Source organism: Parvibaculum sp., from assembly GCF_045863935.1.
Classification (GTDB): domain Bacteria; phylum Pseudomonadota; class Alphaproteobacteria; order Parvibaculales; family Parvibaculaceae; genus Parvibaculum.
Genome location: NZ_BTVP01000021.1, coordinates 1 through 54,886, shown reverse-complemented (window position 1 = coordinate 54,886; position 54,886 = coordinate 1). Strand labels below are relative to the sequence as shown.

The 54,886-nt window shown below is 63.8% G+C and carries 55 protein-coding genes and 1 other RNA gene (1 of these 56 cut by a window edge); 30 read left to right on the top strand and 26 right to left on the bottom strand.

Features of this window, described 5'->3' with window-relative positions; all coding sequences use genetic code 11:
* Positions 1 to 2,887: the 5' portion of an isoleucine--tRNA ligase gene (ileS, locus tag ACKUUH_RS10565; RefSeq protein ID WP_407949879.1), read on the bottom strand. It extends 74 nt beyond the left edge of the window; the window shows 2,887 of its 2,961 coding nt (coding positions 1-2,887); the start codon lies at positions 2,885 to 2,887; its stop codon lies beyond the left edge, outside the window.
* A 302-nt stretch (positions 2,888 to 3,189) separates the two neighbouring features.
* Between ileS and ACKUUH_RS10560 the strand changes: the two genes are divergently transcribed.
* Entirely contained in the window at positions 3,190 to 3,885 is a 696-nt protein-coding gene (locus ACKUUH_RS10560; RefSeq protein WP_407949878.1) for a transporter substrate-binding domain-containing protein, read from the top strand.
* Positions 3,886 to 4,023: 138 nt separating this feature from the next.
* On the opposite strand, the gene ACKUUH_RS10555 is transcribed toward ACKUUH_RS10560, so the two are convergent.
* The 3 genes from ACKUUH_RS10555 to ACKUUH_RS10545 are packed head-to-tail and all read right to left on the bottom strand — an operon-like array spanning position 4,024 to position 5,824.
* A complete protein-coding gene (locus ACKUUH_RS10555; protein ID WP_407949877.1) occupies positions 4,024 to 4,452 on the bottom strand; it encodes a PaaI family thioesterase in 429 nt (142 codons plus the stop codon).
* Positions 4,453 to 4,463: 11 nt separating this feature from the next.
* Entirely contained in the window at positions 4,464 to 5,333 is an 870-nt protein-coding gene (locus ACKUUH_RS10550; protein ID WP_407949876.1) for an oxaloacetate decarboxylase, read from the bottom strand.
* Entirely contained in the window at positions 5,330 to 5,824 is a 495-nt protein-coding gene (locus tag ACKUUH_RS10545; protein WP_407949875.1) for a MarR family winged helix-turn-helix transcriptional regulator, read from the bottom strand. Before ACKUUH_RS10545 ends, ACKUUH_RS10550 begins: the two co-directional genes overlap by 4 nt.
* Positions 5,825 to 5,921: 97 nt before the next feature.
* Here ACKUUH_RS10545 and ACKUUH_RS10540 point away from each other — a divergent pair, with 97 nt between their 5' ends.
* The 3 genes from ACKUUH_RS10540 to ACKUUH_RS10530 all read left to right on the top strand — a co-directional run bounded on the left by ACKUUH_RS10540 (position 5,922) and on the right by ACKUUH_RS10530 (position 7,940).
* Entirely contained in the window at positions 5,922 to 6,566 is a 645-nt protein-coding gene (locus ACKUUH_RS10540) for a carboxymuconolactone decarboxylase family protein (protein WP_407949874.1), read from the top strand.
* Positions 6,567 to 6,569: 3 nt separating this feature from the next.
* Positions 6,570 to 7,097, top strand: coding sequence for a VOC family protein (locus ACKUUH_RS10535; protein WP_407949873.1), 528 nt, complete (start codon positions 6,570 to 6,572; stop codon positions 7,095 to 7,097).
* 69 nt (positions 7,098 to 7,166) lie between these two features.
* Complete coding sequence (locus ACKUUH_RS10530; protein ID WP_407949872.1) at positions 7,167 to 7,940, top strand: hypothetical protein; 774 nt, start codon at positions 7,167 to 7,169, stop codon at positions 7,938 to 7,940.
* 335 nt (positions 7,941 to 8,275) lie between these two features.
* On the opposite strand, the gene ACKUUH_RS10525 is transcribed toward ACKUUH_RS10530, so the two are convergent.
* Together ACKUUH_RS10525 and ACKUUH_RS10520 are read right to left on the bottom strand one after the other, a co-directional pair.
* Positions 8,276 to 9,907 carry a hypothetical protein gene (locus tag ACKUUH_RS10525; RefSeq protein WP_407949871.1) on the bottom strand — a complete coding sequence of 544 codons (1,632 nt, stop codon included), beginning with the start codon at positions 9,905 to 9,907 and terminating at the stop codon, positions 8,276 to 8,278.
* A 367-nt stretch (positions 9,908 to 10,274) separates the two neighbouring features.
* A complete protein-coding gene (locus ACKUUH_RS10520) occupies positions 10,275 to 10,898 on the bottom strand; it encodes a cupin domain-containing protein (RefSeq protein ID WP_407949870.1) in 624 nt (207 codons plus the stop codon).
* Positions 10,899 to 11,003: 105 nt separating this feature from the next.
* On the opposite strand from ACKUUH_RS10520, the gene ACKUUH_RS10515 reads away from it, so the two are divergent.
* A complete protein-coding gene (locus ACKUUH_RS10515) occupies positions 11,004 to 12,329 on the top strand; it encodes an aspartate aminotransferase family protein (RefSeq protein WP_407949869.1) in 1,326 nt (441 codons plus the stop codon).
* 805 nt (positions 12,330 to 13,134) lie between these two features.
* On the top strand, positions 13,135 to 14,361 hold the full coding sequence (locus tag ACKUUH_RS10510; RefSeq protein WP_407949868.1) for a Fic family protein: 1,227 nt from the start codon (positions 13,135 to 13,137) through the stop codon (positions 14,359 to 14,361).
* A gap of 458 nt (positions 14,362 to 14,819) precedes the next feature.
* Here ACKUUH_RS10510 and ACKUUH_RS10505 read toward each other — a convergent pair whose 3' ends face one another.
* Both ACKUUH_RS10505 and nirK read right to left on the bottom strand, forming a co-directional pair.
* A complete protein-coding gene (locus ACKUUH_RS10505; protein WP_407949867.1) occupies positions 14,820 to 15,266 on the bottom strand; it encodes a pseudoazurin in 447 nt (148 codons plus the stop codon).
* Between the two features lie 89 nt (positions 15,267 to 15,355).
* Positions 15,356 to 16,423 (bottom strand): copper-containing nitrite reductase, encoded by a 1,068-nt coding sequence (nirK, locus tag ACKUUH_RS10500; protein ID WP_407949866.1) that lies wholly within the window; start codon positions 16,421 to 16,423, stop codon positions 15,356 to 15,358.
* A gap of 150 nt (positions 16,424 to 16,573) precedes the next feature.
* On the opposite strand from nirK, the gene ACKUUH_RS10495 reads away from it, so the two are divergent.
* The 4 genes from ACKUUH_RS10495 (at position 16,574) to ACKUUH_RS10480 (ending at position 19,088) form a co-directional block, all read left to right on the top strand.
* Entirely contained in the window at positions 16,574 to 17,266 is a 693-nt protein-coding gene (locus ACKUUH_RS10495; protein WP_407949865.1) for a Crp/Fnr family transcriptional regulator, read from the top strand.
* Between the two features lie 81 nt (positions 17,267 to 17,347).
* Positions 17,348 to 17,575: a DUF1858 domain-containing protein gene (locus tag ACKUUH_RS10490; protein WP_407949864.1), complete on the top strand. Its 228-nt coding sequence runs from the start codon at positions 17,348 to 17,350 to the stop codon at positions 17,573 to 17,575.
* Positions 17,572 to 18,774 carry an NnrS family protein gene (locus ACKUUH_RS10485; protein WP_407949863.1) on the top strand — a complete coding sequence of 401 codons (1,203 nt, stop codon included), beginning with the start codon at positions 17,572 to 17,574 and terminating at the stop codon, positions 18,772 to 18,774. Before ACKUUH_RS10490 ends, ACKUUH_RS10485 begins: the two co-directional genes overlap by 4 nt.
* A 116-nt stretch (positions 18,775 to 18,890) precedes the next feature.
* The gene (locus ACKUUH_RS10480; RefSeq protein WP_407949862.1) at positions 18,891 to 19,088 is read left to right on the top strand and encodes a hypothetical protein; all 198 of its coding nucleotides are present in this window, start codon (positions 18,891 to 18,893) and stop codon (positions 19,086 to 19,088) included.
* Positions 19,089 to 19,160: 72 nt separating this feature from the next.
* Here ACKUUH_RS10480 and ACKUUH_RS10475 read toward each other — a convergent pair whose 3' ends face one another.
* Complete coding sequence (locus ACKUUH_RS10475; RefSeq protein ID WP_407949861.1) at positions 19,161 to 19,580, bottom strand: winged helix-turn-helix transcriptional regulator; 420 nt, start codon at positions 19,578 to 19,580, stop codon at positions 19,161 to 19,163.
* 149 nt (positions 19,581 to 19,729) lie between these two features.
* On the opposite strand from ACKUUH_RS10475, the gene gstA reads away from it, so the two are divergent.
* Both gstA and ACKUUH_RS10465 read left to right on the top strand, forming a co-directional pair.
* Entirely contained in the window at positions 19,730 to 20,350 is a 621-nt protein-coding gene (gstA, locus tag ACKUUH_RS10470) for a glutathione transferase GstA (RefSeq protein WP_407949860.1), read from the top strand.
* Between the two features lie 53 nt (positions 20,351 to 20,403).
* The gene (locus ACKUUH_RS10465; protein WP_407949859.1) at positions 20,404 to 21,099 is read left to right on the top strand and encodes a cupin domain-containing protein; all 696 of its coding nucleotides are present in this window, start codon (positions 20,404 to 20,406) and stop codon (positions 21,097 to 21,099) included.
* A gap of 3 nt (positions 21,100 to 21,102) precedes the next feature.
* On the opposite strand, the gene ACKUUH_RS10460 is transcribed toward ACKUUH_RS10465, so the two are convergent.
* From ACKUUH_RS10460 to ACKUUH_RS10435, 6 genes are all read right to left on the bottom strand, one after another.
* On the bottom strand, positions 21,103 to 22,419 hold the full coding sequence (locus tag ACKUUH_RS10460) for an alkyl sulfatase dimerization domain-containing protein (protein WP_407949858.1): 1,317 nt from the start codon (positions 22,417 to 22,419) through the stop codon (positions 21,103 to 21,105).
* Between the two features lie 146 nt (positions 22,420 to 22,565).
* Entirely contained in the window at positions 22,566 to 22,853 is a 288-nt protein-coding gene (locus ACKUUH_RS10455; RefSeq protein ID WP_407949857.1) for a BrnA antitoxin family protein, read from the bottom strand.
* Complete coding sequence (locus ACKUUH_RS10450) at positions 22,807 to 23,115, bottom strand: BrnT family toxin (protein WP_407949856.1); 309 nt, start codon at positions 23,113 to 23,115, stop codon at positions 22,807 to 22,809. The genes ACKUUH_RS10455 and ACKUUH_RS10450 overlap by 47 nt, the downstream gene beginning before the upstream one ends.
* Positions 23,116 to 23,388: 273 nt before the next feature.
* Positions 23,389 to 24,240 carry an SDR family oxidoreductase gene (locus ACKUUH_RS10445; RefSeq protein WP_407949855.1) on the bottom strand — a complete coding sequence of 284 codons (852 nt, stop codon included), beginning with the start codon at positions 24,238 to 24,240 and terminating at the stop codon, positions 23,389 to 23,391.
* Between the two features lie 189 nt (positions 24,241 to 24,429).
* Positions 24,430 to 24,885, bottom strand: coding sequence for an N-acetyltransferase family protein (locus ACKUUH_RS10440; RefSeq protein WP_407949854.1), 456 nt, complete (start codon positions 24,883 to 24,885; stop codon positions 24,430 to 24,432).
* 53 nt (positions 24,886 to 24,938) lie between these two features.
* Positions 24,939 to 25,703 carry an SDR family oxidoreductase gene (locus tag ACKUUH_RS10435; RefSeq protein ID WP_407949853.1) on the bottom strand — a complete coding sequence of 255 codons (765 nt, stop codon included), beginning with the start codon at positions 25,701 to 25,703 and terminating at the stop codon, positions 24,939 to 24,941.
* Between the two features lie 238 nt (positions 25,704 to 25,941).
* Between ACKUUH_RS10435 and ACKUUH_RS10430 the strand changes: the two genes are divergently transcribed.
* Positions 25,942 to 26,613 carry an OmpA family protein gene (locus tag ACKUUH_RS10430; protein WP_407949886.1) on the top strand — a complete coding sequence of 224 codons (672 nt, stop codon included), beginning with the start codon at positions 25,942 to 25,944 and terminating at the stop codon, positions 26,611 to 26,613.
* A gap of 260 nt (positions 26,614 to 26,873) precedes the next feature.
* Here ACKUUH_RS10430 and ACKUUH_RS10425 read toward each other — a convergent pair whose 3' ends face one another.
* The gene (locus ACKUUH_RS10425; RefSeq protein WP_407949852.1) at positions 26,874 to 27,374 is read right to left on the bottom strand and encodes a DinB family protein; all 501 of its coding nucleotides are present in this window, start codon (positions 27,372 to 27,374) and stop codon (positions 26,874 to 26,876) included.
* Positions 27,371 to 27,847 carry a glutathione peroxidase gene (locus ACKUUH_RS10420; protein WP_407949851.1) on the bottom strand — a complete coding sequence of 159 codons (477 nt, stop codon included), beginning with the start codon at positions 27,845 to 27,847 and terminating at the stop codon, positions 27,371 to 27,373. The genes ACKUUH_RS10425 and ACKUUH_RS10420 overlap by 4 nt, the downstream gene beginning before the upstream one ends.
* Positions 27,848 to 27,918: 71 nt before the next feature.
* On the opposite strand from ACKUUH_RS10420, the gene ACKUUH_RS10415 reads away from it, so the two are divergent.
* The 8 genes from ACKUUH_RS10415 (at position 27,919) to murI (ending at position 35,342) form a co-directional block, all read left to right on the top strand.
* Complete coding sequence (locus ACKUUH_RS10415) at positions 27,919 to 29,298, top strand: hypothetical protein (RefSeq protein ID WP_407949850.1); 1,380 nt, start codon at positions 27,919 to 27,921, stop codon at positions 29,296 to 29,298.
* A gap of 163 nt (positions 29,299 to 29,461) precedes the next feature.
* Positions 29,462 to 30,751 (top strand): EAL domain-containing protein, encoded by a 1,290-nt coding sequence (locus tag ACKUUH_RS10410; protein ID WP_407949849.1) that lies wholly within the window; start codon positions 29,462 to 29,464, stop codon positions 30,749 to 30,751.
* 86 nt (positions 30,752 to 30,837) lie between these two features.
* Positions 30,838 to 31,032 carry a hypothetical protein gene (locus ACKUUH_RS10405; RefSeq protein WP_407949848.1) on the top strand — a complete coding sequence of 65 codons (195 nt, stop codon included), beginning with the start codon at positions 30,838 to 30,840 and terminating at the stop codon, positions 31,030 to 31,032.
* 3 nt (positions 31,033 to 31,035) lie between these two features.
* Entirely contained in the window at positions 31,036 to 31,602 is a 567-nt protein-coding gene (locus tag ACKUUH_RS10400; RefSeq protein WP_407949847.1) for a hypothetical protein, read from the top strand.
* A 73-nt stretch (positions 31,603 to 31,675) separates the two neighbouring features.
* On the top strand, positions 31,676 to 32,521 hold the full coding sequence (gene dapD / locus ACKUUH_RS10395; protein WP_407949846.1) for a 2,3,4,5-tetrahydropyridine-2,6-dicarboxylate N-succinyltransferase: 846 nt from the start codon (positions 31,676 to 31,678) through the stop codon (positions 32,519 to 32,521).
* A 207-nt stretch (positions 32,522 to 32,728) separates the two neighbouring features.
* A complete protein-coding gene (dapE, locus tag ACKUUH_RS10390; protein WP_407949845.1) occupies positions 32,729 to 33,913 on the top strand; it encodes a succinyl-diaminopimelate desuccinylase in 1,185 nt (394 codons plus the stop codon).
* A complete protein-coding gene (locus tag ACKUUH_RS10385; protein ID WP_407949844.1) occupies positions 33,910 to 34,515 on the top strand; it encodes a hypothetical protein in 606 nt (201 codons plus the stop codon). The genes dapE and ACKUUH_RS10385 overlap by 4 nt, the downstream gene beginning before the upstream one ends.
* Positions 34,512 to 35,342, top strand: a complete 831-nt coding sequence (murI, locus tag ACKUUH_RS10380; RefSeq protein ID WP_407949843.1) for a glutamate racemase — start codon at positions 34,512 to 34,514, stop codon at positions 35,340 to 35,342. Before ACKUUH_RS10385 ends, murI begins: the two co-directional genes overlap by 4 nt.
* A 138-nt stretch (positions 35,343 to 35,480) precedes the next feature.
* On the opposite strand, the gene truA is transcribed toward murI, so the two are convergent.
* The 3 genes from truA to def are packed head-to-tail and all read right to left on the bottom strand — an operon-like array spanning position 35,481 to position 37,680.
* Positions 35,481 to 36,221, bottom strand: coding sequence for a tRNA pseudouridine(38-40) synthase TruA (gene truA, locus ACKUUH_RS10375; protein WP_407949842.1), 741 nt, complete (start codon positions 36,219 to 36,221; stop codon positions 35,481 to 35,483).
* Positions 36,221 to 37,153: a methionyl-tRNA formyltransferase gene (gene fmt / locus ACKUUH_RS10370; protein WP_407949885.1), complete on the bottom strand. Its 933-nt coding sequence runs from the start codon at positions 37,151 to 37,153 to the stop codon at positions 36,221 to 36,223. The genes truA and fmt overlap by 1 nt, the downstream gene beginning before the upstream one ends.
* A 5-nt stretch (positions 37,154 to 37,158) precedes the next feature.
* Positions 37,159 to 37,680 (bottom strand): peptide deformylase, encoded by a 522-nt coding sequence (gene def / locus ACKUUH_RS10365; RefSeq protein WP_407949841.1) that lies wholly within the window; start codon positions 37,678 to 37,680, stop codon positions 37,159 to 37,161.
* A gap of 92 nt (positions 37,681 to 37,772) precedes the next feature.
* Between def and ACKUUH_RS10360 the strand changes: the two genes are divergently transcribed.
* Positions 37,773 to 38,873 carry a DNA recombination protein RmuC gene (locus ACKUUH_RS10360; protein ID WP_407949840.1) on the top strand — a complete coding sequence of 367 codons (1,101 nt, stop codon included), beginning with the start codon at positions 37,773 to 37,775 and terminating at the stop codon, positions 38,871 to 38,873.
* Between the two features lie 140 nt (positions 38,874 to 39,013).
* A complete protein-coding gene (locus tag ACKUUH_RS10355) occupies positions 39,014 to 40,354 on the top strand; it encodes an alanine/glycine:cation symporter family protein (RefSeq protein ID WP_407949839.1) in 1,341 nt (446 codons plus the stop codon).
* A gap of 9 nt (positions 40,355 to 40,363) precedes the next feature.
* Here ACKUUH_RS10355 and recR read toward each other — a convergent pair whose 3' ends face one another.
* The 4 genes from recR to ffs all read right to left on the bottom strand — a co-directional run bounded on the left by recR (position 40,364) and on the right by ffs (position 43,278).
* Positions 40,364 to 40,963, bottom strand: coding sequence for a recombination mediator RecR (gene recR, locus ACKUUH_RS10350; RefSeq protein WP_407949838.1), 600 nt, complete (start codon positions 40,961 to 40,963; stop codon positions 40,364 to 40,366).
* A gap of 4 nt (positions 40,964 to 40,967) precedes the next feature.
* A complete protein-coding gene (locus ACKUUH_RS10345; RefSeq protein ID WP_407949884.1) occupies positions 40,968 to 41,276 on the bottom strand; it encodes a YbaB/EbfC family nucleoid-associated protein in 309 nt (102 codons plus the stop codon).
* A gap of 5 nt (positions 41,277 to 41,281) precedes the next feature.
* Positions 41,282 to 43,141 carry a DNA polymerase III subunit gamma/tau gene (locus tag ACKUUH_RS10340; protein WP_407949837.1) on the bottom strand — a complete coding sequence of 620 codons (1,860 nt, stop codon included), beginning with the start codon at positions 43,139 to 43,141 and terminating at the stop codon, positions 41,282 to 41,284.
* A gap of 40 nt (positions 43,142 to 43,181) precedes the next feature.
* Positions 43,182 to 43,278, bottom strand: an RNA gene (gene ffs / locus ACKUUH_RS10335) — signal recognition particle sRNA small type.
* Positions 43,279 to 43,422: 144 nt separating this feature from the next.
* On the opposite strand from ffs, the gene nudC reads away from it, so the two are divergent.
* Positions 43,423 to 44,370, top strand: coding sequence for an NAD(+) diphosphatase (gene nudC / locus ACKUUH_RS10330; RefSeq protein ID WP_407949836.1), 948 nt, complete (start codon positions 43,423 to 43,425; stop codon positions 44,368 to 44,370).
* Here the strand turns inward: nudC and ACKUUH_RS10325 are convergent, their stop codons facing one another.
* Both ACKUUH_RS10325 and ACKUUH_RS10320 read right to left on the bottom strand, forming a co-directional pair.
* Positions 44,371 to 45,237 (bottom strand): prephenate dehydratase, encoded by an 867-nt coding sequence (locus tag ACKUUH_RS10325; protein ID WP_407949835.1) that lies wholly within the window; start codon positions 45,235 to 45,237, stop codon positions 44,371 to 44,373.
* On the bottom strand, positions 45,234 to 46,013 hold the full coding sequence (locus ACKUUH_RS10320; protein WP_407949834.1) for a 3-deoxy-manno-octulosonate cytidylyltransferase: 780 nt from the start codon (positions 46,011 to 46,013) through the stop codon (positions 45,234 to 45,236). Before ACKUUH_RS10320 ends, ACKUUH_RS10325 begins: the two co-directional genes overlap by 4 nt.
* Before the next feature lie 297 nt (positions 46,014 to 46,310).
* Here ACKUUH_RS10320 and ACKUUH_RS10315 point away from each other — a divergent pair, with 297 nt between their 5' ends.
* From ACKUUH_RS10315 to ACKUUH_RS10290, 6 genes are all read left to right on the top strand, one after another.
* Positions 46,311 to 46,922, top strand: coding sequence for a c-type cytochrome (locus ACKUUH_RS10315; protein WP_407949833.1), 612 nt, complete (start codon positions 46,311 to 46,313; stop codon positions 46,920 to 46,922).
* Positions 46,923 to 47,145: 223 nt separating this feature from the next.
* The gene (locus ACKUUH_RS10310; protein ID WP_407949832.1) at positions 47,146 to 49,149 is read left to right on the top strand and encodes an extracellular solute-binding protein; all 2,004 of its coding nucleotides are present in this window, start codon (positions 47,146 to 47,148) and stop codon (positions 49,147 to 49,149) included.
* Positions 49,146 to 51,005 (top strand): extracellular solute-binding protein, encoded by a 1,860-nt coding sequence (locus tag ACKUUH_RS10305; protein ID WP_407949831.1) that lies wholly within the window; start codon positions 49,146 to 49,148, stop codon positions 51,003 to 51,005. Before ACKUUH_RS10310 ends, ACKUUH_RS10305 begins: the two co-directional genes overlap by 4 nt.
* A 4-nt stretch (positions 51,006 to 51,009) precedes the next feature.
* Complete coding sequence (locus tag ACKUUH_RS10300) at positions 51,010 to 52,119, top strand: microcin C ABC transporter permease YejB (protein ID WP_407949830.1); 1,110 nt, start codon at positions 51,010 to 51,012, stop codon at positions 52,117 to 52,119.
* Position 52,120: 1 nt separating this feature from the next.
* Positions 52,121 to 53,146, top strand: a complete 1,026-nt coding sequence (locus ACKUUH_RS10295) for an ABC transporter permease (protein WP_407949829.1) — start codon at positions 52,121 to 52,123, stop codon at positions 53,144 to 53,146.
* Positions 53,143 to 54,771, top strand: a complete 1,629-nt coding sequence (locus ACKUUH_RS10290) for an ABC transporter ATP-binding protein (protein WP_407949828.1) — start codon at positions 53,143 to 53,145, stop codon at positions 54,769 to 54,771. Before ACKUUH_RS10295 ends, ACKUUH_RS10290 begins: the two co-directional genes overlap by 4 nt.
* Positions 54,772 to 54,886 lie beyond the last annotated feature (115 nt).

Below are 54,886 nucleotides of genomic sequence, written 5' to 3'. Positions count from 1 at the left end.
CGACTTCCGGCAGGATGCGCCAGGAGCGCGCGCATTTGCGCCCTTCGGCCAGCTTCGGCACCACGGCAACGCCGGGCACGTCGTCGAGCCTCCAGGCATCCGCCGGGCCTTCGCCTTCGACAAGCGTCGCCTGACTGGTGATCGCGATTTCGGCGAGGTCGACGCCCTTCATCGCTTCCACGAGATCGGGACGCGAGACGAAGACTTCCGGCGCCGCTTCGAGGCTCGCGCCGATCCGCTTCTCGCGGCGCTCGACTTCGAGGGCGCCCGTCACGACACGGCGGAGTTCGCGCACCTTCTTCCACTTCTCGGACAGAGCTTCATTGCGCCACTCCGCCGGGATTTCCGGGAAGGTGCGCAGGTGAACCGAATCCGTGTCGGACGGGAAGCGCGAGAGCCAGACCTCTTCCACCGTGAAACAGAGCACAGGCGCGAGCCAGGCCGTCAGATGGGAGAACAGGTGATCGAGCACCGTGCGGCAGGCGCGGCGGCGGATCGCCGACGGCGCATCGCAATAAAGCGCGTCCTTGCGGATGTCGAAATAGAAGGCCGAGAGCTCGACATTCATGAAGTTCGACAATGTGTGCGCCACGCGCTTGAAGTCGTAATCCATGTAAGCCTTGCGCACGAGCTCATCGAGTTCGGCAAGGCGATGCAGGATCACGCGTTCGAGTTCCGGCATGTCGGCGACGGCGACACGTTCCGCATCGTCGAAGCCCGAGAGATTGCCGAGCAGATAACGGAAGGTGTTGCGGAGCTTGCGGTAGGCCTCGACATTCGACTTGATGATGTCGTTGCCGATGCTGTGGTCTTCCCAGTAATCCGTGTTCGCGACCCAGAGGCGCAGGATGTCCGCACCGTTCTGCTTCACGATCGCCTCGGGTTCGATCGCGTTGCCGAGCGACTTCGACATCTTGAGGCCCTTGTCGGTCAGCGTCATGCCATGCGTCAGCACTTGCTTGTAGGGCGCGCGGCCGCGCGTGCCGCAGCTTTCGAGCAGCGACGACTGGAACCAGCCGCGATGCTGGTCGGAGCCTTCGAGATAAAGATCGGCGGGCGATGGAATGCCGCGTGCCTCCAGAACGAAAGCATGGGTGGACCCTGAATCGAACCAGACGTCCAGAATGTCCGTCACGCGCTCGTAATCGGCTTCGTTATACTCGTTGCCGAGGAAGTCGCTCGCCGGGCGCTCGAACCAGGCATCCGCGCCCTCCTTCGCCACCGCGTCAACGATGCGTGCATTGACTTTCGGATCGCGCAGCAATTCGCCGGTCTTCGCATTGACGAAGAGCGTGAGCGGCACGCCCCAGGCACGCTGGCGCGACAGCACCCAGTCGGGCCGGGTCTCGACCATCGCGTAAATGCGGTTGCGGTTGCGCGCGGGCACCCAGCGTACTTTTTCGATTTCTTCCAAAGCCACCTGACGGAAGGGCTTGCCGCCCGCCGCTTCCACTTTCGCATCCATCGCCACGAACCATTGCGGCGTGTTGCGGAAGATGAGCGGCGCCTTGGAGCGCCATGAATGCGGATAGGAATGCGTCACCTTGCCATTGGCGAGCAGCTTGCCCGCCTTCTGCAATTCCTCGATGACAGCCGAATTGGCGTTGCCTTCCTTGCCCTGCCGCGTGAGGACGAACTTCCCCGCGAAGAGCGGCACATGATCGTAATAGACGCCCTCCTCGTTCACGGTTTCGGGGATGCCCTTCGAACCGAAATTCTCGACCCAGATGATGTAGTCGTCCTGGCCATGGCCGGGCGCGGTATGCACGAAGCCGGTACCGGCTTCCTCCGTCACATGATCGCCAGCGAGGAGCGGCACATCGAAGTCGTAGCCCTGGCCTCGGAAGGGATGCGCGCAGAACGCAACCGATAGGTCATTCGCCTTAACATCTTGAACGAGGGTCCATGCCTCGATGCCGACATCCTTCTTCACCTGTTCGGCGAGAGATTTCGCGAGCACGAGCTTCTCGCCCGTCGCCGTCACCTCATAAAGGCCGTAGGCGATTTTCGGCGAATAGGAAATGGCGCGGTTGGCCGGAATCGTCCAAGGCGTTGTCGTCCAGATGACGACAGAAGCGCCTTCAAGACCTGTTTCCCTAAGAAGTTCTTCGCTTTCTTTCCACTCGGAGAAACTTTCACCCGAAGCGCGAAACACCCCGTCTTTCAGTTCTGGTTGCATCCCGATAACCGGAAACTTCACCCAGATCGTGTGTGACACATGATCGTGATATTCGACCTCCGCTTCGGCGAGCGCGGTCTTTTCGACCACCGACCACATGACGGGCTTGGAACCCCGATAGAGCGAGCCGTTCATCAGGAATTTCTGGAATTCCTCGACGATCTTCGCTTCGGCGTCGAAGGACATGGTGAGGTAGGGATTGTCCCACTCGCCGGAAACGCCGAGGCGCTTGAACTCCTCGCGCTGCACATCGACCCAGTGTTGGGCGAATTCGCGGCATTCGCGCCGGAATTCCAGCGGCGGCACCTCGTCCTTGTTCAGCCCCTTCTTGCGGTACTTCTCCTCGATCTTCCATTCGATCGGCAGCCCGTGGCAGTCCCAGCCGGGCACGTAAGCCGCATCCTTGCCCATCATCTGCTGCGAGCGGACGACGATGTCCTTCAGGATCTTGTTCAGCGCATGGCCGATATGGATGTTGCCGTTCGCGTAAGGGGGCCCGTCATGCAGGACGAAGGTCTCTCGGCCCTTCGCCTCTTCGCGCAGGCGCTTGTAGAGATCGAGCTTCTGCCAGCGCGCCAGCCATTCGGGCTCGCGGACGGGGAGCCCCGCCTTCATCGGAAAATCGGTCGTGGGGAGGAAAAGCGTGTCGCGATAGTCGCGGCCTGCATCTTCCGAGGTCGTGTCTTTGGACGTCGTATCGGTGGACATGGAGGGTCCTGGAAATCGGGGTTGCGCGATGAAACGGAGAAAACCCGGCTCCTGCCCCGGACCGTCGGGTCCTCAGCGGCAGGCCGGGCCTGTAATTCGCGCGATTATGGCGGGGCGGGCCCCGCGCTGTCCCAGCATCGTCATGGGGCGAGTTTCTAGCAGCCGGTCCCTTAACAGTCCAGTAAAGGCGCGGCTTTCCGGAAGGCCCCTTCCCCGCCTATTATCCGCGCATGTGCCGCCTCCTCACCGCCCTTTTCCTGGCCTTTCTCCTCGCCGTCCCCGCCCATGCCGGGGAGAGCCCCGTGCTCGACCGGATCGAGGCATCGGGCGAGCTGCGCGCCGGCCTCACCGGCGACTACAAGCCCTTTTCCTGGGAGGCGCCGGAGGACCGTTTCGAGGGCCTTGATGTCGACATGGCCAAGGCGCTGGCCGAAGAGCTCGGCGTCCGGCTCGTCATCGTCCGGACGAGCTGGCCGACGCTCATGGATGACCTCAAGGCGGGCAAATACGACATCGGCATGGGCGGCATCTCGGTCACGGAGGAGCGGAAGGCCGACGCCCTCTTCTCGATACCGCTGCTGACCGACGGCAAGGCCCCCATCGCCCGCTGCGAGGACGCAAAGCGGTTTCAGACGCTGGCGGAGATCGATCGCGAAGGCGTCACCGTCATCGTCAATCCGGGCGGCACCAACGAAAAATTCGCCCGCGCCAATATCACCCGCGCGACGCTCCTCCTCCACAAGGACAATGCGACGATCTTCGAGGAGATCGCGGCGGGCCGCGCCGACGTGATGATCACCGACGCCATCGAAACCCGGATCGTCGCGCGCGAATATGACGGGCTCTGCGCGGTGAACCCGGACGCGCCCTTCACGCAGTCCGAGAAGGCCTATCTGCTGCCGAGGGACGGGGCATGGAAGACCCGTATCGACGCATGGCTCGCGCAGATGGAAGAGAGCGGCGGGAAGGTGGAGATTTTCGAGAAGTGGGTGGAGTGAACTCTCATCCTCTCCCCAAAATCAAAGTGTCACCCGGCGAAAGCCGGGGTCCGTCTGACTCAACGAATGCGCCGAAAGGTCCATGGATTCCGGCTTTCGCCGGAATGACATTGTTTATTTTAGACCTGAAAACCTTCCTCACGCCGCGATAATCCGCTCCACCGCGCGCGCCTTCAGCGCCAGTTTTCCGTCACCGTTCGTGAAGACAGCTTCCACATAGGCTTGCGTTTTCGAGACGTTCAGCACATGCCCCTCGCAGGCGAGCACGCCTTCCGTCACCGGACGGAAGAAATGCATCTGCAAATCCACCGTCGTGAAGTTCTGGTCGTCCTTCAGCATGGTCATCAGCGCGAAGGAGCAGGTCTGGTCGGCGAGCGTGGCGAGATAGCCGCCGAACACGGCGACGGGGTTCATGTAGGCGGGATCGACCGGCCAGTCGTAGCGGATGCGGCCCGGCTCCAGCACGGTCAGCTTCCCCGCATAGAGATTGAGCGCCGTCACATGCGGCGGCGCCTTCTCCATCTCGCCCTTCTCGATCCGCTTCAGAATATTCCCCCAGCTCGGCATACCGTCTCCGTCTACTTCTCTGTGTCCCGGGTTATCGCTGCGGCATCGGCGAGCATCTCGCCGAGCCCGATCAATTCATTGTAGCGCTGAAAGGTGACGCGCGGCTCGCTCGCGGGCAAGCCCTCGCCTTTCAGCAGCGTCTCGTAAACGCCTTCGAGCCGCGCGGTGACGGCGAGCAATGCCGACACCGGAAAGAGCGCGATCTTGAATCCCAATTCTTCCAGCCGCGCCGCGCCGAGATAAGGCGTCTTGCCGTCCTCCACGATATTGGTGACCAAGGCCACACCCTTGAATGTCTCGGCGACCTTCCGCAATTCGCCCTCGCCCTGCGGCGCCTCGATGAAGAGAATGTCCGCACCCGCTTTCAAAAACGCCTCGCCGCGCCTGAGCGCCTCGTCGAGATCATGCGTCGCGCGCGCATCGGTGCGCGCCATCACCTTGAAGCTCTTGCTGTCGCGCGCTTCCGCCGCGGCGCGGATCTTCGCCGCCGCTTCCTCGATGGCCACGACTTCCTTGCCTTCCATATGGCCGCAGCGTTTCGGGAAAACCTGATCCTCGATCTGGATGCAGGCCGCGCCCGCCGCTTCATAGGCGCGTGTCAGCCGCGCCGCATTGAGCGGCCCGCCATGCCCGTTGTCGCCATCGGCGATCAACGGCACCGGCGAACACGCGCCCGCAATCGCGCGCACGCGCTCGCTCATTTCCGCGGCACTCACCAGCCCGATATCAGGCAGGCCGAAGCTCGCTCCCGACACGCCGAAGCCCGTCATGTAGACGACGCGCGCGCCCGCCTTCGCGGCAAGCTTCGCCGACAGCGCATCATAGGCACCGGGGGCGACAAGAATGCCCGGCCCCGCCAGGCGTTCATCGAGGCTCGTCATGCTTTCTTCTTCTTTCCTGCCGCTGCATTTCTTCGCGCCGTCCGCTTTCCCACCACAGGCGCCTCTCCCCAGTCCGCGCTGACGATCCGCGCGAGATCGCTCACCGTCTTCGTGCCCAGCCGCGCCTCGAGTTCCGCCTCGAGCGTCAGCACGATCTCGAGCGCTTCCTGCCTCATCTCCGCCCCCTCCGGCGCAAAGCTCACCAGCTTGCAGCGCGCATCTTCCGGGTCCGGCGCCATATAGATGAGTCCCTTTTGCTCCAGTTCGCGCAAGGCCGTGTTTACGGATTGCCGCGTCACGCCCAGCAGCCGCGCAAGCTCGCTCGGGCGGCGCATGCCGGCATGAACATAGACCATGGCCATGGATTCAAGACGGCGCACACCGCCATGTCCGCGCGCATCGAGGCTCTTTTGCAGCGCGCCATCGAACCAGCTGAAACGGTTGAGCAATTGCGCCATCAAAAGGCCGGGCTTTCTTTCCATGCCGGTCATTTTCTCTCTACGGGCTCTCTCCACGGGGCGGATATCCGCTTGAGTCATTCGTAAGTTTATCTTACGTTTTTCTCCGCCATGCAACGGGAGGATGAGCATGCCGAGATTGAGACAGGTCGCGAAGGCGGATGCGGACCCCTTCGCGCAACAACTCTACAAGATACTGTTCGGCGAGCGAGACCCGGTGAAGGAACCCGGCACGGCGACAGGCACGCCGGGCAACTGGTGGACCGTCTTCGCACTGGTGCCGGACGCCTTCAAGCACACGACCGAAGGTTTCCAGTTCTACCGCAGCCCCAACCGCAAGCTCGATCCGAAGCTGCGCGAGCTCGGCCAGATACGTGCGGGCTACGCGCGCGGCTCGCAATTCGTGTTCTCGCAGCATTGCAAGGCCTGCCGCGACGTCGGCCTCTCGGAAGAACAGATCGAGGCGATCCCGCATTGGCAGATCGCCGACTGCTACGCTCCCGTCGAGCGCGCGCTTCTCGCCTATACCGATTGCCTGGTGCTGCAGGGCGGCCGCGTGCCGGAGGCGATCTTCGATGCGATGAAGAAGCATATGTCGGACGAAGAAATTCTCGAATTCACCTACATCACCGCGACCTACGACATGCACGCCACGATGTCGCGCGCGCTCAGGCTCGAATATGACGACATGGACGAGCGCGTCGTCGAGATTGCGGCGCCCACGGGCAACTCCAACGACGTGATGAGCATGGTCGACAAGCAAGGGAAGGATTGAACGATGGGCTATCATCATCTGGCGCTTGCCGCGCGCGACATGAAGGCAATCCATAATTTCTATGAAGGGATCATGGGCTTCGAGCTCGTGAAGGTCGAAGTCGGCCCCGCGCCGGAAGGCGGCTGGGCGAAGCACTTCTTCTACCGCATGGAAGACGACTCGAAGTTCATCGCCTTCTGGGAGATGCACGACATTCCCGGCACGAAAAATTTCGAGACGAACCTCTCGAAGGCGGCCGGCGTGCCCGACCACATCAACCACATCTCCTTCGACGTGAAGGACAAGGCCGATCTCGACCGCCGCCGCCAGCAATGGCTCGATGCCGGGCTCGACGTGCTGGAGATCGACCACAACTGGTGTCACTCCGTCTACACGAAGGACCCGAACGGGAATTTCGTCGAGTTTTGCCTCACCACCGGCGCCTTCAGCGCCGCCGACCGCGACGCAGCGCTTGCCGCCCTCACCGCGGAGAAGCCGGATTTCTCGAAGCCCCCGGCCAATGTGCAATTCCACAAGCCGAAAGCGGCGTAGGACGAGTCTTCTTCCCCCTTGGAGGGTACGGACTTTGCCAGCCAAGCCTACAGGTAGTATCAACTAGCCATGGACTGGCAGCTTGTCACCGGCGCGGTTATAGCGGCGCTATTCTTCCTCCTACAATTCGTGGTTAAGCACATGCCACGCTCTGTAGCTTGGGCAGGCATTGTCGCGGGGGGTTTGGTCATGGTCTGGAGTCTTTGGCCCAATCGAGATGTAATCCCGATTGGACCGGCCGTTCTGTTCATCGCTAGCATTGCCGGCCTTGTTGCGTCGGTCATTTGGTATTTCGAATTGCCAAGCCATCGACCTCAGCCCACTGCAGTGGAAACCCAAGCTCCCGCGCCGATCATCTTCGCCCAAGGCGGGAAAGGCGGAGATGCAATAGCTAGCAATGGCGGCGTTGCTTACGCCGGACCTGGCGGCAGTGTCGCGATCGGCGGTCAGGGCATCGGCGGAAAAGGCGGCGATGCGACAGCGGAGGTCGCCAATGTCGAATCAGCCGGCGGCGCTGGCGGATCGGTCGGCTCTGATAAGTATTGGCCACACCCTGCAAAAAGCGGTTATGAAACGATGATGCTTGCCAAGGGGCTTCCGGTAGACCCAGCCATGCGCCCATATGGGCGTGGGGGCGCTGTCTCCGGATACGAACCCAAGCTCGAAATCGTAAACTCGCTTAGGGGTAAATACTTTGCATCGGAAGGCCTGTCGCCCAGATCATATTTCGAGGATATCAATGCAGTGTCGGCTGAATACCTGAACTCTGAACTTGAAAAAATGGGCGAGCCGTGGCGGGTCAAAATCGTCGATTCGGACGAGTACGACTTCTACATCCCTTAGCGATCAGACAAGGTTTTGCACCGTTTTGTTAAACTGGACTTCAGCTTCGTCGCGGAAGTCACTTGTTTCGTCGTAACGACGATCCCCACGGCGATCTACCTCGCCGTGGTGAAGCCGGGGTGAGGCTTCCCTACAATCGTCATTGCGAGGAGCGGCAACGCCGCGACGCGGCAATCCAGGGGCCGCTTGCTCAGTGTTTGCCGCCCCTGGATTGCTTCGCTTCGCTCGCAATGACGGTGTTGGTTGAACGCTTGGCACAGATATGCGACCAGCCCCGTGGGAGGGTGATCGAGGCGGCAGACGCAGGTTCGTATGGCTGAACGGCGCAGGCCCCCTCAGAACGACAGGCTGATCTTCCCCGTCACCGTGTAGTTCGCGGCGCCCGCCTGACCGATATCGGCGACGCCCGCCGCCACCTTCATATTCAGAAGGTCGGCCAGCGTCCTCATGGCCATGCCGGTTTCGATATCGCCGGTGAAGTCGTCATCCGCCCTGATCGTGGCGCCGGCCATGTCGCGCTCGGCGCGGTCGAAGGTCCAGTGCGTCTCGAGATTCGCGTAAGGCCGCATCGCGGAAAGGAGGGCGGAGTCCGGCACGTCATAGGTAAAGCCGTTGCGCCAGGTCGCGCGGCCGCGCGAGCGGACCTCGCCATGGGCGGAGGGGGATGCGAGCGCCAAACGGTTGAGGCTCACCTCGCCCGCAGGTTTGAATTGCAAATCGCCGAAGCGCCACGCCCCCTCGAGACTTGCGCCGGATTGAAGGCTCGTGCCGCGATAATCGGCGCTGTAGCGCGCGCCCTGCACCCGGTCCGACCGTGTGCCGGCGCCAGCGAAAGCGCGCAAGCTCAGATGTTCGGTCAGGCCGTGGGTCACGAAAGGCGAGACATAGATCGACTCAGCGCCCCAGCCGGTCGACGTGTCGCGCCAGGACCGGCCCCAGCTGACGGCCGTACCGATCTTCGTCGTTTCGTCGAGCGGCCAGGCAGCGCCTCCCGAAACCACCAGCCGATGCTCCGCGCCGTCGAGCGTCCAGGCGCCGCTCGTCTCGCTCCATATCTGCATCTCTTCAGGCAGAAGCGGACGGGTCTCGCCGAGCAACATGCTCTCGGCATAGCCGGTCGCGATGCGCGCGAAGGGAATGACGCTGTCGCTGCCTTCGACCGCATCCTCTTCGCGGCGGGGCGCGCCTTGCGGGATTGCGAAGCGCTCGGCGATACGGCGCCGGTCCGCGTCCTCGAGCCTCAGGGGGCTTTCCTTCCGCACGTGGCGGCGGTCGAGTGCCGCCATCTCCTCATCCGAGACCCAGCCCGTGCGGATGCGCTGCGGCGCTTCCGGCGCGGCGCCGGGCGGCGGCAGGGTTCGGCTCAGCACAGCGAGATAGCGCGCCGACTGTTCGGCGGTGATTTTCTTCTCTGCCCGCAGCGTTCGCGCGGCGGCAACCTGCCAGCTATGAACGATGCGGCGGATGTAGCGCAGCGCATAGGCGCGGCGCGCTGCCGTGCTCCTCACGCCCGGCGGCTCAGCGCGCGTTACCGCGGGCCGCATCGTGTCGTAGCCTGCGCGCCACCCCTCCTTCAGCGCCCGGCGGCGCGCCTCCTCGAAAAGGCCGACAGGAAGCCCCATGCTTGCAGCGGCCGGACCCGGCTGACAGCGCGGGCAATCGGCCCGTGCCGCGAGCGCCGCGACCGTGAGACCCGCGATCTCGTGGAGATCGGGCAAGGGCGGCAGCGGCGCGCGGCGAGGCGATGCAAGCAAGGTGGAGACGGATGGCGGCTTCGGGCGGTTCGCGGGTGCGCCGTTCAGCAGCTTTTCATGCGCTTCCAGCACCGCGAAGTGATCGGCGAAGATCGCACCGTCCGGCGGGCCCTCGAAGCCGGCGCGCGCGGGCGCCGCCGGCCGCCCCATGAGCAGCCCGCAGACAAGCGCAAAGCCGGCGACGGCGCGCAAACGCCGCTCGGAGTTCGCCATGACGCGATCCTCGGCATCGTCGTTTTCGGGTCGGTCCGGCTCGATTTTCGATGATTGTGCAGAAGTCCCGCCCTCTGCCCCGGTACCGCCGTCAATTTACAGACGGGCAGGGTTAACAGGAAATGAAAACATCGGTGCGGGCGGCTGAGGAGGTGCGTTTCGGGATCATTTTCACCTGCGGCTGCCACACACATTCCATAAGACGATGATCGTCTGTATACGAATGTTTTCGCAGGGCGCCGGTTACGGAAATTATCCCCCGCTTCTTATCCCCGCTCGTTGAAGATATTGAACGGCGGCCGGTTTTTGTGACGTTCTGATGACATTTCGATGACGGCGGTGCTGCTTTATCCCCGCTTTGCCTGCCTCAGAAGCTTGGCGGCGTGCAGGCCGAAACGAGCACGCAATCGATGGTGCCGGGGTTGCGGAAGCGGTGGGGAAGGCGCGAGTCGAAGTAATAGGCATCGCCCGCAACGAGGCGGCGGGCCTCGCCGCCGACGGTGAGTTCGAGGACGCCGGAGATGACGATGCCGCATTCCTCGCCGGCATGGGAGAGCATCTCCTCGCCCGTATCGGCGCCTGGCGTGTAGCGCTCATGCATCATCTGGATCGCACGGCCGCGCGTGTCCCGTCCGACGAGGCGGAAGGAAACGTCGCCGCCCGCAATCTCGCGCAGTTCCTTCGCCTCGTAGAAGACCCTTGAGCGCGGCTTGAGGTCTAGCGTCAGGAAGTCGGCAATGGACATCGGGAAGCCGTCCAGCACCTTTTTCAGGGAGCCGATGGAGGGGCTGATGCGGTTCTGCTCGATGAGCGAAATCGTGCCGTTGGTCACGCCCGCCCGCTTCGCCAGCTCGCGCTGCGACAGGCCGTGCATCTTGCGCAACTCGCGCAGGCGCGTGCCAATATCGGGGCTTGCCTCGCCACCCTCGGGCTTCTCCTTGCCCTCGGCGGCGGGCGCCGAGCGGTGCGCGCGTCTGAAGTCCCCTGCCATTTGTCTAGAATACTAAACGCCTTCAGTGAAGTCACGCAGGAGAATGCTTGCTTTCGGCGCGGCGCGGACTTTCAATCGCAGAAATTATTAAACGGAGACTTTCCCATGAGCGCCGCTGCGACGCCGAACGACCTCGAATCCTTCTGGCTGCCCTTCACGCCGAACCGCCAGTTCAAACGCGAACCGCGGATCGTCTCGCGGGCGAAGGACATGTATTATTACAAGCCCGACGGGACGGCCGTGCTCGATGCGACGGCGGGCCTGTGGTGCTCCAATGCCGGGCATTGCCGCGAGCCCATCGTGAGGGCGATCCAGGAGCAGGCAGGCGAACTCGATTTCGCGCCTTCCTTCCAGTTCGGCCATCCGAAGGTCTTCGAACTCGCAAGCCGCATTGCCGAGCTCGCGCCGGGCGACCTCGATCATGTGTTCTTCTGCAATTCGGGATCGGAAGCCGCCGACACGGCACTGAAAATGGCGATCGCCTATCACCGCGCAAACGGCGAAGGCACGCGCACGCGCCTCATCGGCCGCGAGCGCGGCTATCACGGCGTCGGCTTCGGCGGCATTTCGGTGGGCGGCATGGTTGCCAACCGCAAGTTCTACGGACCGCTGCTCGCCGGCACCGACCACCTGCCGCATACGTATAATCGCGCCGAACAGGCCTTCACGGTGGGCGAGCCCGAATGGGGCGCGCATCTCGCCGATGAATTGCAGCGCCTGGTCGACCTCCACGACGCATCGACCATCGCCGCCGTGATCGTCGAGCCGATGGCGGGATCGACGGGCGTGCTGCCGCCGCCGAAGGGTTATCTCAAGCGCCTGCGCGAACTCTGCGACAAGCACGGCATCCTTCTGATTTTCGACGAAGTCATCACGGGCTTCGGACGGCTCGGCCATGCCACCGCGTCGGAACGCTTCGGCGTGACGCCGGACATCATGACCTTCGCGAAGGGGGTCACGTCGGGCACGGTGCCGATGGGCGGCTGCGTGGTGCGCAAGCATATCTACGAGGCCTATCAGACGGGCGCCGATCACGCGATCGACCTCTTCCATGGCTACACCTATTCCGGTCATCCGCTTGCCGCCGCAGCGGCACTTGCAACGCTCGACCTCTATCGCGACGAAAAGCTCTTCGAACGTTCGCGCAAGATGGAACCCGTGATCGCAAACGCGGCCATGAGCCTCAAGGATCACAGCCTCGTGCAGGACATCCGCACCATCGGCTTCGTGGCCGCCTTCGACCTCGCCCCCGTCGAAGGGCTTCCCGGCAAGCGCGGCTTCGACGCCATGCGCGTCGCCTTCCATGAGGAGAACATGATGGTCCGCGTCTCGGGCGACACCATCGCTTTTTCACCTCCCCTCATCGCCGAGGAAAAGCACATCGACGAGGCCTTCGACAAGTTCCGCCGGACGCTCGACAAGGTGTCGTAGACTATTATTCTCTATACGGATCGAATGGACGGGGACAGGGCAACTTGTTCCCGTTTTTCGTGGATAAGTCGCGGCGACTGTCACGCGAATGTCACCAGACTGTCACAAATCGCACGGTTATCCCCCGGACGTGATTTGTCCCCGGTTCAGGGTGCGCGCTTCCCGGCGCGATTTGCCGGACGGGCAGCCTCCTGCCGGGAGAGGTCTTCGGCCTTATCCCCGCCCCGCTTGAGGACAAGGCAACGCTCTCTTGTTCCCATGTTCCACCGTCCGCGATCATGCGCCACTCGCGCGCAAGCGGGGACAAATCGCGGCGAGTGTCATGTGAATGTCATCGAACCGTCACATTCGGCGCGCTTGTCCCCGGGTGTTTAAAATATTGTGAAATCCCCGGATGGGGACAAGACCGGAAAAATCAGATGCGCGGCGCACGGGGCGGCATGTCCGCCGGATGCGCGGATAGGGGGCGCGACCTCCCGCCACAGGGGCCGGGAGAGGGTATGGCGCGACCATCTCCTTCTCGTGCCCTCTGATGGACCGAGCCACCTCTCTCCGCCCAACGACCCCGCACTTCAACCCTCCTGACTTCGGGCCAGGAGGTCTTTTTTCGCGGCAGCTTTAATCCGAAGCTACGAAAGCTGGCCGCAGATAATCCCCATGGAGATCAACCGCTTGTAGATTTCGAAAGCTTGATCACAACCTAGAGCAAGGCATCATCCACTGGGACATTTTTGTGGACTTTTTGTCGCTCTATATTTATAACCCAATGATAATAAAGAAATTTTTTATTTTCTGAGGAGACATCGTGGAGTACAAAAGAACGCATCCATGGATCACCTTCTCGCTGGAACTTGGGCGAGCACCGGCGCCGCTCTGGATTGCTCTTGGAGAAGCAAAATCGAAGTGCCAACACCTTTTGGGAGTCCCTCTGAAACCTCGCCTCGCCGAAAAGCTGCATGAGATTTATTTGGCACGAGGAGCGCTCGCAACAGCCGCGATTGAAGGCAATACGCTTACGGAAAACGAAGCCATCGCTATTGTTCGGAAAGAAAGCTCTCTTCCGAAGTCCCAAGCTTATCTAGAGAAAGAAATCGCGAACATCCTAGAGGCCTCAAACAGAATCCTCGACCAGGTCGAGTCTGAAGGTACAAAGCCGATCACCGCCCAAGATATTAAAGATTACAACAGAACTGTTCTCGACGGACTTGAAGTCGAGCCTTACGTGATTCCTGGCGAATGCGTAAAAACTGACATTCAAGTCGCGGGATATCATGGCGCACCATGGAGAGAATGCGACCTACTATTGGAAAAACTTTGTGAGTGGCTCAACGACAGTTTCAAAGCTGCCGATGACGACCTGATTTCGACAGGAATACTGAAGGCGATTGTCTCTCACTTATATCTTGTGTGGATACACCCCTTCGGTGATGGGAATGGCCGAACAGCGCGACTGTTGGAAGTTAGATTCTTGATGGAAGCTGGGGTTCCATCGGTCGCCGGCCATCTACTTAGCAACTTCTACAACAAGACGCGCACCGAGTATTATCGCCAACTCAAGATTGCATCGGCAAACGGAGGGGACCCTATCGCCTTCCTCAGATATGCAGTGGACGGATTTGTTGACGGGCTACGCGAGCAGCTTCGAGTAATCAAAGTTCAGCAATGGCACGTTTCTTGGCAAAACTATGTGTACGAACTATTTGACGGCCAAAATGGCATTCCCGACAAGCGCCAATTAAAACTTGTTTTAGCATTGAGTAGAACCGAAGGGGAGCTTCCGAAGAATGAACTTCGTCGTCTCACCCCAGAACTTGCGGAAGCCTATGCTGGAAAAACCGGCAAAACAATTACGCGCGACCTGAATCGGCTGGAAGAAATGGGACTAGTGGAACGCACAGGGAGCGGGTACCGAGCGGCAGCAGAAATGATACTTGCGTTCCTTCCAAGAGCAAAAAAGGGAAGCGTCGAACGACAATTGCGTGAAACGGCTTTCCTTGCAGATGAGTCCAACCAACTTACGCTTGAATTCTGATAGTGGCTCATTCGGCGACACCGCTCTTCCAGGAGACGATTGCCTTTCTAGTGCCCTCTGATGAACCGGCCACCCTTCCCCTAAAGCGGCCCAACAGGGGGTGCCCCGCCTGAAAATCTATTGGGTTTTCGTTCCCAAGGTGAGGCACGGGGATCGTCGCCGTATGCGAATGCCGCAATCCGCGACCTCCCGCCGCAGGGGGAGCCTCTTGGCGGGGGTGAAGGAGACACTATCTCCTGATCGTTCCCTCTGAAGGCCTGGGTCCCTTCCCCCTCCCCCAATGGGCCCGGCCGAATTTTCACCCTCTCCCGCGAAAGCGGGAGAGGGCTTTTTCTTTTTTGGCTCCCGCGAAAGCGGGAGAGGGCTTTTTCTTTTTTGGCTCCCGCATAAGCGGGAGAGGGCTTTTTCTTTTTGGCTCCCGCGAAAGCGAGGACGGGATTTTTCGCCGGGTGGCGCAGCTACCCGGCCTCGGCCATGAGGTCGCCCATGACGGTCCTGGCCTTGCCCGGATGGGAGACCTTTGCTGCGTCGGCGAGATTTTCCGGTTCGCCCACGACCACGACACCGACCATGCCCATGGCGTAATGCGGCAGGCATTTGTAGCCGTAGATTCCTTCCTTCTCGAAGGTGACGGCGACGGCTTCGTTCATCCGGCCCTTGAAGGGCTCGGCGCCTTCGGGCGTCATGCCGCCGATGCTTTCCGCGTTGTGGCTGCGGTCGGTGGGCACGAAGGTCACCGTGTCGCCCGGCGCGACGCGCAGGAAGGCCGGCTCGAAGACCATGGCGCCCGCCTCGCCGCGATTGAGCATCTTCACCTCGAAATCCGCCGCATGAGCGGGGAGCGCTGCGAGGAGGCCGAGACCGAGCGCAGATGCGCAAATTTTATGACGTGTACGAATTTTCATTTTTCCTGTTCCTGAAAAAGGAGATCTCGCGAGCGGGACGAAACCCGCCCGCGAGCCCCCCGGAAACGCCTCACCGCAATGGCCCGGGGTCAGTGCCCGGCCATGCTGAGTTCGGCGCCGTGCGTGTCGAAGATCGCCGTGTCGGCCGGACCATCCACCGCGATCTGCGCAACGAGGCCGCGCTCCATGCGGGACAAGGCGTGGTCGACAAGGAGGTAGCGGCCCGGCACGTCGAAGGTGACTTCGGCGACCGTCGCACCGCCCGGCGCGACCGTGACGGTCTGCACGTCCTCGGAGGCGGGGCTCACGAGGGAGCCATGCGTGTAGACCTTGTCCATGATCTCGCCGATGACGTGGAAGCTCGAGGTCTTGTTCGGGCCGCCGACGCCGAAATAGATGCGCATGGTTTCGCCGACATGGGCCTTGATCGCATTGTCGCCCGTGAGCGCGCCGACCGTGCCGTTGAAGACGTAGTATTCCGGCTTTTCGTCGAGCAGCTTGTCGTAGTCGGTGAAGACTTCGCCTTTCTGGCCGTAGGCAGCCTCCGTATAGACCTCGCCCTGCATGACGTAGATTTCGCGGTCGACCTTGGGCAGGCCGCCTTCCGGCTCGACCAGGATGAGCCCGTACATGCCGGCCTGGATGTGATCGGCGACCATGGGCGTCGCACAGTGATAGACATAGATGCCGGGCTTCATGGCCTTGAAGCTGAAGGCCGTTTCATGGCCCGGCTCCGTCTGCGTCGCCACCGCGCCGCCGCCCGGCCCCGTGACGGAGTGGAAGTCGACGGAATGGAACATCATGCTGTCATCGGCATTCTTCAGCGTGACCTCCACCGTGTCGCCGACGCGGGCGCGGACGAAGGGACCGGGTACGGTGCCGTTGAACGTCCAGAAGCGGAAGGACGTGCCGTCGGCGAGCAAGGCCTCGCGCTCGATCGTCTCGAGCGCGACCTTGACGACCGCGGCATGATCGCGCGTGATGGGCGCGGGCACAGCGGAAGGATCGTGGGCGATGGATGCCAATGTGGGAGACGGGGCCGGGGCGACGGCATCCTGCGCTTCTGCGGCGACAGCGGTACCGGCGCCAAGAGAGAGACCGGCCATGAGCGCCATGGCGCTTGCCGTTCCGATGAGAGCTTGCCTGAACCTGCTCATTTGCGTTCTCCTTGACGCTGAAAGTGCGGACGCGTGCGGTCCGTCCATGCGTTGAAGATAGGAAGGTCCCCGGCGGCGCGATTTGCGCTGCAACAATTCCGGGGCGGATGATCGAAGCTCACTCACACCCGAAGGCGAGGAAGCATGGAGATGCACAGACGCGTAGAGCTCATCAGGCCGGTCGGCCTGTTCGACGGGCTCGACGAGAAGGCGCTTCATGCCGTTGCCGACGTGGCGCGCGAACAGCCTGTTTCCAAAGGAGAAAAGCTCTTCGAGCAGGGTGACGAGGCAACGCATGGCTATGCGGTTGGCTGGGGGCAGATCCGCCTCGACCAGGTGACGCCGGACGGACAGAACGTGGTGCTGCGACATATGGGCCCAGGCGACATGATCGGCGTCGTCGCCGTGCTCAGGCGCATTCCCTTTCCGGCAACGCCCGTCGCGCTCGAAGACGGGATGGTGATGAGCTGGAGCGCGGGACGGCTTTCCGACCTCATGGAGCGGTACCCTGAGATCGCGCAGAATGCGATCCGCGTGGTCGGCGGGCGCATCGAGGAATTGCAGCGGCGCCTGCAGGAAGTGGCGACGCAGCGCGTGGAACAGCGGATCGCCTCGGCGCTGCTCCGGCTGGCGAACCAGGCGGGGCGGCGCACGGAAGACGGGATCGAGATTCCCTTTGCCTTGTCGCGGCAGGACCTTGCGGAGATGACGGCAACGACGCTGCACACGGTGAGCCGCACGCTTTCGGCCTGGGACCAGGAGGGGATCGTGGACTCGCGGCGCTCCAGCCATCTCGTCATCCGCCGCCCGCACCGGCTGGTGGAAATTTCCGGGCAGGCATGAGCGCGGCATTTGCGCCTGCGCAAATCCGCCGCAGGGAGAGCCGCTAGAGTTCTCTTCAGCACGGAGCCGGAGGGACGAGAAATGACGACGAATTTTTCCGCGGATTTCACCCGCATGACGGTGGGCGACCTGTTGAGACGCTGGCCGCAGACTGTCCGGGTCTTTCTCGACTACAAGATGAATTGCCCCGCCTGTCCCATCGCGCCCTTCATGACGGTGGACGAGGCGGCCGGCGAATATGGCATCGATGCGGCGCGGCTGAAGCGCGATATCGCGCGCGCGGTCGCAGGCACGGAGTGCGTTCAATGACGGTTCAGAGCGGCGGCATACCGCGTTACCGGCGATGGGCGGGGCCGGCGGTGCTCGAACAGGGCTTCCGGCCCTTCTTCCTGCTCGCCGGATTTTATGCCGCGCTGGCGCTCGGCCTGTGGGTGAGCGCGCTTACAGGCGGCGTTGCACCGCAGAGCCTTTTTCCGCCGCTGATGTGGCATTCGCATGAAATGCTCTACGGCTTCGCGATGGCGGCGATCGCGGGCTTCATGCTCACCGCCATTCCGAACTGGACGGGCCGCATGCCGCTGCAGGGCCTGCCGCTGCTTGCGCTCGTGCTTTTGTGGAGCGCGGGGCGGATCGTGCTCTATTTTTCGGAAATGACGGGGGCCATGGCGGCGGCGGCCATCGACCTTGCCTTCCCCACCGTCTTTCTCTGCGTCGTCGCGCGCGAAATCGTGGCGGGCCGCAACTGGCGCAACCTGCCGATGACGGGCGTGCTGACGCTTCTTCTCGCGGGCAACGCGCTGATGCATGCGGAAGCGGCGGGCGCGGCGGTGCCGGCGGGAAGCGGCGCAAGGCTCGGGCTCGGCGTGATCATCCTTCTCGTCTCGCTGATCGGCGGGCGGATCGTACCGAGCTTCACGCGGAACTGGCTGGCGAAACGCGGCGAGACGAAGCTGCCGGCGAGCTTCGGCATGGCGGACCGGATGGCGCTTGGCGCGACGGCGGCGGCGATGGCCGTCTTCGTTGTCTGGCCGGACAGCACGGCGCTCGCATGGATCGCGCTTCCGGCCGCCCTCGCGCAGGCGGTGCGGCTGGCGCGCTGGCGCGGGGTCGCCACGAGTGCGGAGCCGCTCGTCCTCGTCCTGCATGCGGGCTATGCGTTCATTCCGCTCGGCCTCGCGCTGCTCGGCCTCTCCGCCATCGCCGGCGCCGTGCCGCTGACGGCGGCGCTTCATGCGTTCGGCGCGGGCGCGATCGGCACGATGATCATGGCCGTCATGACGCGCGCGACGCTCGGCCATACGGGTCACGCGCTCCATGCGGACAGGGCGACGGTCGCGCTCTATGCCGCCATCATCCTTGCGGCGCTGACGCGCATCGCCGCCGCGTTCCTGCCCGAGCTGACGATGACGTTGCTCATGATCTCCGGCGCGCTCTGGGGGGCGGGCTTTCTCGGTTTCACGGTCGTCTATGGACGCTATCTCGTGCGCCCGAGACCGGGGGGCGCCTAACGCACCGTTCACGGCGATGTGAGAGCAGTTGATTTTCAAAAGCGGTGTCCGCTCCACACCTTGCAGATGCCGGGTGGCATTCGCCGCCCGGCACGCAAACGCAACGGAGCAGAAGAATGACGCATTCAAAGCGCAGAATTACGGTGGCAGTTTTCGCGGCGGCAGTGACCGCATTGACGGGCACGGGCGCCTTCGCAAAGGACGGGAGCCCGACGCTCGACCAGGAGAGCGCCCGCAGCGCCTCCGTCTTCACCGCATCCGCCGCCGCCCCGAACGATCAAGCGCCGTCGAAGAACCGCTACAGCAAGCGCTGAACCGGTTCTTCCCCTCGGGGCGCGTGCGTATTTCGCGCCTCGAGGATCCCGGAGGCTCGTTGCGGTTCCCGCCTAACCAGCCGCGACGCGACGCCTTCCCCTAAAACTCTCGCGCGGCGGGGCGGCTGCTCCCTTCCCGCGCTTTTTCGCGCGCGTCTTCTTCAACTCCTCGCCCACTTCCGCAATCGCCTCGATCGCCGGCACGAGCCTTGCGCCGAGCGGCGTCAACTCGTATTCGACCGACGGTGGCGATGTCGGCATCACGCGGCGCGTGATCACGCCATCCTCTTCCATTTCGCGCAGACGCGTCGTCAGCACCTTGGGCGAGACGAGCGGAATGTCGCCGCGCAACTCGCTGAAGCGGCGCGGACCGCCGCGCAAATGCCAGATGACGTTCGGCGCCCAGGCGCCACCGATGATCGACATGCATTCGAGCAGCGGACAGGCACCGGGCGGGGCCGGGCTCAAATTCTTTCGCATTTTCAAGGCCATAGGCGCTCTCTCCGCGGTGATCTGGTTACCGCCGGGAAACGGGATTCTTCGGTTTCATCTGGAAATCAGATTTACAGGAGAAAGCTCACTTCGTACATCCCCCCTCGAAGCCGGCTTCGTTCGACGCAACATTCCAGGGAACCGAAAACATGAAGCTCTACTACACGCCGGGCGTCTGCTCGCAGGCGGTCCATATCGCGCTCGCCGAAATCAATGCCGACTTCACGCTTGAGAAAGTCGACCTCCAGTCGAAGAAGACCGAGAACGGCGGCGACTACCGGCAGGTGAACCCGCTCGGCTATGTGCCCGCGCTCGAACTCGACAATGGCGAGACGCTCCTCGAGGCGCCCGCGATCCTGCAATATGTCGCGGACCTGAAGCCGGACTCGAAACTTGCGCCCGCGGCCGGCACGCTCGATCGCGTGAAGCTGCAGCAGCAGTTGAACTTCACCGCATCCGAATTCCACAAATCGTTCGGTCCGTTCTTTGCGGCTGTGAAGCCGGAAGGCGCCGCGCTCGCCCAGGCGATGACGAAGCTCGAGTCGCGTTTCGACGTCGTGGATGCGCGTTTCGCCGACGGGCGTCCTTACGCGATGGGCGAGACCTTCACGGTCGTCGACACCTACATGTTCGTCGTCGCTTCGTGGACGAAGCTCATCGGCGTGAACCTCGGAAAGTGGCCGCATGTGGAGAAGTTCGTCGCGCGCGTCGCGGCGCGGCCGCGCGTGCAGCAGGTTCTGGAGCGCGAAGGGCTCTTGAACGCGGCGTGAGAACAGGCGGAGCCCGGTATCCGGGCTCCGCGCCCCAAGGGAGAACGAGAGCCATGAACATCAATGACGACTTCGCGGCGCGCGCCGCCGTTCATGCGGATGCGCTCGACTGGGTGCCCTCGCCCATGCCGGGCGTGGAGCGCAAGATGCTCGACCGCGTGGGCGGCGAGGTGGCGCGCGCGACAACCATCGTGCGCTATGCGCCGGGCAGCCATTTCTCACCGCATATCCACAGCGGCGGCGAGGAATTCATCGTGCTCGACGGCGTGTTCCAGGACGAGCACGGGAATTATCCGGCGGGCAGCTATGTGCGCAATCCGCCGACCTCGCGCCACACGCCCGGTTCGGAGCCGGGCTGCACGATCTTCGTGAAGCTCTGGCAGTTCGATCCGCGGGACCGGACGCATGTGCTCCTCAATCTCTTCGAAAAGCAGCCCGTCCCTGTAGAGGGGCAAGCGGGCGTGAACGCAACGGAGATTTTCCGCGATGCGCGGGAGACGGTGCGCGCGGAATACTGGCACCCCGGCGCGGACATTACGCGCGCAAATGAGGACGGCATGGAAATCCTCTGCCTGAAGGGCGGGTTCGAGGAAGGCGGCGAGACATTCGCGCCGCTCTCATGGTTGCGCTTGCCCGCCGGCACACCGCTCAATGCACAATCGAGCGATATCGGCGCCTTCCTCTGGATCAAGGAAGGCCACCTTCGCTTCACCGACCGGGAAATCGCCGCCGTGAAGGCGGCGTCCTGAGCATCAGAGGTCGTTCTTGCCCGCCTTCGCAGCCGACTCGCGCTCGGCCCAGCCGAAGACACCTTTCGACATGAGCGAAAGCTCGGCCTTGCGGCGCGCGCCGTAAACATTGGCGCGGGACATGTGCGCGTCGCGGTTTTCGGGTTCGGCGAGTGTTGCCGCCTCAGCGAGATGGCAGGCGAGGCGCATGTCCTCTTCCCTGCCCGTCGCGGCGAGTTCTTCGGCGCGGATGCAGAGCTTCGCGACGCCGCCCGCGAGCCGCGCGATCTCGGCCGCCACAACGGCATCCGGCGCAGGCTTCAAGCGCGAGGGATTGCCGTCGTACCAGCCGCCATAGAGGCGCCAGATATTGTGGATGATGAATTCCGGTTCGTCATAGACGGGCTTCAGATAGGGCTTGTCCATGAAATGTGCGGGCAGTTTCACGCCATGGATCAGGTCGTCGAGGCGCGCGCCGTCGTTCATCATCTGGAGCGAGCGGGAGACGAGGAATTCGAGCGCGGAGGCAATCGTGTCGAGCACGCCCGCGATGCGCGCTTTGCCGGCGATGGGCAGGCCGTGGGCCGGGAGCAGAAGCTCCGGCTCCTTCGCCGCCATTTCGCGCAGCGCTTTCGCCCATTCGAGCGGATAGCGCTGAACCTTTTGCGGGTTGCCCGCATTCGGAAAGACCCAGGTGACGAAATCGCCCGAGCAGATCGCCTTATGTTCCGGCACCCAGGCCCAGAGATGATCGTCGGTCTCGCCGATGGCGTGGCGCAGTTCGAAGCGGAGGTCGCCGGAGCGGAACTCCATGGCGTCGCGGAAGGTGACGTCGGGATCGACCCAGGGATCGGGACCGAAACGGCGGGGGCCGGGCGTCCCCTGCCCGCCCATGCGCAATTCGGCGGCGGGCGCGAACTGGCGCGCATTGATGGTGAAGTTGTAGCCGTTCGTCGCCTCGTAGCGGCGGAAGCGCGGGAGCACATTCTCGTGGCCGGTGATGCGCGGGCGCGGATGGCCCTTCTCGCAGGCCTCGCAGACGAAGGCGCCGGTGCCGCCGACATGATCGGCATGGCCATGCGTGTAGCAGATATGGGCGACGGGCTCGTCGGACCATTTGCGCAGCGACTTCAGGACGCCCTGCCCGAAGGCTTCGAGGCTCGTGTCGAAGAGGACGAGGCCGTCGCCGGTGCGGAAGGCGACGACATGGGAGAATGCCTCGATGAGGGCGATGCCGTCCGCAACCTCGGAAAGCTCCGTCGTCGGACGATTGACGAGGCCCGCGCCTTCATAGATGTCGTTGTCGATGTAGCGCGCGGAGGTCGCGAGAAGATCGGCCATGTTTCTCTCCCTTTTTGCCCATGATAGCGGGCGCGAGCGATTTGCGCCGGAGACTATTCGGGGGAGAGGTCCTGTCTACCGGGATCGGAGTGAATTTCGTGAGGCGGAATTAGTGTCGGTGCCGCACATGCAATGGCAGGCGGCGCCTATTTCTCTGCCTTGCCGACAGTTTCGACATAGGCGCGCAGGACCGCATTGATGCGGCTCTGGTAGCCCGGCCCCTGCTTCTTGAAGAAGTCGATCACCGAACGGTCGAGACGCATGGTGACCGGCTGCGCCGCCTCGGGCATCAGCATTTTTGCCGCTCTGAAGAAATCGGGCCCGAGTTCGGGAATGTCGGAATAATCGATGTCACTGTCGGGTTTCGCCTTGAGGCGCGCAAGCTCTTCATCCCGTTTGGGCTTCGACCCAGCTTTTGTACGCCTTGCGCTCATTCCTGTTGGCCTTTCGTGCGGAGACGATCCGTCTTTTCTCGCCGCGCCATGTGTAGACGACGACGATCACCACAACGCCGTCGATTTCTCCGATGGCGATGTAACGCCGCTCGACCCCGCGCACCGTCTCATAGCGGCGCGGGTCTTCGGCGAGGAGAACGGGATGCGCGAAAATCTCGACCGCCAGATCGAAGGAAAGCCCGTGCTTCTCAAGATTGGCGCGGTTTTTCCTCTCATCCCATTCGTAGTCGAATATTGTCATTTGTACGTATGATTGTCAATATAATTGATTGGATACAGACCCCTGACCGGCACCAAAAGGCTACACAAACGCAAAGCTTGGGAAGAAAGACGTGGATGGCCCGGACAAACCGGGCCATGACGGTTTGGGATGCGTTGTTCCGTTACTCGCCGCTTGAGGCGCGCTTAGCGCCGGAGGCGGCTTTGCGAAGAAAGACGCCGCTCGCGCGGCTTCTGGATTGCCGGATCAAGTCCGGCAATGACAAGAAAGAAGAAGGTCGGGCCGTATCTTCTGCTATTGCTTCTTCAGGCCCAGCATGTTGGCGATGACCTTGTCGAGCGTGGTCTTCGGCGCGAGGTTCATCAGCAGCTTTTCGGCGAGGCGGCCCTTCACCGCCGAATAGCGGATCTTGGGGTTCGGCGCCGTCAGTGCCTTGTGGATGAGGCGGCCGAGACGTTCGGCCGGATAGCCGTCGCGGCCCTGGCCGATAAAGACCTTCTGGAATTTTTCGAGGATCGGCAGATAGGGTGAGTTCGAATAGCGCGAGATGTCGACCTCCTCCGCCTTGTCCCAGATCGCCGTCTTCACCGGGCCGGGACCGATGACGACGACGCCGATGCCGAAGAGCATGAGTTCTCGGCGAAGCGCCTCCGAAAAACCTTCAACGGCGAATTTCGACGCCGCATAGGGGCCGATGAAGGGCATGGCGCGGATGCCCGCGACGGAAGAAATGTTGACGATGCGGCCCGGCGCGCCTTTCAACGACTTGTCGGCGCCGAGAAGTGGCGCGAAAGCCTGTGTGACGAGGAAGGGGCCGGTGACGTTCACATCCATCTGCTTGCGGAAGTCGTCCGGATCGACCTCGATCAAGGGGCCGGAGACGGCAATGCCCGCATTGTTGACGAGGCCGGCGAGCGTCTCGCCCTTGAGGGCGGCGCGAACTTCGCCCGCGGCCGCGCGGATCGCGGCTTCGTCCGTCACGTCGAAGATGAGGGCTGTGAAGCGCGCGCCCAGTTCGGATTTCAGGCGAGCGGCGTCGGCTTCCTTGCGGATCGAGCCGAAGACGTGAAAGCCTTTCTCCGCAAGCACCTTCGCGGCGGCATGACCGATGCCGGTGGACACGCCCGTGACGACGACGGATTTCATTTCTTCTGCCCTCTCTTCTCTATTCACCCTCCCCTCGGGGAGGGTCGAAATTTGCAGCGCGTCAGCGGAGCAAATTTCGGGGCGGGGGTAAAGCGGCTAAGAAGCCCCCCGCCCCGAGAAATTCTGCGCAAGCTTGAATTTCTCGACCCGCCCCCAGGGGCGGGTGGGAACGGAGGCAAGTGACACTTCTCACAAATCAAGGTCGTAGCGCAGCCAGTCCGTTCGCTGAGCGATTTTATCGTAGAGGGCGCGGGCGTTTGTGTTGGCGGCGCCGGTCTGCCAGTAGAGGCGGAGCCAGCCTTCGGCGCGGCCCTTGTCCGCAAGCGCCTCGATGAGCGCGCGGCCCACGCCGCGGCCCCGCGCCGCTTCGTTCACATACAAGTCTTCGAGATAGCAGACGGGTTTCGGGCTCCATGTGCCGGGATGGAGGATCGCATGGGCAAAGCCGAGCGGGCCTTGCGCGTCTTCCGCAATGAGACCGACATGGCCGGGCGCGGGCGCCACGAAGCGGGCCCATGTGCCGTCGCTCACCTCGGGCGGCAGCGAGGTTTCGTAGAAGGCGAGATAGCCCGCCCACATCTCGTCCCAGGCCGCGCGGTCGGCGGCGGCGAAGGGGCGGATGGTGATGATCTTCTGCGCACTCATTTGCCGCCCCCCTCACCCAACCCTCTCCCCGGAGGGGAGAGGGCTTTGCCAATTCACGCCGCCGTGGCGCCGCCGTCGATGACCATGGTCTGGCCGGTCATGAAGGCGCCGGCGGGGCTCGCGAGGAAGACGGCAGCGCCCGCTATCTCGTCCGGCATGCCGATGCGCTTCAGGGGCGCGCCCGCCGTCGAGCGTTCGAGGATTTCGGGATTGTCCCACAGGGCTTTCGCGAAATAGGTCTTGATGAGGCCCGGCGCGATGCAGTTCACACGCACATTGGAGGGGCCGAACTCGACCGCGAGATTGCGCGCGAGCTGCATGTCGGCTGCCTTGGAAACGCAATAGGCGCCGAGGATGGGCGAACCGCGCAGGCCGCCGATGGAGGAGATGATGGTGATGGAGCCGTCCTTGCGCTCGACCATCTGTGGCAGGACCATGTGGGCAAGCCAATGGTTCGACTTGATGTTGGCCGACATGATCTTGTCGAAGGCGTCGTCCGGCAGGTCCTTCGAGGGGCCGAAATAGGGGTTCACGGCGGCGTTGCAGACGAGGCTGTCGACCCGGCCCCATTTTTCCATCGTCTTGTCGACGAGGCGCTGCAGGTCGCCCTTGTCGGAAATGTTGCAGGGGACGGCGATGGCGCTGTCCGCGAACTTCGCGTTGATCTCGCCGGCGACCTTGTCGCAGGCGTCGCCCTTGCGGCTCGAAACGACGACCTTCGCGCCATGCTCGGCCATGCGGTGGACGATGGCCTCGCCGATGCCGCGCGTGGAGCCGGTGACGATCGCCACCTTTCCGCTCAAATCGAACAATGTCATGTGACTCCTCCTCCTTCAGGTTCTTTTTCCGGCCCCCTCACCCCTCCCGCGAGGGGCGAGCGGCCGGTTTTTCCGTGTTCAAATCGGGTTCTCGCGGGGCCGTGGCTTTGATAGGCTTGAGCGGACCAGCGGGGTATGGGGTCTTCATACACCATCGGGCCTTCAAACCACAGGCGGGACCTCTCTCGATCCGGCCCGTGATCCGGACCCGGGGCAACATCAATCGGAGCAAAAAATGCTGATGAAGAAATTTGCGATACTGGCGGTTTGCGCGAGCTTCGGGCTTGCCGCGTGCCAGACGCAGGATCCCTATACCGGCGAGCAGAAGACGAGCAAGGCCACCTATGGCGCGCTCATCGGCGCGGTGGGCGGCGCGCTCGCGGGCGGCCTGATCGGCAAGGGCGACGCCCGGGACCGGCGCGAACGGGCGCTCATCGGCGCGGGCGTCGGCGCGCTGGCGGGCGGCGGCGTCGGCTACTACATGGACAAGCAGGAAGCCGAACTCACGCAGCGGCTCAGGGCGTCGGGCGTCAGCGTGACGCGCGTCGGCAACGACATCATCCTCAACATGCCGGGCAATGTGACCTTCGCGACGAATTCGTCGGACATCAATGCCCGTTTCTACGAAGTGCTGAACTCGGTCGCGATCGTGCTCAAAGAGTACGACAAGACGCTGATCGACGTGACGGGACATACGGACTCGACGGGTTCGGACCAGTACAATCTCGAACTGTCGCAGAAGCGCGCAAGCAGCGTTGCGAACTACCTGATGGCGCAGGGACTCAACGGGACGCGATTCTACGTTGTGGGTGCGGGCGAGAGCCAGCCCATCGCGACGAACGACACGCCGGAAGGCCGCGAGCAGAACCGGCGCGTGGAAATCCGGCTCTCGCCGCTGACCACGAGCTGATTACGGATTCATCCGTAAGCGGAAGGCCCGGCAGCGATGCCGGGCCTTTTTCGTTTTTCAGCTAGCCCTCCTGCCACCCTCCCCTTCGGGGAGGGTCGAAATTTGTGAAGCGTCAGCGAAACAAATTTCGGGGCGGGGAATGGGTGTGCCTCACCCCCGCCCCGAAAAATTCTTCGCTTTTGCTCGAATTTTGTCGACCCGCCCCAGGGGCGGGTGGAAGGTGAGGCTTGCATGCACGGCCATGCGGACGACCATGCTGCCTAAGGCGCGGGAAACTGCGTCAGCGGATTGTAGGGCATGTCGGTGTTGCCGTAGTCGACACCCATGTGGGTAAGTTCGGACGTCACCTGCGAGCGGTGATGGGTGGCGTGATTGAAGAGTTGCGACCACCAGAAGCTGCGCGGCATGTGGCGGCCGGAGGGCATGACGATCTCCTCGTCGAACCAGCCGGGCGCGGCGCTTTCGCAGGCAAGCCTGAGCCGCGCATCGAGGCCGATGCGGGCGGCGCGGAGATTTTCGAATTCCGTTTCGACGCGGCGCTTCGGATCGAAGGGGGGCGGCATGACGCCCTGGATGTAACTGAAGAGATGCGTGTCGACCATGAGGATATGATCGAGCGTCGCGGCCATGTCGCCGAAGAACATGCCTCGGTCGCGCGTCAGTTCCTCGCGGGGGAGTGCCGCCAGCACACCGAAGAGCTTTTCGTTCTGCCACTGGTTGTAGCGAGAAAGCTCGATGGCGATGGGCGCGTAGCCGCTCATGCCAGCAGCCTTTCGATCTCGTCCACCAGCGCCTTGTCGAGCGGGCTCACCTTGCTCGGATAGAGGCCCACAAGCTCGCCTTCCGGCCCGATCAGATATTTGTGGAAGTTCCAGCGGGGCCGCGCGTCCTCGCCCGCGACTTGCGACACCCAGAGATAGAAGGGATGGGCTTCGGCGCCGACGACCTGCTGCTTGGCGGTCAGGGGAAAGGTGACCGAATAATTCACCTCGCAGAAGCTTGCGATCTCTTCCTCGGTGCCCGGCTCCTGCGCACCGAAATCGTTCGACGGCACGCCGATAATGGTGAGGCCGCGCTGGCGGTACCGTTCCCAGAGGCCCTGCAGTTCGCGATACTGGGGCGTGAAGCCGCAGCGGCTCGCCGTGTTGACGATGAGGACAGGCTTTCCTGAAAAGCGCGACAGCGGCAGCGCCTCGCCCGTGATGGTACGGAATTCGAATTCCCAGGCCGACATCGGATGGCTCCTCGTCTATGCTGCGGCGCTCACTATAGCATGGGCGCGGCGGACGGCGAGCGGGGGACTTCATGTGCGATACGCTGGTGGCGAGGGGCGGGGCGACGGCGAGCGGCGCGATGCTGTTTGCCAAGAATTCCGACCGGGAGGCGAACGAGGCGCAGTATCCCTTTTTCGCACCCGCCGCGGCGCATGAAGCGGGCGCGTCGCTGCGCTGCACCTATATCAGCATTCCGCAGGCGGCCCGCACCCATGCCGTGCTGCTGTCGCGTCCCTTCTGGATGTGGGGCGCGGAGATGGGGACGAACGAACATGGCGTCACCATCGGCAACGAGGCGGTGCATGCGAAGATCGCGCCGGGGGCGACGCCTTCGCTCATCGGCATGGACTTGTTGCGGCTCGGGCTCGAACGGGGCGCGAGCGCTGAAGAGGCGCTCGACGTCATCACGCGGCTCCTCGGCGAATTCGGACAAGGCGGGAACTGCGCGCATAAGGGCCGCTTCGAATATCACAACTCCTTCATCGTCGCGGACGCGCACGAAGCCTTCGTGCTCGAAACGGTGGGGCGCGAATGGGCGGTGGAGCGGGTCACGCACAAGCGCAGCATTTCGAACGCCTATACGATCGGGTGCGGCTTCGAGCGGCTGAGCCCAGGCGCGGAGGCGCTGGCGCTCGATCATGGCTTGATGAAGCCCGGCGGGACGTTCGACTTCGCGGACAGTTTCGCGAACCGGAAGCGCTCGGCGCTTGCCAGCGGGCACCGGCGCTGGTGCCGGACGACGGAACTGCTGACGGGGCACGGGCGCGCGCTCACGGCGCGCGACATGATGCGGTTCTTGCGCGACCATGGCGCGCAGGCGGCGCGGCAGACGGACTGGCGGCCGGACGGCATTCTCGGCGGCGCGGTTTCGGCGCATGCGAGCTACGGGCCGGTCAGGCGCTTCGGGCAGACGACGGCGTCATGGGTGGCGGAGACCGGCGAAGGGCGGGCGGTCCACTGGCTGACCGCGACTTCGGCGCCCGATACGGGCATCTTCAAGCCGGTGTTTTTCGGGCCGGGATGGGCCAATGGCAAAGAACCAGCGGGGCTGCCGGATTTCGGACCCGCGCCGAGCGACGTGTTCGACGCGCGGACGCGCTGGTGGGGCCATGAAAGGCTGCACCGCGCGGTGCTGCGGAACTATCCCGAGCGGCTTGGCGCCTACCGGCAAGAGCGCGACCGGCTGGAAGCGAGCTTCATCGGCCAGGTGGAGGCCCTGCTGAAGCGCGGCGGGAGCGCGGCGGAGGCAGGCGCGTTGTCGCGGGATATCTGGCGGGAGGCCGATGCCGCCGAGGCGCGCTGGTATGAGCGGGTCCGGAAAATCCCGGAGAACCCGGCCTACCGGCCCTCGGCGCCGATGGCCGCGCATTGGGGGAGTCTCGCCCGGCAGGCGCGGATGCGGGGGTGGTGACACCTGTTTTTGGGCGACGCAGCGGCAAAAGACGGGCTGTCCACGCGGGTTTGGTTAACGGTTTTGCAAGGGCTGGCCCTTACGGTGAAAAACAGATGAATTTCTTCCGGGTCCTCGATGTTCTATTGGGGGAGGGCTCGCGAGCGTTCGGGGAACCCGCGCCATGCCTTTGCCGATCAAGCATCTCGCCGCGACCTTGCTCTATGCAGTGCCGTCGATCGGGCTTGCCTATGGGCTCATCCATTTCTTCGGCTTCGATCCGAAGCTTGCCGCGCTTGGCGGGCTCATTGCCGCGCTGCTCGGCGCGGAGGCGCATGCCGCGATCTCGCGCACCATCGAGCGCAAGGCCGTGCGCAAGGAATTGCAGGAACTGACGAGCCTTGCCGCCGGTCTTTCGCGCGATCTCGACGACGCAGCCGACAAAATCGTCGAACTTGAGGAACGCTTCGAGCGCGAGACGACGGAGCGCATGGAACGCATCTTCTCGGAAATCCGCGTGATCGAAAGCCTCGTGAAGCGGCTGGCCGAGACGCGCGAATTCACCACGGCGATCTCGACGCCCGCCGTGGCGGAGATTGCCGCCCCGGTGGAGACGGAAGCGGTGCTTCCCGCTGCCGATAGCGACGTGCCGCCGCCCAAGCCCGAAAAGCGGCTCGAGCACATGAACGATTCCGAATTGCTGGAGACGATCCGCCGTTCGCTCGAAACGAACCGCGTGGACCTCTACCTGCAGCCGGTGGTGAGCCTGCCGCAGCGCAAGACGCTCTATTATGAAGGCCTGTCGCGGCTGCGCACCGACAAGGGCGAACTCATCATGCCGCGCGACTATATGCGCGTGGCCGAACCCGCCGGCATGATGCCGACGGTCGACAACATCCTGCTCTTCCGCTGCATCCAGGTCGTGCGTAAGCTCGCGCAGCGCAACAGCAAGGTGGGCGTCTTCTGCAACATCTCCGCCTTCTCGCTGCTCGACGAGGACTTCTTCCCGCAGTTCATCGAATACATGCAGCACAATACCGATCTCGCGCAGCACCTCATCTTCGAGTTCAGCCAGATGACGGTGAACGGCGCCGGGCCTGTGGAACGCGCGAGCCTCGAGGCGCTGGCCGCGCTCGGCTTCCGCTTCTCGATGGATCAGGTGACCAATCTGCGCTTCGACGCGGGCTCGCTGCACGACCGCAACTTCCGCTTTGTGAAGGTGTCGGCGACGACCATGCTCGAAGGCACCTATGCGGCGGGCGACATTCACGCCGCCGACCTCAAGGAACTTCTGCGGCGCAACGGCATCCAGCTCATCGTCGACAAGGTCGAGCATGAGCGCGAGGTGGTGGACGTGCTCGACTTCGATGTCGAGCTCGGGCAGGGCTACCTCTTCGGCGAGCCGCGTCCGGTGCGCGAAAGCGTGCTGAAGGACGAGCCGAAGGCGCCGGAACTGCCGCTCGCGGCGGATTGAGGGATCCCCGCCTTTTCAACTGCATGGCGGACATTGCCGTTCGGCCCACAAGGTTATATATCTTACTACCTTGAGTGGAGCCGCCCATGACCAGTTCACGAATTGCCTATTCGACCAAAGAAGAGGTCGACAAGTTCAAAAAAGATGCGAAAAAATTCGCAGATAAGGCGACTGCGAGCCCTACTGTCGCTTTGGCGACCTTGGTCGATCTCGGCATCTATACCAAGTCGGGGCGGCTTACCTCCGCCTACGGAGGGGCTACTAAAAAGAAGAAAAAGTAGCCGTTGCACAAGCTCTCATCTTCTTTTGTCCTTGGCTATCACGGCTGCGACAAAGAGGTCGCGGAAAAGCTGCTGTCTGGAAATGATTTCACCCAAAGCCAGAATGAGTATGACTGGCTCGGGCCGGGGGTTTACTTCTGGGAAGCCAACCCGCAACGCGGTCTCGAATATGCGGCCCTGCTGAAGAGGCTCGGCCGAGGAAAAATCAGGACCCCGGCCGTCGTAGGCGCCGTCATCGACCTCGGGCTGTGCCTCGACCTCACCACATCCACGAGCAATCAACCCCTCATTGACGCGCATCGGGAGCTGAAGGCCATTCATGACAAGGCCGAGCTCACCCTGCCGACGAACAGCGCGGATATGATGCGCCGCGACCTGGACTGCGCCGTCATTCGTACCCTGCACCAAATTCGAGAGAATGCCGGTGAGCCGCCGATCGACACGATCAAGGGCGCATTCATTGAGGGTGAGCCGATTTACCCCGATTCAGGGTTCCGGACCGAAACGCACATCCAGATTTGTGCCCGCACGCCGCAGAGCGTCAAAGGCGTATTCCGGGTGCGGTCATAGGACAGTGGCTCTCGGTTGACAGGGGTGGCCCCCCGGCTATCTTGCCCCGGCAACCAGCCGAGAGAGCGATCCCATGAGCCTTGCCGACCTGAAGCCCGTTATCGAGCGCGCCTTCGAGAACCGCGACCAGATCAACGCCCAGACCAAGGGCGAGGTGCGGGACGCCGTGAACGAGGCGCTCAACGCACTCGACAGCGGCAAGGCGCGGGTCGCGGAGAAATTTCAGGGCACATGGGAAGTGCATCAGTGGCTGAAAATGGCCGTGTTGCTTTCCTTCCGCCTCAACGACATGGGCCTGATCGCGGGCGGCCCCGGCAAGGACACGAACTGGTGGGACAAGGTGCCCTCCAAGTTCGAGGGCTGGGGCGAGGCTGAATTCCGGGCGGGCGGCTTCCGCGCCGTGCCGAACTGCATCGTCCGCCGCTCGGCCTATATCGCGCCGAACGTCGTGCTGATGCCCTCCTTCGTCAATCTCGGCGCCCATGTGGACGAGGGGACGATGGTGGACACATGGGTCACCGTCGGCTCCTGCGCGCAGATCGGGAAGAACTGCCACCTGTCGGGCGGCGTCGGCATTGGCGGCGTGCTCGAACCCCTGCAGGCGAACCCGGTCATCATCGAGGACAATTGCTTCATCGGCGCGCGCTCGGAAGTGGTTGAAGGCGTGATCGTGGGCGAAGGCGCGGTGCTCTCCATGGGCGTCTTCATCTCGGCCTCGACCAAGATCATCGACCGGGCGACGGGCGAGATCCATATCGGCAAGGTGCCGCCCTATTCGGTGGTCGTGCCGGGATCGCTGCCGGGCAAGCCGAACCCGGACGGCGCGCCCTCCCCCAGCCTTTATTGCTGCGTGATCGTGAAAACGGTGGACGCGCAGACCCGCGCCAAGACGGCGATCAACGAGCTGCTGCGGGACTGAAGAAAGCCTCTCCCCCCCCAGAGCCGTCACGGCCCGATTTATTCGGGCCGTCCACGTCTTTGCGCAATCCCGGAAAGAAGCCCGGCAGAAAGAAAGTCGTGGATGGCCCGGACGAGCCGGGCCATGACGAATTTGCAGACGGGCTGCTGTTTTCGGCTCACAAGCCGAATTTGACGCTCCCGCGGGGGCACGGTAGAGCTTTGGCCCATGAACGCGCCCGCCTCACCCGCCTCGCCCTACGATCCGCTTGAGATCGCCAGAGAACTCATCCGCTGTCCGAGCGTGACGCCGGAGGATGCGGGGGCGCTTGCCGTGCTCGAAAAGTGGCTGAAGCCGCTCGGTTTCACCTGCGAGCGGATGCGTTTTTCCGACGACGACACGCCAGACATCGACAATCTCTATGCGCGCTTCGGGACGGGCGCCCCGCATTTCTGCTTCGCCGGGCACACGGATGTCGTGCCGGTGGGCGACGAGGCAGCCTGGACCGCCGACCCCTTCGGCGCGGAAGTGCGGCAGGGCCGGCTCTACGGGCGGGGCGCGGCCGACATGAAGAGCGCGGTGGCGAGCTTCGTGGCGGCGGCGCAGCGGCTGGTGGCGGATGGCTTTCAGGGTTCGATCAGCCTCCTCATCACCGGCGACGAGGAGGGCCCAAGCGTCAATGGCACGGCGAAGATGCTCGAACGGCTCGCAAGCCGGGGCGAGAAGATCGACCATTGCCTTGTCGGCGAGCCGACTTGCGTCGACAAGCTCGGCGACATGGTGAAGGTCGGACGGCGCGGCAGCATCAATGGCTGGCTCACCGTCTACGGCACGCAAGGCCATGTCGCCTATCCGCATCTCGCCGACAATCCGCTGCCGCGGCTGCTCGAAATGCTGCGGCGGCTCGATGCGCAGGTACTGGACGAGGGCACGGATCATTTCCAGCCATCGAACCTCGAAATCACGACAGTCGATGTCGGCAACAAGGCGACGAACGTCATTCCGGGCGTCGCGCGCGCGGTCGTCAACATCCGCTTCAACGACCGGCATACGGGTGCGGGGCTCGATCTCTGGATGCGCAAGGTACTCGACGCGGTGACGCAGGAAATGGGCGGGCGCTACGAGTTCACGACGAAGATTTCGGGCGAAGCCTTCATGACGGAGCCGGGAGATTTCTCCGCGCTCATTGCAGCCGCCATCGAAAAGGTGACGGGTATCACGCCGGAGCTTTCGACCACCGGCGGCACATCGGACGCGCGCTTCATCCGCGCTTACGCCCCCGTCATCGAATTCGGCCTGCCCAATGCGACCATGCACAAGGCGGACGAGAATGCGGGCGTCGACGATATCAGCCGCCTCGCCGATATCTACGAAGCCATATTGCGCGGCTATTTCGCCGGACGGGCCTCTTGAACGCAGCCGACATCACCAACGGGTTGACCGGCGCCTGGCGCCTCGCCATGAGGGATCCTCGCGCGCAGGCGTGCTTCGAGATCAGCACCGACGGCGCGATCAGAAGCTTCACCGCGCTGCTCCTCTCGCTGCCCATCGTCTTCTTCACCGCGACGCTTTCCTGGCGCTTTGCGCGCGAAGCCTTCGACATCGGCGGCGACATTTCCTTCGGCCTCTTCATCACCACCGAGATATTGAGCACCGTTCTCTACTGGGCGCTCTTCCTCGCGGCGATGGCGCGCATCGCGCGGGCGCTGAAGCTGCAATCTTCCTATACGGCCTATCTCATCACCTATAACTGGGGCACGCTGTTCACGACCATCGTCTTCGCGCTGCCGCTCGTTCCGCATGCGCTCGGTCTCTATCCGGCGAGCACGGGCTTCCTGCTCGCGGTGCCGACGCTGGCGCTGCTTGCCTGGTATCGCTGGCTGATCGCGCGCGAGGTGCTGGGCGCGGAGACGGGCCCCGCCATCGCGATCGTCATTTTCGAGATCGTTCTCAGCCTTTCCGTCGATCAGGTGCTCGGCATGCTTCTGATGCCCGGCGCGGGAGTTTCAGCATGAGCGGCAAAAGCGACAGGCCCATCGGCGTCTTCGACAGCGGCATCGGCGGCATCACGGTGCTGAAGGCGCTGCGCGCGGCACTGCCGCATGAAGACCTCGTTTATCTGGGCGACACGGCGCGCCTTCCCTATGGCACCAAGAGCCCGGAAACGGTGACCGCCTATGCGACGCAGGCGACGAAGCATCTGCTCGGCCATGATGTGAAGATGGTGGTGATCGCCTGCAACACGGCGTCGGCCGTCGCGCTCGGGCCGCTCACGGAGGCGCTGGCGCCCATCCCCGTGATCGGGGTGATCGAGCCCGGCGCGAAGGCGGGCGTGAAGGCGACGAAGACGGGCCGCATCGGCGTCCTTGCGACGGAAGCGACCGTGAAGGGCGGCGCCTATGCGCGCGCCATTCATGCGCTGAGGCCGGACGCGGAAATCGTGCAGGCGCCCTGCGGATTGTTCGTCACCCTTGCGGAAGAAGGCTGGACGAAAGGCGAGGTCGCGGAAGCGGCGGCGAAGCGCTATCTCGCGCCGCTCTTCAAGGGACGCAACGCCCCCGACACGCTTGTGCTGGGCTGCACGCATTTCCCCGTGCTCGCGCGCATCATCGGGAAGGTCGCGGGCAAGGGCGTGAAGCTCGTCGACTCGGCGGCGACGACCGCAAAGGCGGTGGAAGAAGCGCTTCGCGATCAAGGCCTCGCGACCAAGCGGCGGCGCAAGGGAAAGACGCGCTTCCTCGCCACCGACAGCACGGAACGCTTCGCGCGCGTCGGCGGCATCTTCTTCGGCGAGGCGATCCGTGCAAAGGACGTCGAGCTTGTGGATATCAAGCCGGATTGAGGTTTCCAGAACCAAAAAATAGTGTCATGCCCGGACTTGATCCGGGCATCCAAGGGCCGCTTGCCCGGTGCCTGCTTCCCTGGATTGCCGGGTCAAGCCCGGCAATGACATTTTTTTGGAGACAGACGGAAGAACCCGTCACTCATAATCCACTTGCAGAAGATAAAGCCCGTCCGGCGGGGCGACGGGGCCGCAGGCGGCGCGGTCTTTTGCGGCGAGCGCCTTTTCGACGTCGCGGCGCGTCCACTTGCCCTCGCCCACCATCTTCAGCGTGCCAACGAAGGAGCGCACCTGATTGTGCAGGAAGCTCCGTGCACGGCAGATCACTTCGATCTCGTCGGCATAGCGCGACACGGAAATTTCATCGACCGTCTTCACCGGCGATTTCGCCTGGCACTGGACGGAACGGAAAGTCGTGAAATCGTGGCGGCCGACCAGCGCCTGCGCCGCATTGTGCATCGCATCCGCATCGAGCGGCTTGTGCACGAGCCAGGCCTGACCGCGGTCGAGCGTCAGCGGCGCGCGGCGATTGACGATCCGGTACATGTAGTGGCGTTTCACGGCGGAGAAGCGCGCCTCGAATGTATCCGGCACCGCTTCCACCTCGACAATCGCGACGGGATGGGGACGCATATGCGCGTTCACGGCATCGCGCAGCGTGTCGCAGGCGACGTCGCGCGCGAGGTCCACATGCGCGACCTGTCCCAGCGCGTGAACGCCGGCATCGGTGCGGCCCGCGCCGTTCACCTTCACATTCTCTCCGCAGAAGCCCTTGAAGCCCGCTTCGAGAACATGCTGCACGGAAAGGCCGTTCGTCTGCGCCTGCCAGCCGACAAAGGGCGAGCCGTCATATTCGATGGTGAGCTTGTAGCGCGGCATCAGGCGAGAACCTCGCCGGCGGCGAGCGGAAAGCCGCGCAGGAAATCGCGCGCTGCCATGGGCGACTTGCCTGCGCGCTGAAGTTCCGCGATCTCCAATGCGCCCTCGCCGCAGGCAACGACGATGTGTTCGCCGGCTTCGAGGATCGTGCCGGGCTTGGCGGATTTTGCGACGGGCTTCGCGCGCAGCACCTTGATGCGCGTTTTCTCCTTGCCCTCGCCGACTTCGAAATAAGCACCGGGAAAAGGCGTGAGGCCACGGATGATGCAATCGAGTTCGCTTGCGGGGCGCGTCCAGTCGATGCGGGCCTCCGCCTTGTCGATCTTCTTCGCGTAGGTGACGCCTGTCTCCGGTTGCGGCGTCGGCTCAAGGCCCCCACGCGACAGGGCGGCGAGCGCGCGGACCATGAGCGAGGCGCCGATCTGCGACAGGCGGTCGTGAAGACTTCCCGCGGTTTCGCGCGGCGCGATCGCGACGCGCTCGGCAAGAAGCACGGGCCCTGTGTCCAGCCCCTCTTCCATCTGCATCACCATGACGCCGGTCTCGCGGTCTCCGGCCATGATGGCGCGCTGGATGGGCGCGGCGCCGCGCCAGCGCGGCAGCAGCGAGGCATGAAGATTGAGGCAGCCGAGACGCGGCGCATCGAGCACCGGCTTCGGCAGGAGCAGCCCATAGGCGACGACAACCGCGACATCGAGATCGAGCGCGGCGAAGGCCTGCTGCTCGGCCTCGCCTTTCAGCGAAACGGGCGTGAAGACGGGAATGCCGTGTTCCCCGGCAAAGCGGTGCACGGGCGAGGGCTGCTCGGCCATGCCGCGCCCTGCCTTGCGGGGCGGCTGCGACCAGACGGCGACCACCTCGTGACCGGCGGCGAGGATTTCGGCGAGAACGGGAACGGCGAAGTCCGGCGTTCCCATGAAGGCGAGCCGCAAGGTGCTCAAGCCGGTTCCTTCTGGAGTTTCTTCTGCTTCACGAGCTTCTTCAGCATCATCTCGCGCTTCACGCGCGAGAGGTGATCGATGAAGAGAATACCCTTCAGGTGGTCCATCTCGTGCTGGAGGCAGGTGGCGAGCATGTCGTCGCAATCCTCCTCGCGGATCTCGCCCTGATAGTCGAGATAGCGGATACGGCAACGGGCCGGGCGCTCGACCTCCTCGTAGAAGTCCGGCACGGAGAGGCAGCCCTCCTCATAGACGGAGGTATCGTCCGAGGACCAGAGGATTTCCGGATTGATGAAATAGCGGGGCTGCGGCTCCTCGCCCTCGCGGGCCAGGTCCATGACGATGACCTGTTTCGGCACGCCGACCTGGATGGCGGCAAGGCCGATGCCGGGCGCGTCGTACATGGTCTCCAGCATATCGTCCATGAGCGCGCGCAACTCGTCGTCCACCCGGTCGACGGGCGTCGAGAGCTGCTTCAGCCGGGGGTCCGGCGCGGTGATGATTTCGCGGATCGCCATGGGCTTTCAGATAAGCCGGGGCGCGCACGGGGTCAAGCCGGGCGCGGGAAGCGGAGGGAATCGGCTATAGTCCGGGGCCATGGGAGAGAAAAATGAGTGAAACCCTCGTCATTGCGGCCGTGGCGCTGGCCGCGGCGGCCATCGGCGCGCTTGTGGTCCTGTTGCTGCGCGGGCGGGGAAACGCGCCCGATCCGCAGGTGAGCGAGCTTGCCCGCCAGCAGACGGAACTCATGGGCCGGATTGCCGCCATGGCGGAAGCCCAGCAGCAAACGCGGGTGGAGCTGACGCAGACGCTGCATGAACGGCTTGAGACCGTCAGCCAGCGGATGGGGCAGAGCCTCGAGGCGAGCGCGCAGAAGACGGCCGAAACGCTCGGCACGCTGACGACGCGGCTCAGCGTGATCGACGAAGCGCAGAAGAACATCACCCAGCTTTCGGGTCAGGTCGTCGGACTGCAGGACATTCTCGCGAACCGGCAGGCGCGCGGCGCCTTCGGCGAGGTGCAGCTCCAGGACATCGTGACGAATGCGCTGCCCCCCTCGGCTTACGCCTTCCAGGCGACGCTCGGCAATGGCAAGCGCGCCGACTGCCTGATCCACCTGCCCAATCCTCCGGGCTCCATCGTGATCGATGCGAAATTCGCGCTCGATGCCTATCACGCGCTTCGCAACGCCAGGGACGAGGCGGAGCGGGCCGTCGCCGCGCGGCAGTTCCGCACCGACATCGCCAAACATGTCGCCGACATCGCGGAGCGCTATATCGTGCCCGGCGAAACAGCTGAATCGGCATTGATGTTCATGCCATCGGAAGCGGTCTATGCCGAACTCCATGCGAATTTCGGCGACGTCGTGACGAAATCGTACCAGGCACGCGTGTGGATCGTCTCCCCGACGACGCTGATGGCGACGCTCAACACGGTGCGCGCGGTGCTGAAGGACGTCGAGATGCGCAAGCAGGCGGGCGTCATCCAGAAATATGTCGGCCTGCTGATGGAGGATGTCGGACGCCTATCCGAACGTGTCGCAGGTCTTGAGAGGCATTTTGAGTTGGCCGAGAAGGACATTCGTCAAATCAGGACGTCAACCGACTCAATTTCCCGGCGAGGCGAAAAAATTCAAGAAGTCGAGGTTGGCGATGGCGACACCGATGCGCTCGCCCCGGCCGCCGCCAAGCGCGATCTGCTGACCAGCTGATTTCACGGCCGCGCCGCGCATAATTCGCCAAAAAAGCGGTCGCCGCCCGCGCTTTCTTTGCTAGGCTCCCACGAGGCAGGGAATATCGGCGGCGCGGGGCGCGCATGCCGGACCGGGCGACATCCGACGGGGGGCACGGCATGCAGGCGATTCACGATTTCGTGGACATGGTGGACGGATATCTCTGGGGCCCGTGGATGCTCGGCGCGCTTGCGCTGACCGGCGTGTTCCTCACCATCGGCCTGCGCTTCATTCCCTGGCGGAAACTCCCCGAAGCCTTCAAGCTCGCCGTCCAACCCTCGAAGGGCGAAGGCGACATATCGCCCTTCCAGGCGCTGATGACCGCGCTCGCCGCCACCGTCGGCACCGGCAACATCGCGGGCGTCGCGACCGCGATTTATTTCGGCGGGCCGGGCGCGCTCTTCTATATGTGGGTGATCGCACTTGTCGGCATGGCGACGAAATATTCCGAAGCCGTCTGCGCCATCGCCTGGCGCGAGGTCGACGAACTCGGCAATCACGTCGGCGGGCCGATGTACTACATCAAGAACGGCGTCGGCGCGAAGTTCCCGAAACTGGCGCTGGTGCTTGCGCCGGCTTTCGCTATCTTCACCGCCTTCGCGGGCTTCGGCATCGGCAACGGCGTGCAGGCGAACTCGGTTGCACTCGCCCTCCATGACAATTTCGCCGTTCCCGTCGAGATCACCGGACTTGTGCTGATGGTCGTTGTCGGCCTCGTGCTCATCGGCGGCATCCGTCGCATCGCCGATGTGGCCAGCATGCTCGTGCCCTCGATGATCGTGCTCTATATGGGCACGGGTCTCATCATCCTCGCGATAAATTACGCGGCCATTCCCGGCGCGATTGCTCTCGTCTTCGAGTCCGCGTTCAATCCCGTCGCCGCGGAAGGCGGCTTTCTCGGCGCGACGGTCATGCTTGCGATCCGCTGGGGCTTCGCGCGCGGTATCTTCTCGAACGAGGCGGGCCTCGGCAGCGCCGCCATCGCGCATGCGGCGGCGAAGACCGACGATCCGATCCAGCAGGGCCTTGTCGGCATGCTCGGCACCTTCATCGACACGATCATCGTCTGCACGGTGACAGGCCTCGTCATCATCACGTCGGGCGTCTGGACGAGCGGTGCCAATGGCGCTGTCATGACGAGCGCGGCCTTCGAGGCCGGCATTCCCTATGGCGGCTTGATCGTCGCCGTGTCGCTTGCGCTGTTCGCCTTCACGACGCTGCTCGGCTGGAGCTATTACGGCGAACGGGCGGTCGAGTTCCTGTTCGGCATCAAGGCAATCGTGCCCTATCGCATCGTCTGGGTGCTGGCGGTGCCGGTCGGCGCGATCACCAGCCTCGATTTCATCTGGCTGCTCGCGGATGCGCTGAACGCGATGATGGCGATCCCGAACCTGATCGCGCTTCTCATCCTCTCGCCCGCGATCTTCGCGATGACGCGGAACTACTGGGCGAAGAGCTAGGCGGCTCTTTTAAAAAGGCCGGCGGGACTTCATGGCCGCGGCCAGCGTGCCGTCGTCCAGATAATCGAGTTCGCCGCCCACCGGCACACCATGCGCGAGCCGTGTGACGGCGATGCCGAGGCCGGAGATGCGGTCGGTGATGTAATGCGCGGTCGTCTGGCCGTCGACCGTCGCGTTCATCGCGAGCACGATCTCGTTCACCTCGCCGCCCGAGAGCCGCTCGACCAGCTTGCCGATATTGAGGTCGTCGGGGCCGACGCCGTCGAGCGCGGAGAGCACGCCGCCCAGCACGTGATAGCGGCCCTTGTGCGCGCCGGCGCGTTCGAGCGCCCAGAGGTCGCCCACTTCCTCGACAATGCAGAGCACATGCGGGTCGCGCGCCGTGTCCGTGCAGATGGCGCAGGGGTCCTGCGTGTCGACATTGCCGCAGGTCGAACAGATGCGCGCCTTCGCCGCCGCTTCCGCCATCGCCTGCGCGAGCGGCATCAGCAGCGTTTCCTTCTTCTTGATGAGTTGAAGCACGGCGCGGCGCGCGGAGCGGGGGCCAAGGCCGGGCAGCTTCGCGAGGAGCCCGATCAGGCGCTCGATCTCGGGACCGGTGACGGCCATGTCCTCAGAGCCCGAGGCCCGGCGGGAGAGCCAGACCGCCGGTGACGGATTTCATCTTTTCGGCGGCGAGCGCTTCGGCCTTCGCCTTGGCGTCGGCCGACGCGGCGACGATCAGGTCTTCGAGCACTTCGCGCTCGTTTTCCTTCATGAGGGAGGGATCGATCGAGACCTTCTTCACCTCGCCCTTGCCCGACATGACGACGGCAACGAGGCCGCCGCCCGCACGGCCTTCGACCTCGGCCGTTTCGAGTTCGGCCTGCAGGCTCTGCATGCGCGATTGAAGCTGCTGCGCCTGCTTCATGATGTCGAACATATTCTTCACGCGTCGAACTCCCTGCTGTCGTAATCGGCGGCCATCGCGTCCGGGTCGATGCCGGGATCGTCCGGGTCGGCGGGCATGACCTCTTCGCCCGCGGGCAGGACGAGATCGGGCGAGCGCACATCGACGATCTCGGCGCCGGGGAAAACGGTAAGCGCCGCCTTCACCAGCGGATCGGCGCGGGCTTCTTCCTTCGCGGCTTCCTCGCGCGTCTGCGCCTGTTCGCGCAGCGTCGGCGCGGGCGCGCCCGTGGCGCGAGCGACGGAAACGAACCAGCGCTGGCCCGTTGCCTTCGACAAGGCGTCGGAAAGTTCGTTCGCCACCGTGTTCGGCGTGCCTTCGAGCGGACTGATCTCGATGCGGCCCGTCTCGAAGCTCACGACGCGCACGCCCGCTTCAAGAATGCCCTTGAGCTTGACCTCGCGGCGCTCGGCAAGAAGTTTCAGCACATCCTCTATGCTCGACAGCATGAGGACGGGCGCGGCCTGCACGGGCGAAGGGCGCGGCTCGGAGCGCAGCGACGACACGGAGCGCAATTGCGCGCGCGGTCCGTCGGGCGAAGGCGCGGAAGCCCGCGATGGCGCGGGCGCCGAACCGCCGCCGCCCTTCATCTGCTCGACCAGTTCCTCCGGGCTCGGTCCGTCCGCGACATAGGCGAGACGCACCATGACCATCTCGGCGGCGGCGATCGGCCGGGCCGCACCCTGCACTTCCGCGAGACCCTTCAAGAGCATGGTCCAGGTGCGCGAGAGCACGCGGATCGGCAGGTTCTTCGCCATCTCGCTGCCGCGCTGGCGCTCCGTCTCCGACATGGCGACATCCTCGCTCGCGCCCTCGACGAGCTTCAGGCGCGTCAGCCAATGCGTGAGGTCGGCGAGATCGGAAAGCACGACGGCGGGATCGGCGCCGACATCGTATTGCGCGCGCAGTTCCGTCAGGGCCGCCGCGATATCGCCCTTCATCAGGAGATCGAAGAGATCGAAGATGCGGGCGCGGTCGGCAAGGCCCAGCATGTCGCGCACATCCGCCTCGCGGACGGAGCCTTCGGCATGGGCGATGGCGCGGTCGAGCAGCGAGAGCCCGTCGCGTGCCGAGCCGTCCGCCGCGCGGGCGATGAGCCGAAGCGCGTTATCCTCCGCCTCGACATTTTCCTTTCCGGCGACGCTGCCGAGCAGGCCCGAAAGTTCTTCGACCGAGAGGCGGCGCAAATCGAAACGCTGGCAGCGCGACAGCACGGTCACCGGGACTTTGCGGATTTCCGTCGTCGCGAAGATGAATTTCACATGCGCCGGCGGCTCTTCCAGAGTCTTCAGCAGGCCATTGAAAGCCTGCTTGGAAAGCATGTGCACTTCGTCGATGATGTAGACCTTGTAGCGCGCCGAAACCGGCAGGTAGCGCACGCTGTCGATGATCTCGCGAATGTCGTCGATGCCGGTGCGCGAGGCGGCGTCCATTTCCATCACGTCAACGTGGCGCGATTCCATGATCGCCTCGCAATGCACGCCAAGCCCGTCCATATGGATGGTCGGGCCGTCGACACCGGGCTTCTCGTAGTTCAAGGCACGGGCGAGAATGCGCGCCGTGGTCGTCTTGCCGACGCCGCGCACGCCGGTCAGCATGAAGGCATGGGCGACGCGGTTCGTCTCGAAGGCGTTCTTGAGGGTGCGGACCATCGCCTCCTGCCCGACCAGGTCCTCGAAGACGCGGGGGCGGTATTTGCGGGCGAGCACCTGATAACCGGCTTCGGGTGCGCGCGCGGGCGCGGGGCCGCCGCCAAGGTCGAAGCCCGGCTCCGTCGCCGGATCGGGCACATGGGGCGCCTCTTCTTCGAGAGCGGGATTTTCCACGCTGTCGGTCATGGAAATCGCGCGCTCCTCTTCGGCTTGAACGGGGGAAACGGGTGGGAGACTGGACAGCGACCCGAGAGAAACTCGTTACGGCTGCTTCCTTCCGGATCTGACCGGGTTGGCGAGGGACTCGTCCGCGCCAGCCTCCCGAGGGGGACTATATCAGGGGAACGGGCCGCGGATGCAAGGTCTTGACCCCGAATCATCGGGGCCGTCCAAGGAGATTGAGCGGATTTACGCGCTGTGCCAGTCTGCGCCACCCCGCCATTCAACAAACCAATCCGGAAACGCCGATGGCCCTGCCCGAAAACCCGAATATTTTCGCCAACAACCCGCTCGACCGCGCCAGCTACCGCCGCACCGACAAGACCTGGATCGAGGAGCAGCTCGCGAGCCCGACCAGCCTCTTCGTGCCGATGTGGAAGCTGCAGCCCTTCGTGCTGCCGGAGGCGAGCCCCGGCGAGGGCAAGGATATCGGCTGGATGCGCGCCGCGCTCATTCCGGAACTCGCGGGCGATGGCTGCGTCGTCTTTCTCGGCATCAACAAGCGCGGCAAGGCGCTCTTCGCGGCCGATGTGAGCGGGCTCAAGGATCCGGAAAACCACCCCGCCCTGAAGGGGCTCGGCGCCTTTGAGGATCTGCGCGCCGTCGCCATGGCGGGCGAGATCACGCCGACCGAACTCGCCATCATGGCGCAGGCGAAGTCGATGATCGACTGGCACAACCGCCACGGCTTCTGCTCGGTCTGCGGCGCAAGGAGCGAGATGGCGGACGCGGGCTACAAGCGCCAGTGCCCCTCCTGCAAGGCGGAGCATTTCCCGCGCACGGACCCCGTCGTCATCATGCTGGCGATCCATGACGGCAAATGTTTCCTGGGGCGCCAGAATATCTGGCCGAAGGGCATGCATTCGGCGCTGGCGGGCTTCGTGGAGCCCGGCGAATCGATCGAGGAGGCGGTGGCCCGCGAACTCGGCGAGGAGGCCAGCATCAAGGTCTCGTCCGTCACCTATCACTCGACGCAGCCCTGGCCCTATCCCTCGTCGCTCATGATCGGCTGCCACGCGATTGCCGATTCGGAAGATTTCGAGATCGACGGCATCGAGCTTTCCGGCGGACGCTGGTTCACACGCGAAGAGACGCAGGCGATCCTCGCCGGCAAGGGCGACGGCACGGCCTGGTTCCCGCCGCCTTTCGCCATCGCGCACCAGCTCGTGAAGGCCTTTGCGGAAGGAAAGGTCTGATTACCCGGCCGCAATCGCCGCGCGGTAGGGATGGGCCTTGTAGATGCCGAGGATGCGCAGCTCGTTCGTGAAGAATTCGAGTTCTTCCAGCGCGAGGCGGACGTTGCGCGAGTCCGGGTGCCCTTCGATATCGGCGTAGAACTGGCTGGCGTTGAAGGTGCCCTCAAGCTGGTAGCTTTCGAGCTTCGTCATGTTGACGCCATTGGTCGCGAAGCCGCCCAGCGCCTTGTAGAGCGCGGCCGGCACGTTGCGCACGCGGAAGATGAAGCTCGTGATGACGGGGCCTTCGTCGGGCCCGGCATCGTCCGGCTCCTTCGCCATGATGATGAAGCGCGTCGTGTTGTGCGCCGCGTCCTCGACATTCGCCCGCAGGATATCGAGACCGTAGATGTCCGCGGCTAGCGCCGTTGCAATGGCGGCCTGCGACTTGTCGCCCGCTTCCGCGATCTGACGCGCCGCGCCCGCCGTGTCGGCGGCGACAACCGCCTTCAGGCCGAGTTCGCGGATCGCGCGGCGGCACTGGCCGAGCGCATGCACATGGCTGTGCACGGATTTGATGTCCTCGATCTTCGTACCCTTGAGGCCCAGCAACTGATGGCGCACGGGCAGGAAATGCTCGCTCACGATGTAGAGGCCGGTGCCGGGAATGAGGTGATGAACGTCCGCGACGCGGCCCGCGAGCGAATTCTCGATCGCGATCATGGCGAGGCGCGCGCGTCCCTCCTGCACCGCCGCGAACACGTCCTCGAACGTGTCGCAAGGCAGGGCCACCATGTCCGGAAAAGCCTCGCGGCAGGCGATATGCGAATTGGCGCCGGGTTCGCCCTGAAAAGCGATCAGCGTGCCGGCGTTGGCGGTATCCGTCATCGTGCAGGTCTCCCGGATAGCGCCGTGCGGGCTTTTTCAAGGTCGGCGGGAGTATCGACACCGAGCGGAACGGTGTCAACGAGCGCCACCTCGATCGCCATGCCCGCTTCGAGCGCGCGCAACTGCTCAAGCTTTTCGCGCTGTTCGAGCGGCGAAGGCGGCAGCGCGACGAAACGCGCAAGCGCCTCGCGGCGATATCCATAAAGACCGATGTGGTGATAGAGAGGACCATCGCCCCAAGGCGCCGTGGCGCGCGTGAAATAGAGCGCGCGCGCGAGGCGGCTTTCACCGAAGGAGGTCACGACCTTCACCACGTTCGGGTTGGTGCGTTCCTCCTCGTCGGAGATTTCCGCCGCCAGCGTCGAAATGTCGGCACCCGGACGAATGAGCGCCTCATAGGCCCGGCGGATGAGTGCCGGGTCGAGCGTCGGCAGGTCGCCCTGAACATTGAGGATGACGGTATGCCGGCCTTCCGGATCGACCTCGCTGACGGCCTGCCAGGCCCGGTCGGAGCCCGAAGGGAGGTCCGGATCGGTGAGAACGGCCTCGCCGCCCGCCGCCCGCACCGCCTCGGCGATTTCGGCTTCGGCCGCGGCGACGACGACCCGGCCGACCTCGGCCTCGATCGCCCGGCGCCAGACCTGAACGATCATCGGAGCGCCGCAGATATCGGCCAGGGGCTTGCCCGGAAGCCGGGTCGAGGCCATGCGAGCGGGAATCACCACCAGCGGGTGTCCGGCCCTGTCCCCTGCCCCGGTCTTCGCTCGCTCAGCCATCGACTTGCCCCTCTCTTCCCGATCTTGCCCGCGGTGCGGCGGATCGCCGCAACCCCTGCCGGTACCACAAGCCCGGCGCCCTGCCGCGAGTGCCCCGCTGCGCCATGGCTGTGCATTTTTCCTTGATACACGCGGATTTGGCGCACTTATACGGCTTGCGGCGCAACGGCGGAAGCGGCTAATCTCCGCGCCAATTCCGCGGGGGCCTCGCTAATTGGCGGAAACGCGCATTTTTTGCCTGTTCAGCCGTCCTGGCTACCCGATCACCACATAACGAACCGGCCGGAGCAGGAGCTTATGGACTCTTTCGAATTCAACAAGTTTGCAGGCGCGGTGCTCGGCTCCGTCCTCTTCATTCTTGCCGTGTCCATTCTCGCCGAGACGCTCTACGAGACGGAAGAAGCCAATCCGCAGGCCTATGCCGTGGCGTCCCTCGAAGAGGGCGGCGAAGGCGGCGGCGAGGCGGCTGAGGCCCCCAAGGAAGTGCCGCTGGCGACGCTGCTCGCGCAGGCCGATGCCGGCCGCGGCGAGAAGGCGGCCAAGAAGTGCACCGCCTGCCACACCTTCGAGGAAGGCGGCCCGGCGCGCATCGGCCCGAACCTCTATGGCATCGTCGGCGCGAAGCACGCCCACATGGCAGGCTTCGCCTATTCCGCCGCGATGCAGGAGAGGTCTTCCCAAGTCTGGAACTTCGAAGAACTTAACCACTTCGTCGCCGATCCGCGCGGCTACATCCCCGGCACGGCGATGAGCTTCGCCGGCATCAAGAAGCCGCAGGAGCGCGCCGACCTTCTCGTCTATCTGAACTCGCTCGGCTCCAACAAGCCGCTGCCCGAGGCCCCGGCCGAAGAAGCGGCGCCCGCCGAGGAAGCGGCACCTGCCGAGGCGGAAGCGCCCGCCGCCGAATAAGCCCTCGACAGCACAAGGTTTTCAGGACGCGCCCGGAGCAATCCGGGCGCGTTTTCTTTTGTCGCTCCCTGCTCGCGCCGCTCACCCGGATGACTTTGTTTTAATGGGCTAAAACGTCTAAAACAGGTCACAATAAGAAGCCAATCGAGGGGGCGCGGCACGGCGGCCCGATATGTTCGGCGTCCCGCGCCGGGCAAGAGGGAGGATGAGTGTGCGTGGTTTCATGACCAAACCGGTCCTTGCCGGTGCGGCCATCATCATTCTGGTGATTGCGGCGATTTTCTTTTTCTCGGGTGACAGCGCGCCGGATCGCGATGCCGATATGGCGCGCCCCGCCGTGCAAGACAAAGACCGGGCGGCTGGCGAAGCCTCCGTGGAACCCGCCCGCGAAACATCGGAACGGCCAAACGAGATCGTCACGCAGGCGGTCGAGGCGGAGAATTTCGACCCCACCATACCGCGGCACGGCTCCTCGCTCTTCGGCGAACTCAAATACGCGCCCGACTTCCAGCACTTCGACTATGTAAATCCGCAAGCGCCGAAAGGCGGCATGCTGCGCTACGGCGCCTTCGGAACCTTCGACAGCCTGAACGGCTTCATCGTCAAGGGTCAGCCGGCGGCCGGCATCAATCTGATCTACGACACGCTGATGACGTCGAGCCTCGATGAGCCGGCTTCCGAATACGGGCTCATCGCCGAAAGCGTCCGTCATCCGAAGGATTATTCCTCCGTCACCTATACGCTGCGCCCGCGGGCGAAGTGGCATGACGGCAAGCCGGTGACGCCCGATGACGTCGTCTGGACCTTCGAGACGCTGAAGAAAAGCCACCCCTTCTACAACGCCTATTACGCCAATGTGGTGAAGGCGGAGAAGACCGCCACTCACGAAGTGACCTTCACCTTCAACCAGACAGGCAATCGCGAGCTGCCGCAGATCGTCGGGCAACTGCCCGTTCTGCCGAAGCACTACTGGACGGGCCAGAATGCCAAGGGCCAGCCGCGCAACTTTGCGGAGACGACGCTCGAACCGCCGCTCGGCAGCGGCCCCTATCGCGTCGGCAAGGTGTCGCCCAACCGCTCCGTCACCTATGAGCGCGTGCCGGATTACTGGGGACGAGACCTGCCGGTGAATGTCGGCACGAACAATTTCGACCGGATGAGATTCGAGTATTACCGGGACGGCACCGTCGCGCTTGAGGCGCTGAAAGGCGACCGTGTCGACTTCCGCATCGAAAACAGCGCCAAGAACTGGGCCACCGAATACGACATTCCGCCGGTCCGTCGAGGCGACCTGAAGAAGGAAGAAATCCGCACGATGAACGCGGCGGGGATGCAGGCCTTCGTCTTCAACACCCGCCGCGACAAGTTCAAGGATGCCCGCGTGCGCGAGGCCTTCAACTGGGCCTTCGACTTCGAGTGGATGAACAGGAACCTCTTCTACGGTTCCTACACGCGAACCGGCAGCTACTTTGCAAATTCGGAACTCGCCGCACGAGGGCTTCCCGAGGGCCGCGAACTGGCGATCCTCAAGCAGCATGAAGACAAGCTGCCGCCCGAAATCTTCACCGAGGTCTACGAGAACCCGAAGACCGACGGCAGCGGCAACAACCGCGACAATCTGCGCCGGGCAGCCGGGCTTCTGAAGGAAGCGGGCTGGACGGTGCAGGAGGGAAAGCTCCGCAACGAAGCGGGAGCGACGATGAAGGTCGAGTTCCTGCTCGACCAGCCCACATTCGAACGCGTAGTCGCGCCCTTCCAGCAGTCGCTGAAGAAGCTCGGCATCGAGGCGACGATGCGCACCGTCGATACGCCGCAATATCAGAACCGCACCGACAATTACGACTTCGACATCATTATCGACACGTTCGGTCAGTCTCTTTCGCCCGGCAACGAGCAGCGCGAATTCTGGGGCTGCGAGGCGGCGGAGACGGCGGGCAGCCGCAACACCGCCGGCATTTGCGATCCGGCCGTCGAGGCGCTCATCGACCGCATCATCTACGCGACGAACCGCGCGGACCTCATAGCGGCGAGCCGGGCGCTCGACCGCGTCCTGCTCTCCGGGCACTACGTCGTGCCGCAATGGTATTCGCCCAATACGCGGCTTGCCTATTGGTCGCGGCTGAAGCATCCCGAAAAGATGCCGCCTTATGCGATCGGCTTCCCGGCGATCTGGTGGGCGGACGAGGCCGCGCCGCCCCCCGCCCCCAAGCCGGACGAGGCCGAATGAAGGGCTTTCGCGTGCCGACACGGCGGCAGGTGCTCGCGCTCACGGCAAGCGCCTTCGCTGCTGCGTCGTTTCCGCTGTCGCTTGCGCGCGCCACGGAAGGCGCAAGGCGGCACGGCATGTCGATTTTCGGCGAGCTCAAATATCCGCCGGACTTCACGCATTTCGACTACGTGAACCCGCAAGCGCCGAAGGGCGGCACGTTTTCGCAAATCGGCCCCACCGCCGCCTATAACGCCTCCTTCTATACATTCGACACGCTGAACGGCTACATCCTCAAAGGCAACGCGCCGCAGGGGCTCAACCTCCTTTTCGACACGCTGATGGTGCGCGCCTTCGACGAGCCCGACGCCCTTTACGGTCTCGTCGCCGAAAGCGTCGAGATATCGGATGACGGCAACAAGCTCACCTTCCATCTACGCGACGGCGCCCACTTCCATGACGGCACGCCGCTCACGGCGGAAGACGCCGCCTTCTCCTTCATGCTGCTGAAGGAAAAAGGCCATCCGCTGATCGCGCAGAACGTGAAGGAGATGACCTCGGCGGAGGCGGCGGACGAGCGCACTCTCGTCGTCACGCTGACGGGCAAACAGACGCGCGACCTGGCGCTTTTCATCGCCGGCACGCTGCCCATCTTCTCGAAGGCCTTCTACACGGAACATGATTTTGCCGACGCCTCGCTCACCCCGCCGCTCGGCAGCGGCCCCTACAAGGTGGGCGATATCCGCGCCGGGCGCTTCGTCGCTTACGCGCGCGTGGCGGATTACTGGGCGAAGGATTTGCCGGTCAATCGCGGCCAGTGGAATTTCGACACGGTGCGCTTCGAATATTTCCGCGACCGGACCGCGCAGTTCGAGGCCTTCAAGGCGGGCGGCTATCTCTTCCGCGAGGAATTCACCTCGAAGACATGGGCGACCGAATACGACTTCCCCGCCGTGAAGGATGGCCGCGTGAAGCTGCTCACCCTGCCCGACGACACGCCATCCGGCGCACAGGGCTGGTTCCTCAACACGCGGCGGCCGAAATTCCAGGACATTCGCGTGCGCGAGGCGATCGGCCTTGCCTTCGATTTCACCTGGACGAACAAGAACCTCTTCTACGATCTCTACAAGCGCACCGAGAGCTATTTCGAGAACTCGCCGATGAAGGCGACGGGCGAACCCGATGCGGACGAACTGGCGCTGCTCGAGCCCTGGCGCGGCGAGGTGCCGGACGCCGTGTTCGGCCCCGCCGTGACGCCGCCCGAAAGCGATGGCTCGGGTCAGGACAGGGCGCTTCTGCGCCGCGCGGCGGCGCTGCTCGACGAGGCGGGATGGAAGATCGCCGATGGTGCGCGGCGCAATGCGGCGGGCGAGGCCTTTTCCATCGAATTCCTCGACAACGATCCCATGGTCGAGCGCCTCGTCGCGCCGCTTGCCAAGAACCTGCGCCTGCTGGGCATCGAGGCGCGCAGCCGCCAGATCGATTCCTCGCAATATCAGCTCCGCCGCGACAATTACGATTTCGACGTCGTCATGCAGCGCTATTCGCTGAGCCTCACGCCCGGCGTCGAAGTGCGCAGCTACTGGTCATCCGACTTCGCGAAAATCCCCGGCGGGCGCAACCTGTCCGGCATTTCGAGCCCCGCCATCGACGCGCTGATCGAAAAGGTCATCGCCGCGCCGACCCGCGCGGCGCAGATCGTGGCCGCGCGCGCCCTCGACCGCGTGCTCAGGGCCGGGCATTACTGGGTGCCCCAATGGCACAAGAACGTCCACAATCTCGCCTTCTGGGACAAGTTCGCCTGGCCTGAAACGAAACCGGCATATGATCGCGGCGTGCTCGCGACCTGGTGGGCCGCCGGAACCGAGGATCGATAGCCCCATGTCCGCCTATATCATCCGCCGCCTGCTTCTGATGATCCCGACCATCTTCGGGATCATGCTTGTGAGCTTCGCGCTGATCCAGTTCGCGCCGGGCGGGCCGATCGAGCGGATCGTTGCGCAGCTTCAGGGCACGGAGGTGTCCGCCACCGCGCGCATCGGCGGTTCGGCCGGCGGCGATTTCGGCGCGCAGGCGCAAATGTCCGGCGCGGACAGTTCGATCAACAGCAAGTATCGCGGCGCGCAGGGCCTCGATCCGGAATTCCTGAAATCGCTGGAAGTGCAGTTCGGCTTCGACAAGCCCGCGCATGAGCGCTTCCTCATGATGATCTGGAACTATGCGCGCTTCGATTTCGGCGAGAGCTATTTCCGCGACGTGAGCGTCCTCGGCCTCGTCGCCGAGAAGCTGCCCGTGTCCATCTCGCTCGGGCTCTGGACGACGCTCCTCACCTATCTGATTTCCATTCCGCTCGGCATCCGCAAGGCGATCCGCGACGGCAGCCCCTTCGACACATGGACGAGCGGCGTCATCATCGTCGGCTATGCGGTCCCCGGCTTCCTCTTCGCCGTGTTCCTGATTGTGCTCTTCGCGGGCGGTTCCTACTGGTCGGTCTTCCCGCTGCGCGGCCTCACCTCCGACAACTGGGAGAGCCTGAGCCTTGCGGGCAAGGTGCTCGACTATCTCTGGCACATCGTCCTGCCGGTGACGGCGCTCGTCATCGGCTCCTTCGCCACGACGACGCTGCTCACCAAGAATTCCTTCCTCGACGAGATCAAGAAGCAATATGTGATGACCGCGCGCGCGAAGGGCCTCTCCGAGCGCCAGGTGCTCTACGGCCATGTCTTCCGCAACGCCATGCTCATCGTCATTGCGGGCTTTCCCGGCGCCTTTGTCGGCGCCTTCTTCACCGGCTCGCTGCTGATCGAGCAGATATTCTCGCTGGACGGGCTCGGGCTTCTCTCCTTCGAGTCGATCGTCAACCGCGACTATCCGGTCGTCTTCGCGACGCTTTACATCTTCGGGCTGCTCGGCCTCGTGATCAGCCTCCTCTCCGACCTCACCTATACATGGGTCGACCCGCGCATCGATTTCGAGACGAGGGAGGTCTGACATGCGGCCCCTCAGTCCCATCAACCAGCGGCGCTGGCGCAACTTCAAGGCCAACAGGCGCGGCTACTGGAGCCTGTGGATCTTCGCGGCGCTCTTCGTGCTCTCGCTCTTCGCCGAACTCATCGCCAACGACAAGCCGCTTCTCGTCACCTATCAGGGCGAGGCCTATTTCCCCGTCTTCATCGCCTATCCCGAAACGGAATTCGGCGGCTTCTTCGAGACGGAGGCGGATTACCGCGATGCCTATGTGCAGGAGCTGATCCACGACACCGGCGGCATCATCGTCTGGCCGCTGATCGAATATTCCTACCGCACCATCAATCTCGACAGGCGGGCGCTCTCGCCGCCTTCCGCCGACAACTGGCTCGGCACGGACGATCAGGGCCGCGACGTCGCGGCGCGGCTCATCTACGGCTTCCGGATTTCCGTTCTCTTCGGGCTCACGCTCACCGTTCTCTCCTCGATCATCGGCGTGGCGGCGGGCGCCGTTCAGGGCTATTTCGGCGGCTGGACGGACCTCATCTTCCAGCGCTTCATCGAAATCTGGACGAGCGTGCCGCAGCTTTACCTCCTCATCATCATCGCCGCGATCATCGAGCCCAATTTCTGGATCCTGCTCGGCATCATGCTGCTCTTCTCCTGGGTGGCGCTGGTGGGCGTCGTGCGCGCGGAATTCCTGCGCGCGCGCAATTTCGAATATGTGAACGCGGCGCGCGCCTTCGGCCTGTCGAACGCGAAGATCATGTTCCGCCACCTGCTGCCCAATGCGATGGTGGCGACGCTGACCTTCATTCCCTTCATTCTCAATTCCTCGATCACGACGCTCACCGCGCTCGACTTCCTCGGCTTCGGCCTGCCGCCCGGTTCGCCCTCGCTCGGCGAGCTTCTGCAGCAGGGCAAGGCGAACCTTCAGGCGCCCTGGCTCGGCTTCACCGGCTTTTTCGCCATCGCAACCATGCTGAGCCTTCTCATCTTCATCGGCGAAGCGGTGCGCGACGCCTTCGATCCCCGCAAGGTGCTGCGATGAACGCGCCCCTCGTCACCGTGAAAGACCTGTCCGTCGGCTTCCGCATGGACGGAGAAGAAACCATCGCCGTCGACAAGGTCTCCTTCGACATCCGCCCCGGCGAGACGGTCGCCCTTGTCGGCGAATCCGGTTCGGGCAAATCCGTCTCGGCGCTGTCGATCATGCAGCTTCTGTCCTATCCGCAGGCGTTCCACCCGTCGGGCGAAATCCTCTTTGAGGGGAAGAACCTGATCGGTGCCGACGAAAAGACGATGCGCCAGATCCGCGGCAACAAGATCACCATGGTCTTTCAGGAGCCGCTGACCTCGCTCAACCCGCTGCACACGATCGAGCGGCAGGTCGGCGAAGTGCTGATCGAGCACAAGGGCCTGCGCGGTCCCGCCGTGCGCGCGCGCGTGCTCGATCTTCTGACGCGCGTCGGCATTCCGAACCCGGAAGAAAGGCTCGCCTCCTATCCTCACCAGCTTTCGGGCGGCCAGCGCCAGCGCGTCATCATTGCGATGGCGCTCGCGAACGAGCCCGACCTTCTCATCGCCGACGAGCCGACCACCGCGCTCGACGTGACCGTGCAGGCGCAGATCCTTGCGCTCCTCACGGAGCTCAAGCGCGAGATGGGCATGGCGCTCCTCCTCATCACGCATGATCTCGGCATCGTCCGCAAAATGGCGGACCGCGTGAACGTGATGACGAAGGGACGGATCGTCGAGCACGGGCCGGCGGAAGACGTCTTCACCGCGCCGAAACACGACTACACGAAACATCTTCTCGCCTCGGAGCCGAAGGGCCGCTCGCTCGGCGCGCCGAAGGACGGGCCCGTGGTCATGGAGACGGACGATCTCAAGGTCTGGTTCCCGATCCGGCGCGGCCTTCTCAGAAAGACAGTCGGCCATATCAAGGCGGTGGACGGCGTCTCGCTTTCGCTGCGGCAGGGACGGACGCTCGGCGTCGTCGGCGAATCCGGCTCCGGCAAGACGACGCTCGGCCTCGCCATGATGCGGCTTCTTTCGAGCGAGGGCGGCATCCGTTTCGAGGGGCAGAACATTCAGGGCCTCAAATCGAAAGAGCTGCGTCCGCTTCGCCGCGACATGCAGATCGTCTTCCAGGACCCCTATGGCTCGCTTTCGCCTCGCATGTCGGTCTCGCAGATCGTCGGCGAGGGGCTGCAGATCCAGCAGCCCGAAATGCCGGCAGAGGCGCGGCGTGCCCGCGTCGCGCAGGCGCTCGCCGATGTCGGCCTCGACCCGGCCATGCAGGACCGCTACCCGCACGAGTTTTCCGGCGGCCAGCGCCAGCGCATCGCCATCGCCCGCGCCATGGCGCTCGATCCGCGTTTCGTGATGCTGGACGAGCCGACATCCGCCCTCGACATGTCGGTGCAGGCGCAGATCGTCGATCTGCTGCGCGACTTGCAACGCAGGAACAACCTCGCCTATCTCTTCATCAGCCACGACCTCAAGGTCGTGCGCGCACTCGCCGACGACATCATCGTGATGAAGGACGGCAAGGTGATGGAGGCCGGCAGCGCCGACGAGGTCTTCGATCATCCAAAGACGGCCTACACGAAAGCCCTCATGGCCGCCGCCTTCGACCTCGAAGCGGCACCGGAAGGCGTGGTTTCGGAGTAGGAGGCAATCGTCGGTGCGATTGCCTCAGTTACTCCGTGGACAATAAAAATTCAGTGTCATCCCACTGCCGTCCGGTTTAATTTTCAATCCCGAATTTAACCGTCATGACCCGGCC

What these genes read in the sequence shown, in the direction of transcription:
- ACKUUH_RS10555 (WP_407949877.1), bottom strand. Translation starts at nt 4,452, where the DNA reads ATGCCGAGCTGGGGGAATATTCTGAAGCGGATCGAGAAGGGCGAGATG.
- ACKUUH_RS10550 (WP_407949876.1), bottom strand. Translation starts at nt 5,333, where the DNA reads ATGACGAGCCTCGATGAACGCCTGGCGGGGCCGGGCATTCTTGTCGCC.
- ACKUUH_RS10545 (WP_407949875.1), bottom strand. Translation starts at nt 5,824, where the DNA reads ATGACCGGCATGGAAAGAAAGCCCGGCCTTTTGATGGCGCAATTGCTC.
- ACKUUH_RS10540 (WP_407949874.1), top strand. Translation starts at nt 5,922, where the DNA reads ATGCCGAGATTGAGACAGGTCGCGAAGGCGGATGCGGACCCCTTCGCG.
- ACKUUH_RS10535 (WP_407949873.1), top strand. Translation starts at nt 6,570, where the DNA reads ATGGGCTATCATCATCTGGCGCTTGCCGCGCGCGACATGAAGGCAATC.
- ACKUUH_RS10530 (WP_407949872.1), top strand. Translation starts at nt 7,167, where the DNA reads ATGGACTGGCAGCTTGTCACCGGCGCGGTTATAGCGGCGCTATTCTTC.
- ACKUUH_RS10525 (WP_407949871.1), bottom strand. Translation starts at nt 9,907, where the DNA reads ATGGCGAACTCCGAGCGGCGTTTGCGCGCCGTCGCCGGCTTTGCGCTT.
- ACKUUH_RS10520 (WP_407949870.1), bottom strand. Translation starts at nt 10,898, where the DNA reads ATGGCAGGGGACTTCAGACGCGCGCACCGCTCGGCGCCCGCCGCCGAG.
- ACKUUH_RS10515 (WP_407949869.1), top strand. Translation starts at nt 11,004, where the DNA reads ATGAGCGCCGCTGCGACGCCGAACGACCTCGAATCCTTCTGGCTGCCC.
- ACKUUH_RS10505 (WP_407949867.1), bottom strand. Translation starts at nt 15,266, where the DNA reads ATGAAAATTCGTACACGTCATAAAATTTGCGCATCTGCGCTCGGTCTC.
- nirK (WP_407949866.1), bottom strand. Translation starts at nt 16,423, where the DNA reads ATGAGCAGGTTCAGGCAAGCTCTCATCGGAACGGCAAGCGCCATGGCG.
- ACKUUH_RS10495 (WP_407949865.1), top strand. Translation starts at nt 16,574, where the DNA reads ATGCACAGACGCGTAGAGCTCATCAGGCCGGTCGGCCTGTTCGACGGG.
- ACKUUH_RS10490 (WP_407949864.1), top strand. Translation starts at nt 17,348, where the DNA reads ATGACGACGAATTTTTCCGCGGATTTCACCCGCATGACGGTGGGCGAC.
- ACKUUH_RS10485 (WP_407949863.1), top strand. Translation starts at nt 17,572, where the DNA reads ATGACGGTTCAGAGCGGCGGCATACCGCGTTACCGGCGATGGGCGGGG.
- ACKUUH_RS10480 (WP_407949862.1), top strand. Translation starts at nt 18,891, where the DNA reads ATGACGCATTCAAAGCGCAGAATTACGGTGGCAGTTTTCGCGGCGGCA.
- ACKUUH_RS10475 (WP_407949861.1), bottom strand. Translation starts at nt 19,580, where the DNA reads ATGGCCTTGAAAATGCGAAAGAATTTGAGCCCGGCCCCGCCCGGTGCC.
- gstA (WP_407949860.1), top strand. Translation starts at nt 19,730, where the DNA reads ATGAAGCTCTACTACACGCCGGGCGTCTGCTCGCAGGCGGTCCATATC.
- ACKUUH_RS10465 (WP_407949859.1), top strand. Translation starts at nt 20,404, where the DNA reads ATGAACATCAATGACGACTTCGCGGCGCGCGCCGCCGTTCATGCGGAT.
- ACKUUH_RS10460 (WP_407949858.1), bottom strand. Translation starts at nt 22,419, where the DNA reads ATGGCCGATCTTCTCGCGACCTCCGCGCGCTACATCGACAACGACATC.
- ACKUUH_RS10455 (WP_407949857.1), bottom strand. Translation starts at nt 22,853, where the DNA reads ATGAGCGCAAGGCGTACAAAAGCTGGGTCGAAGCCCAAACGGGATGAA.
- ACKUUH_RS10450 (WP_407949856.1), bottom strand. Translation starts at nt 23,115, where the DNA reads ATGACAATATTCGACTACGAATGGGATGAGAGGAAAAACCGCGCCAAT.
- ACKUUH_RS10445 (WP_407949855.1), bottom strand. Translation starts at nt 24,240, where the DNA reads ATGAAATCCGTCGTCGTCACGGGCGTGTCCACCGGCATCGGTCATGCC.
- ACKUUH_RS10440 (WP_407949854.1), bottom strand. Translation starts at nt 24,885, where the DNA reads ATGAGTGCGCAGAAGATCATCACCATCCGCCCCTTCGCCGCCGCCGAC.
- ACKUUH_RS10435 (WP_407949853.1), bottom strand. Translation starts at nt 25,703, where the DNA reads ATGACATTGTTCGATTTGAGCGGAAAGGTGGCGATCGTCACCGGCTCC.
- ACKUUH_RS10425 (WP_407949852.1), bottom strand. Translation starts at nt 27,374, where the DNA reads ATGAGCGGCTACGCGCCCATCGCCATCGAGCTTTCTCGCTACAACCAG.
- ACKUUH_RS10420 (WP_407949851.1), bottom strand. Translation starts at nt 27,847, where the DNA reads ATGTCGGCCTGGGAATTCGAATTCCGTACCATCACGGGCGAGGCGCTG.
- ACKUUH_RS10415 (WP_407949850.1), top strand. Translation starts at nt 27,919, where the DNA reads ATGTGCGATACGCTGGTGGCGAGGGGCGGGGCGACGGCGAGCGGCGCG.
- ACKUUH_RS10410 (WP_407949849.1), top strand. Translation starts at nt 29,462, where the DNA reads ATGCCTTTGCCGATCAAGCATCTCGCCGCGACCTTGCTCTATGCAGTG.
- ACKUUH_RS10405 (WP_407949848.1), top strand. Translation starts at nt 30,838, where the DNA reads ATGACCAGTTCACGAATTGCCTATTCGACCAAAGAAGAGGTCGACAAG.
- dapD (WP_407949846.1), top strand. Translation starts at nt 31,676, where the DNA reads ATGAGCCTTGCCGACCTGAAGCCCGTTATCGAGCGCGCCTTCGAGAAC.
- dapE (WP_407949845.1), top strand. Translation starts at nt 32,729, where the DNA reads ATGAACGCGCCCGCCTCACCCGCCTCGCCCTACGATCCGCTTGAGATC.
- murI (WP_407949843.1), top strand. Translation starts at nt 34,512, where the DNA reads ATGAGCGGCAAAAGCGACAGGCCCATCGGCGTCTTCGACAGCGGCATC.
- truA (WP_407949842.1), bottom strand. Translation starts at nt 36,221, where the DNA reads ATGCCGCGCTACAAGCTCACCATCGAATATGACGGCTCGCCCTTTGTC.
- def (WP_407949841.1), bottom strand. Translation starts at nt 37,680, where the DNA reads ATGGCGATCCGCGAAATCATCACCGCGCCGGACCCCCGGCTGAAGCAG.
- ACKUUH_RS10360 (WP_407949840.1), top strand. Translation starts at nt 37,773, where the DNA reads ATGAGTGAAACCCTCGTCATTGCGGCCGTGGCGCTGGCCGCGGCGGCC.
- ACKUUH_RS10355 (WP_407949839.1), top strand. Translation starts at nt 39,014, where the DNA reads ATGCAGGCGATTCACGATTTCGTGGACATGGTGGACGGATATCTCTGG.
- recR (WP_407949838.1), bottom strand. Translation starts at nt 40,963, where the DNA reads ATGGCCGTCACCGGTCCCGAGATCGAGCGCCTGATCGGGCTCCTCGCG.
- ACKUUH_RS10345 (WP_407949884.1), bottom strand. Translation starts at nt 41,276, where the DNA reads ATGTTCGACATCATGAAGCAGGCGCAGCAGCTTCAATCGCGCATGCAG.
- ACKUUH_RS10340 (WP_407949837.1), bottom strand. Translation starts at nt 43,141, where the DNA reads ATGACCGACAGCGTGGAAAATCCCGCTCTCGAAGAAGAGGCGCCCCAT.
- nudC (WP_407949836.1), top strand. Translation starts at nt 43,423, where the DNA reads ATGGCCCTGCCCGAAAACCCGAATATTTTCGCCAACAACCCGCTCGAC.
- ACKUUH_RS10325 (WP_407949835.1), bottom strand. Translation starts at nt 45,237, where the DNA reads ATGACGGATACCGCCAACGCCGGCACGCTGATCGCTTTTCAGGGCGAA.
- ACKUUH_RS10320 (WP_407949834.1), bottom strand. Translation starts at nt 46,013, where the DNA reads ATGGCTGAGCGAGCGAAGACCGGGGCAGGGGACAGGGCCGGACACCCG.
- ACKUUH_RS10315 (WP_407949833.1), top strand. Translation starts at nt 46,311, where the DNA reads ATGGACTCTTTCGAATTCAACAAGTTTGCAGGCGCGGTGCTCGGCTCC.
- ACKUUH_RS10310 (WP_407949832.1), top strand. Translation starts at nt 47,146, where the DNA reads ATGACCAAACCGGTCCTTGCCGGTGCGGCCATCATCATTCTGGTGATT.
- ACKUUH_RS10305 (WP_407949831.1), top strand. Translation starts at nt 49,146, where the DNA reads ATGAAGGGCTTTCGCGTGCCGACACGGCGGCAGGTGCTCGCGCTCACG.
- ACKUUH_RS10300 (WP_407949830.1), top strand. Translation starts at nt 51,010, where the DNA reads ATGTCCGCCTATATCATCCGCCGCCTGCTTCTGATGATCCCGACCATC.
- ACKUUH_RS10295 (WP_407949829.1), top strand. Translation starts at nt 52,121, where the DNA reads ATGCGGCCCCTCAGTCCCATCAACCAGCGGCGCTGGCGCAACTTCAAG.
- ACKUUH_RS10290 (WP_407949828.1), top strand. Translation starts at nt 53,143, where the DNA reads ATGAACGCGCCCCTCGTCACCGTGAAAGACCTGTCCGTCGGCTTCCGC.